Below are 49,984 nucleotides of genomic sequence, written 5' to 3'. Positions count from 1 at the left end.
GTTCTTTCGAAACATGGCGTTGACCAGGTTGGCTAGGGAGGAAGTACACGTCTTCCCCTATTCTACCTATTTCGCACTTTTTCGCGAGTTGCTACATGCTGCGAAACCCTTTTTGCAGGAGAGTCATGGATGCCAGCCTGTACCAGTTTACCACAGGTCCCGGCGTCCGCCGGCCACCCATCTAGAAAGGATCGATTCATGGCAGATAAAATCCGTTGGGGTATCCTGTCCACGGCCCGGATCAACAGTGCGCTGCTGGGTCCCATTCGCCATTCGGCGCGCAGCGAGCTGGTGGCAGTGGCCAGCCGAGATCTGGAGCGGGCCCGGGCCTACGCAGCCCAGGAGCGGATCCCCAAAGCCTACGGCAGCTATGAGGAACTGCTGGCCGACCCGGATGTGGACGTGATCTACAACCCGCTGCCCAATGCGCTCCATGCGGAGTGGACGGTGAAAGCGGCCGACGCGGGCAAGCATGTCCTGTGTGAAAAGCCCATCACCGTGAGCATCGAGGAGCTGGATCAGGTGGAAGCCGCGGCCCGGCTCAACGGGGTCACCATCTTCGAGGCCTTCATGTACCTCCACCACCCCCAGACTCGCCGGGCGCTGGCCCTGATCCAGGAGGGACGATTGGGCCAGGTCCAGCAGGTGAACAGCTGGTTCCACTTCTACCTGCCGCCGGAAAACGCGCAGAACATTCGCCTGAATGCAGCCCTGTCCGGCGGCTCCCTGTGGGATGTGGGTGTCTATCCCAACAGCATGGCCATCGTCATGATTGGTGCGGGCGTGCCGGTGGCGGTGTGGGCCAGCCAGATCGAAGGGGAAAGCGGGGTGGATGTGTCCATGCGGGGGCAGATGCACTTTGCCAACGGAGCGGTCGCCCAGATCTCCTCCAGCTTCCGCACCCCCTTCCGAGAGGCGGCCTACATCGTGGGTGACAAGGGGATTTTGCACATTCCAGAGCCATGGAAGCCTGGCCTGCGGGGGCAGGACAGCCGCATGATCTTCACCGGCCTGGACGGCAGCCAGGAGGAAATCATCACCCAGGCGGTGGACCCCTACCTCTGTGAGGTCCAGGCCATGGAAGCCTGCGTGCTGGACGGCGCGGACCCGGTGGTGCCCCTGAGCTTGAGTCGCCAGTTCCTGCGCAGCGTCCTGGCCCTGTACCGCTCCGCGCGTACGGGTGAGCTGGTCCGGCCGTAGCAGAGGCCTGGCCTCCACACGCCTGCTAAACTTTACCACCCCTATACAACCTGGATTCTCTGGCTGTCAAGCAGGAGAGATAAATCCGTGTCATTGCCATTTTGACACAAACGCCCTTTTCGTGCATATTATCCGGTAATGTTACCGGGAATATTTCCGGTAACATTACCGAGCTCCCCGAGCCCACCGTTTCGTCTGTCGACAGAGCTCAATCTTGCCCAGGCCTGCACATGCATTGCATGCTTGCAGACCCACGTTTTCGGACCGGCTTTCCTTCCCTTCACAGAATCGTAAATCCTGGCAGAAATTCGCCGATGGTATCCACCAGAGGGAGCGCGCCCAGAGGGCACCCGGAATTTCGGCCGTGGTATTTACGCCAAACTTTACGAGTGGGGGGAGCCATCCCCTTCTTCCGGGCTCTCATCCTCATCCTTCACATTCTTGCCTGCCAGCTCCCGAATGCGTCGGAAGAGTCGCTCGGCCACTTCCTGGGGGTTGGAGAGGTCGCCGACCACCCAGGCGTGAAACCGGCTGTCTAACTGAACCTGGATGTGATCGATATTCCGGTTCCGCAGCAGATTCTGGATGGCTTCCTGCTGGGCTGTGGTGTGAACGACGATGGTGTCGCCGGGCTGGGCCTGTTCCACCACCTCGAGCAGGTAGTTCGGCCACCCTCGGCGGGGCATGTAGTGTTTCATTGGCATGGGTCAGCGTCCTGTTTGGGCTTTTTGCAGTAGAGCCACAGATAGCGCTGCATCTGTAGTCCACTGTGGCGTCTGTGGTGTCATCTGTGGCTCCAATTACCCCCGGGGCTCGGCCGCCCCGGACCGTTCCTGGAGCTCCCGGTAGCGCTCATAGCCGCCATCGAAGCTGTAGGCGTTGATACCCCGGCGGCGTAACTCCGCGGCCAGCCCCATACTGGTCAGGCCATAGCGACACATGAGGATCACCGGCCGGTTGTCCGTCACCTCATCTGCCTCAAAGCGGTCCATGGGAATGGCCTGGGGCAACCGGGTGCCTTCGGGCAACATGCTGACCACCAGGGCATCCTGGGGAATGTGGCCGATGGTGGGGATGTCGTCCTCCAACAGGCTTTCCAGCTGTTCCAGGGGCTGGTTCAGGTCGATCTCGATGGCCTGATCGACGGCGGCGTGGATGACGGCGGGGTCAACGGCGGCATAGGCCTGGAAGAACTCTTCCCGCTTCACCCGGGGCGAGACCGGCCCCTGGGCGATAGAGCAGAGCTCGTTTACCTGCAGGGAGAGTTCGTAGGTGCCAATGGCCTGGGCCTGCTGCATGATCTCTTCCTTGCTCAGGGAGAGCACCGGCCGCAGGATGGGCAGGTCGATCCCGGCCTCTTCAATGGCGATGTTGTGCAGGGTCTGGCTGGTGGCCTGGGAGAGTACCTCGCCAGTCACCAGGGCCTGGCAGCCCAGTTTTTGGGCCAGGTATTCCCCGGCCTGGTACATGGCCCGCCGCAAGGCGACCTGGCGCAGGGCTGAAGGAATATGTTCGATCAATTCGGCCACCACCGGGGCAAAAGGTGCCACCCGGAAGACGGGCCGCGTCCCCACCAGCCAGTGTCGGTACAGGTGCTGGGCGACCTGAACCACAGGCCGGGCTTCGGCCAGGCCGCCGAAGGCCAGGTGCAGGAAGTGGGGCTGGTTGCCCCGCCGGGCCAGGTGCCAGGCAGCCACGGGCGAGTCGTGGCCGCCGGAGAAGAGGACCAGTGCATCCTCCCCAATGCCCAGGGGCAGGCCGCCGGGCCCGGGAATACGTTCAGTCACGAAGTAAGCGTGCTCCTCCCGCACCTCAATCTCCACCCAGATATCTGGATTGGTCAGGTTCACCCCCCGAGCATAGGCGTTGAGCCGGGCCCCCAACACTTCGGCCACATCCTGGGAGCGAAATGGATGGCGCCCTACCCGCTTACAGCGGACGCCGAAGGTCTTTCCGGCCACCCGATCCCGCCAGATGGCCTCCCCAGCAGCCACCACATCGTCCAGGTCCTGGATGTGGGCGCGCAGGGCGACGGCACAGGTCTTCACGCCGAAAACCCGGGCCAGCACATGGGGGTCAAAGGTGCCCCGCACCTCCAGCTTGGCAAAGGAGGGGACCACCTCCGCCTGAAAGCCGTGTTCGCGAATGGCCAGCCGGAGGTTTTCCAGGGTACGGCGCTGGAACAGGCGTCGGGTCCCCTTCCCGCGATGGATGACTTCTCCTTCAAAGCTGATCAGACAGACTTGTTGAAATTCCTGCATAGATACGCTCGTTTTCGCTTCTTTTTCGTTTTTTTCGTCTCGGTCGATCGGGCACCCCAATCTGGCACCCCATGAATTCCGAAGTTTGCATAACCTGGGCTATAGTATAGCACAGAAAGCGTCAGCCACGGTTGCCCCCGGTGCGCGGGAAATACCCGGGCAATATACGGCAAAACTTCTGCCTTTGACAGAATGCCCATTGTAAGCTATGCTGCAGGTCAGATATACGTTTCCTGAAGAGTAGCCTGGGTCCCCCCTTTGCCGCAAGTCAAAGGCCACCGTTCTCTCGAAGAGAAGCGGCGGCCTTTCTTTTTGGGCAAATAGAGTGACAGAAAGCAGAAGAAAACAATGCAGCAAACAATCAAAGATTCATCCCGAACTCCCCAACCCACCGCCGGAGCCACCTACACCGGCTGGCAAAAATTAGTCGCGCGCTATGCCAAACCGGATGTGAATCAGGCCCGGTGGCAGGTGCTCAACTCCTTTGGCGGCCTGCTCCTGGGCTGGATCGCCCTGTACCTGAGCCTGCAGGTGGGCTACTGGTTGACCTTGCTCCTGGCCTTCCCGGTGGCCGGCTTTCTGGTGCGCATCTTCATTATCCAGCATGACTGTGGCCATAACTCCTTTTTGCCTTCCCGGCGGGCCAACGATCTGCTGGGCTCCATCTGTGGCGTCTTCACCATGGTCCCCTACAAACACTGGCGGAAAAGCCACGCCATCCACCACGCCCACCACGCGGAGCTGGAAGAGCGGGGCATCGGCGATGTCTGGACCCTGACAGTCGATGAGTACGTCCAGGCGCCCTGGTGGAAACGGCTCACCTACCGGATCTTTCGCCACCCCCTCTTTCTCTTTGGCGTGGCCCCTGCTTTCCACTTCATGGTGCAGCAACGGTTCCCCCTCTCTGCCCCAGAACAGAATCGCCACGGCGAGACCGCCTCTGTGTGGTGGACCAACGTAGCCCTGGTGAGCCTGCTGACAGTGGCCAGCCTGCTGCTCGGCCTCAAAACGGTGATCGCGATCCAGTTGCCGGTTACCATCATTGCCAGCACCGTCGGCGTCTGGATGTTCTATGTACAACACCAGTTCGAGCGCACCTACTGGGAGCATTCAGAGGAATGGGACTACGTGTTGGCGGCCATGCACGGCAGCTCCTACTACAAGCTGCCCCGGATACTCCAGTGGTTTACCGGCAATATCGGCTTCCACCACATCCATCACCTGAGTCCCCGCATCCCCAACTACAACCTGCAGCGTGCCCACGATGAAAATCCATTGCTCCAGCGGGCCACCCACCTCACCATCCGGGATAGCCTGAAGACAGCGAACCTGGCTCTCTGGGATGAAAAAAGCCGGCGCCTGGTGACCTTCCGGGAAGTGGGCCAGCTCCAACGGCAAAAAATGTTGGCGGCCTGACCCATCCAGGCAAAGATCGGCAGCCGAAGCCGGTTTTCCCCGGCTCGACTGCCGATGCCCAACCCTGGGGCAGGGGAAGCGTGGGTTCCCCTACCCGCTATTCCAGATCTTCCATCTCCAGAGATGTGGTGATTTCCACGCTGCCGCTGATGGTACGGTAGACCGGGCAGAAGCGGGCGTGGAAACCATGGACCCGCTCCGCCACCGGCCGTTGCTCCCGGGGGAGCCGTAGCCAATAGGTGACGTGGATACGCCGCACCACCAGGACGTTATCCTCTTTTTCTATCTCGCCCACCGCCTCGGAGACAAGGCGACCTTCTCCCGCTGCAATTTGACGCGCCTCCAGCGCGCCTCCAAAGGTGCCAGTCAGTCAACCGGCCGCGGCCGCCACCAGATAATCCAGGGTGGTGGCGTGGGGTTCGACCTGACCAGGCTTCATGCCGTAATGTTCGGCAATTTCCGAGTGGACGCCAAACAGAACCGGCTCCGGCTCCACCGGCAGGTAGGCCCTGCGCAAAGGCCCCTTCACCCGCTCGATCCGCACCTTGGAACGATAGACGACGGGATCATCCATGGATTGCTCCTTTCTGAAGGAATTCGGCATCGAATTGTTACCTGAGACACCCGGGGAAGATGGGCGCCGCCTCCCTATTGTCCTCCCTTTGGCACAAACTGCGCGTAAGGCAGCTTACAGGGAAAGGCCCCTGCCTGTGTGGAAGGCGACGCGCTCCTGGACACCGAAGCCATTTACGATGGCGTGTAAGCAAGACGCGAACTCGCCTACGATACGCCTTTCAGTTCCTGGGTGAATGTAGGCCGGTTGGCCCTCAGACACCCTCCCTCCTGGGGCAAGATTTGACAGCGTGCGGGTTCCTTGATACACTAAACACATAAACAGTTACTTATCTGTTTTGCCTCACGGCTATCTGATGGGCCATCAGGCAAAAAAGGAGCATCTGTGCAAATCTCCAGCGCCCGCCCCTTGAAGTCCATGACACAAGGCCATCCCCCGGCCCACGAACGCCAGTCCTTCTGCACCGCCGATCACTCGGACTCGACCCTGGCGGCAGCGGTGCGCGCCCACCTGGTGGACGCCGCCACCGCAACCCAGGCAGCCGAGCTCTTCAAGGCCCTGGCCGACCCCACCCGGGTGCGCATCATCAGCCTGCTGGCCCACACGGAGATGTGTGTGGGCGATCTCTGCCTGGCCCTGGAGATGACCCAGCCGGCCATCTCCTACCAGCTGCGTATCCTGCGCACCCTCCGCATCGTGCGCAGCCGCCGGGAAGGGAAACATGTCTTCTATACCCTGGACGACGATCACGTCTACCAGATCTTCCGGCAGGGGCTGGACCATGTCCAACATGGATAGTTATTGATATTTTGTCTCAATTACATCAACGTATGCTTATGTGTTTATCAGTAAAGATGGATGCATCCATGGACGACGTAGGTACCCAAACGTGGCAACTCAAACTGGCAGGGCTCCTGCCTACAGAAACGCCTGCGGAGGACGGCTGCCGCCAGCTCCTGGAACGCCTGGCCGCCGTGCAGGGGGTGGCCCGGGCCCACATCGTCGAAGCGGATGGAGCCTCGGCCCTCTGCGTGCACTACGATCCCGGCCAGATCGAACCGACTCGTCTGGAGCGCCTGGCCCAAGAACTCAGCAGCCAGCTTGCCGCACCCGCCATGGCCGCAGGCCCTGCTAACCAGGCCGCGCGGCCAAGGCCCGAAGCACCCCCAGCGCATGGCCATGACGGCGTACCGACCTTTCTCCCCAGCTGGCTCCAGGAACAGTGGACGCTGCTACTGGTAGCGTTGGCCGGCCTCTTCCTGGTGGTGGGCTTCATAGGGGAACGGCTGCTGGGCCTGCCCGAGCCCGTGGCCCTGGCCTTCTACCTGCTGGCCTACCTGGCCGGCGGCTACGATGTGGCCGTCCACGCCCTCCCAGGACTCCTGCGGGGCCGGTTTGATACGGACGTCTTGATGCTGGCGGCCGCCGTGGGCGCGGCCGCCCTGGGGGAATGGGAGGAAGGCGCTTTCCTCCTCTTCCTCTTTGCCCTGGGCCACGCCGGAGAACACTATGCCCTGGACCGGGCCCGCAACGCGGTCAGTGCCCTCGCGGCCCTCATGCCCCGCACTGCATACCTGCGCCAGGGGGACCAGATTACCGAGGTATCGGTGGAAACCCTGCAGGTGGGCGACCAGGTCTTGGTGCGCCCAGGAGATCGGCTGCCCGTGGACGGGGAGATCGTGGCCGGGCGCAGCAGCATCGATCAGGCCCCGGTGACCGGCGAAAGCGTCCCGGTGGCCAAAGAGCCCGGCGACCCGGTCTTCGCCGGCACCATCAACCAGGAGGCGGCCATCGATGTGCGGGTGACCCGGCTGGCCCGGGACAATACCCTGAGCCGGGTCATGCAGATGGTGCAGGAGGCCCAGAGTCAGCAGAGTCCGACCCAGCGCTTCACCGAGCAATTTACCCGACGCTTCGTTCCGGCCGTCCTGGGCCTGGCCGGCCTGGTGGCCCTGGTGCCCCCCCTGGTGGGTTGGATGGCATGGAACGAGAGCTTCTACCGGGCCATGCTGCTGCTGGTGGCGGCCTCTCCCTGCGCCTTAGCCATCGGCACCCCGGCCGCAGTGCTGGCCGGTATCGCCCAGGCCGCCCGCAACGGCGTGCTCATCAAGGGCGGCGTCCACCTGGAAAATCTGGGGCGCCTCCAGGTGATGGCGTTCGACAAAACCGGCACGCTGACCGAAGGCCGCTTTCAAGTGACCCAGGTGATCCCCCTGAACGGCGCTTCACCGGAGGAGGTGCTACGCCTGGCCGCGGCCGTGGAGCAACAGTCCAGCCACCCGCTGGCCCAGGCCGTGGTGGAGGCTGCCCGGTCCCGCGGGCTGGAGATCCCCAACGGAGAGGCCGTCGAAAATCTCCCCGGCCGGGGCATTCGAGGCCATGTCCAGGGAGAGCCGGTACTGGTCGGCTCCCAGCGGCTCCTCCAGGAAATGGACCAGCTGACGCGGAACGGGGACGCCACGGCCCTGTTCCAGCGATTAGAAGAGAGCGGCGAGACAGCCATGGCCGTGAGCCGGGGCGGCACGGTGGTGGGGGTGATCGGCCTGGCGGACCGACCTCGTCCGGGCGTTCGGGAGACCCTGGAACGGTTGTTGGCCCTGGGCATCCGCAAGCTGGTCATGCTGACCGGTGATACGGAGGCCGTGGCCCGGCGAATCGCGCGGGAGGTGGGGGTCACCGACGTGCGTGCCGGCCTGCTGCCAGAGGAGAAGCTGCAGGCCATCCGGGCGCTGGAGGCCGAGTATGGCCCCATCGCCATGGTGGGGGATGGCATCAACGATGGGCCGGCCCTGGCCACCGCCACCGTGGGCATCGCCATGGGCGGCGCCGGCACCGCTGTGGCCCTGGAAACCGCGGACGTGGCCCTCATGGCTGACGACTTGGGCAAGCTCCCCTTTGCCGTTGGGCTGAGCCGGGCCAGCCGCCGCATCATCCAGCAGAATCTGGCCATCGCGCTGGGGGTGATGATCCTGCTGGTCCTCAGCTCGGTGATAGGGTTGGTCCAGCTGAGCTGGGCTGTGATCCTGCACGAGGGGAGCACGGTCTTGGTGGTGCTCAACGCCTTGCGGCTGTTGGCCTACGGAAGCGCCCCTCAGAACCAGTAAATGATAAGAGTGCCACCCAGGAGGCCCCGTTGAACAGGGACAAACCTTATACCCAATTGCATATGGTCTGGCCGCCCCATCGGCTGGACACGCCCCCGGCCGTACAGATGCCGCCCGGCTATTTCCTGCGCACCTACCAGCCGGGCGATGAACCTTCCTTTTATGCGGTCATGGAGCTGGCCGGCTTCACGGGATGGGATGACGAGAAGTTGCAGCCCTGGCTCGCCCGGGTGCTGCCGGAGGGCTGGTTCCTGGCCATCCACGCCCAGAGCGGCAAGATTGTGGCCACGGCCATGGCCACCCATAACGCCACAGAGCTACACCCCTTTGGCGGCGAGTTGGGCTGGGTGGCCGGCGATCCAGCCCATGCGGGCCGGGGATTGGGTTTGGCTGTCTGCGCCGCGGTCACGGCACGCTTCCTCGCGGCCGGATATCGCCATATCTATCTGAAGACCGACGACTGGCGGCTGCCGGCGTTGAAGACCTATCTCAAACTGGGGTATGTCCCTTTCCTGTTTGCGCCCGGCATAGCAGAGCGCTGGCACGCGATCTGTGCCCAGCTGGACTGGCCGCACACCCCCGACGTCTGGCCCCGATCCTGGGCAGAATGAGGAATCATTGCAACGATGAACGAGATCAAGGTCGCCTTCGCCGGGGTCCGTCGTTCCAGCGCCTTTTTCAAGGCCTTCCAGCTCCACCCGGAAACCCAGATCGTGGCCCTGTGTGACATCAACGAGCGAACCCTGGCCGAAGCAGGCAAAGCCACCGGCGTCACACAGCTCTACACCGTCTACGAGAAGATGTTGGACGAGGCCCGGCCCGACGTGGTGGTGGTCGCCACGCCCATGCAGTACCATGCGCCCCAGGCCATCGCCGCGCTGCAGCGGGATATCCACGTCCTCTCGGAAGTGACCGCCTGTGTTTCCATGGACGAAGCCCGCTGGCTGGTCCAGGCCTGCAGGCAGAGCTCGGCCGTCTACATGATGGCCGAGAACTACATCTACCGCAAGCCCGTGGTCCTGGTGCAGGCCATGGTCGAGGCCGGCCTCTTCGGCGAGGTCTACTACGCCGAGGGCGAATACCTGCACGAACTGTCGGCCCTGCACCACACGCCCGAGGGCCAGCCCACCTGGCGCTACTACTGGCAGGTGGGCGTCAACGGCGCCACCTACCCCACCCACAGCCTGGGCCCCTGCCTGCAGTGGATCCAGGAGCGGCCGGCGCGGGTCAGCTGCATTGGCACAGGGCGATGGACCGATCCGGAGCACGCCATGGAGGACACGATCCTGCTGCTGTGCAAGACGGCCAGCGGAAAGCTGATCCGGGTCCGGCTGGATATGCTCTCCAAACGGCCCCACGCCATGACCAACTACACCCTCCAGGGCACCAAAGGCGTCTTCGAAGGGGCCCGGCGCCCCGGCGAGCGCGACTGGGTCTGGATCAGCGACTACTGCCGGGATCCCAACCAGTGGGTGCCCCTGGAGACCTTCGAGGCGGAGTTTCTGCCGGAAATCTGGCGCGATCCACCGCCGGAAGCGCTGCAGGCGGGACACGGGGGCGGCGACTATTTCGAAGTGATGGATTTTATCGACGCGGTGCAGGGACGCAAAGCGCCGACCATCGACATCCACAAGGCCATGGACATGACCCTGCCGGGCCTGGTCAGCCAGGAGTCCATCCGCCGCGGGGGCGAGTGGCTGGAAGTGCCCGACTCGCGCCAGTGGTAACAGGGCCGTTCGCATCCAGGGGGCTCACGCCTCCGTCAGCTACAGCGCCTCCGAGGAGTCGACATCCGCCGGTGCCGACGGGCGGGCAGGAGGCCTTCCACCCCTTAATCATCGGCGCTGCTGGCTGCCAACTTGGCCGGCGCGGCTTCTCCATCCTCCTCCGGGCGGGCGTCGTGGAGGGCGCCGAAGTTGCGCAACCGGGGGGAGAGGAGCGCGGCGCCGGCCACCACCAGCAGGGTGCCGATGCCACCGCTTACTACCGAGACCACCGGCCCAAACCAGTGGGCCACCAGCCCCGACTCCAGCCCGCCCAGCTCATTGGACGCCCCCACGAAGACGCTGCTCACCGCGGAAACCCGGCCCCGCATGTGGTCGGGCGTCAGCAGTTGCTGCAGGGTCTGGCGCACGATCATGCTCACGTTGTCGAAGGCGCCGGTGAGGAAGAGCATGGCAAAGGAGAGCCAGAAGGACTTGCTGATGCCGAAGATGATGGTGGCCACGCCGAAGCCGGCCACGTTGAGCAGCAGCGCCCGGCCCGCATGCTTCATGGGCGGCAGATAGACCATGAGCATGGCCATGCAGAAGGCGCCGATGGCCGGCGCGGCCCGCAGCCAGCCAAAGCCTGTGGCCCCCACCTGCAGGATATCTTCCGCGTAGATGGGCAGCAGGTAGACCGCGCCGCCCAGGAGTACGGCAAAGAGGTCCAGGGAGATCATGGTCAGGATGATGCGGGTCTTCCACACAAACTGGATCCCCGCCAGCAGGGTCTGCAGGGAAGCCCCGCCCACCGGCCGGGTGTCGAAGCGGAAGTCCAGCCGGGCCAGCATCACCAGGAAGAGCAGGGACGAGGCCGCGGTGATGACATAGGCCATGGGCACGTTGAAGGCCACGATGACGCCGCCCAGGGCCGGCCCCAACACCGACGCGATCTGCATCATGCTGGTGTTCCAGGTCACCGCGTTGGGGAAGACCTCCGCCGGGACCAGCTGGGGCACCAGGGCGGTGCGAGCCGGTCGGCCAATCATGACTGCGGCCGCATCCAGGAAGAGGAAGAAGTACATCCAGGCGATGGAACCCTGGGCCACCGAGAGGCCAGCCAGGGCCAGGGAAGTCAGGGTCATGGCGGCCAGGCTGAGCATGACCAGCCGGGTGCGGTTGAACTTGTCCGCCAGGAACCCGGCAGGCAGGGCCAGGGCCATGGTGGGCAGGGCCTGGGCCAGCCCCACCAGCCCCAAGGAGAGGGCTTCACCGGTGCGCTGGTACATCTCCCAGGCGATGGCAATGCTTTGGATGCGGGTGCCGACCAGGGCGATGAACCAGCCAATGATGTAGAGCCGATAGTTTCGAATCCGAAACGCCGCGTATGGATCGTGTTTAGCAACGCCGGACTGCCCATTGGCAGGGGAAGTCGGTTTCATGGTTCTCGTCACCCAATTGTCAAGTGTATGGTCAAGAGTGGCTCAGGGCGGTTGGAGGAAGGTTGAAGGTGCACGGCAGGGTGCTCACCGGCTCTTTTCGATCCAGGTAAGGACACCCCTCTGTGTGTCGGTAAGCCATGGGACCCCAACCGGCAGGTGGTCAAGGTCCTCCCAGGGCAGCGCGCATCCGCTCCACCGCGGCGGCGAAGATCCGTGCCGCGTCGGGTTCTGCAAAGATGCTGGCTCCCCCGAAGAGCTGGATGCCCCAACTGGGTTCGCGGGAGGCAGCCACATGCTCCAGGCTGTCCGGGAAATCCAGAACATCCAGGATGAGTTGGATGTGGCGATCGGCGGGCACAAAATCCCGCGCCGATTCCAGGAAGGCTCGTCCCCAGTCGGCTGCACGGCCGCTTTTGCGCGCATAGATGAGCGGTGTAAAGACGTCGATGGCCGGGGCCAACAGGGAATAGTCCTGGGCAAAGATGCGCCGAAGCGCGCCGTCGAACTCGTCCGGTCGCCAGGGACACATGTACGCGCCGACCACGCAGCCAGGCAGGTGGGCCCGGATGATGGCCCCGTAGTGGCGGGCAAAGGCGGCAATCCGCTCACACTTGTGGCGAGTCCAGGCATCCCGGTGATGGGCCAGGATGGCCTGGGGCGTGTCGGCGTCGATGCCCGTGGCCTGGCAGAACTCGGCGATGCAGGACGGGCAGAAACAGCTTTCCTGCAGATCGGGCGCCGGCGTTTCAAACCAACCGGCGTAGGTCAGGTAGTCCAGCCAGATGCCAGTGGGCTGAAACGTGCGCACGCCCTCCACCAGGGCTGTTTCCACTTCCTCCAGGAACTCCTCCTGTGAGAGGCAGACGCCCTGCACCAGACGGCCATAGCGGATAGGCTGGCCGTCCACGCCGATGGGGATCAGCTCTGGCCGCTCGTCAAAGTTGGCCCGGAAGGTCTTGAACTCCACACAGGCGGCCAGGTTATGTCGCCGGCAGGCCTCGAAGGCGTCGGCGTCGAAACCGTGAAACCAGACGGCATTGACGCCATAGTCGGCCAGACGTTCGGCGTGGGCCAGCGCACCGCCGCCGTAGGGACCAAAGAGAAGGGGTATCTGCATCCAGGGTTCCTCAGGATGGCACGAGATGGGAAAAGAATCGGGATGGACAGGCCCTGGCGCCAGCCGGACCGTCCACCCCTAAATTGTACCACGGGCGCTATAGCACTCCCCAACGGGGAGCCCCACCAAATTTGATTCCGCAGCAGAAACCACAGATAAACACAGACTTTTCAGAGAAAGAATCCACCTACCCCATGGCTTTTTGCAGTGAAGCCACAGGTGAATACAGGTCTTGACAGATTTCTCGCTGAAACCTCCTACGACGCGGCAAATTCCTGGAAGACCTGGGCCATGTGTTTGATGCCCTGGATGAAATCGTCCACGAAGATGTTCTCGTCCGGCGCGTGGTTGCGGGAGTCGGCGTGGCCCACGCCAGAGCCCACCGCGCCGATCCCCCAGCGCTGGCACAGATGGTACATGGGGCCGGTGCCGGCCATGCTGGGCAGGAGCTGGGGCGGCGCCGCGTAGACCACCTGGGCCGCGCGGACCACCGCCTGTACCAGAGGATGATCCGGGTCGGTTCGGGCCGGGTCTTCTCCGTGAAGATCCACCACCTCGATGTCGGAGAAGCCATGGCGGTCCAGGTGCTCCCGCAGCAGGGCCAACACCCGCTCGTTGCGCTGGTCCGGCACCAGGCGAAAATCCAGCTTGCAGAAGGCGTAGTTGGGCAGGACCGTCTTGGATCCTTCGCCGGTGTAGCCTGCCTGGATGCCGCAGATGTTGCAGGTGGGCTGGAAGAGCAGATCCTCCTTGACCTGCTCGTCCGTCGCGTCCCGGAGGAAGGCAGGAATCTCCAGGGACTGGCGGAAGGCCTCGGCCGGGAAATCCCACGCGGCCAGCAGCTCCCGATCGCGGGGCGAGGGCCCGCGCACGTCATCGTAGAAGCCGTCGATGGCGATGCGCTCATCGGGTGTCTTCAGGGTCTGCAGGGCCCAGACCAGCCGCCAGACCGGGTTGGGGACGATGGCCGCGTTGGAGGAGTGGAGGTCCCGGTTGGCCCCTCGCGCGCGCAGCTCCACGTAGGTGATGCCCTTGCAGCCCAGGGAGACCTGGAGCCGGCCCTGCAGGTCCTTGTAGCCGGACTCCCAGATGCAGCCGTCGGCCTGGAACAGGGTGTGATGGGCTTCGGCGAAGGCGCCCAGGTGAGGGCTGCCGATCTCCTCTTCCCCTTCGAAGACAAATTTCAAGGTCAGGGGCAACTCCCCCCGTACCTGGCGCCACGCATCCACCGCGCAGAGGCGGGCCACCAGGTTTCCCTTGTTGTCGGCCACACCCCGGGCCCAGATGCGGCCGTCGGCGATCTCGGCGCCGAAGGGCTCGTGGGTCCAGAGCGCCAGGGGCTCGGGTGGCTGGACATCGTAGTGGTTGTAGAGCAGCAGGGTCCGGGGGCCCCGGCCAGGCAGTTCACCGTAGACCACGGGGTAGCCGTCGGTGGGGATGAGGCGGGCCGTCGCGCCCACGTCGGTCAACATCTGCTGGACCATGGCCGCGGTTTCAGCCATGCCCACACCTTGGGCCGCGATGGAGGGCTGCCGGCAGAGGGCCTGGAGCCGGCCAATGTACTCCTGGGCGTGGGCGTCGATGTAGTCGAAGATCTCTTGCATGGTGGACCTCTTCCAGCGGCTCATCGCTCTGGGTTGAGGGGCGGCAGGCTGGTACGCTCCAGCGCCTCTCGCAGGGCCATGTTCACCGCATTGCGATTGCGCACCAGTTGGGTGCGCAGGAAATGGTACTCGTCGCTGTCCGGATCCATTCGGGCCAGCCGGGGCGCATCGGCCAGGAGGGGGATGGGCGGCAGGCCCCAGGCCGGGTCATGGTCGAAGCGGCCGGCACCGGTGTAGAGGATGGGGATCAGCGAGCGAGAGAAGGCCTTCATCCGGGTGTTCAGGACCTGAATGGTCGCCAGATCCTCCGGCGCCACCAGGGCGCAGCGCTGGGCCAGCTCCTCGGCCCGGGCAGCCAGGGCCTGGGCCCGTTCCAGCGCCACCTGCAGGTCCAGGTGCGCGCCGGCCTCCGCCTGAAGGCGGGTGAGGGTCTCCAGGATGGCTGCCACCGCGGGGCGGAAGTCCATGGGCAGCAGGGGGCGATGGCAGAGCCGCCACAGGGTGAGCAGGTAGATGCGGGTGTCCAACTCCAGGACATCCAGGTCGATCTTGTCCAGGGTGTCCTCGCTGGTGTGCCACCACCAGGGCATTTTGCCGCCGATGAGCTTGCCGAAGGCCAGGGAGACGTAGTCGGTGTCCTGGTCGCTGAAGGGCACCTGGCTCAGGCTCATGAAGAGGGCCGGGATGCCGATGCCGTTGAAGCTCATGTCGCCAGCCCGGCTCATGGGGCGGGCATGGGTCTCCTGGCCCGTCTGCTCCCGCACCACCGCCTCGCCGAAGGGGCCCAGCTCCTGGTGGGCAGGGAAGCTGCCGTAGAAGGTGGCGCCCCGCGCACCGGTGGAGTCGATGTTCACGTGGGCCACGCAGTGGTCGTGGAGCTCCTCCCAGAAGTGATCTGCGTACCAGGTGGAGCCGGAATAGCGCCCGTGGCTGTGGCCGCTCCAGAAGCAGAGGCGCAGCCCCCGGTAGAGGACATCCCGATGTTGGGCCAGGATGCGGGCCACCTCCAGCATGGTGGCGTTGGCGCTGCCGTTGTCCATGGCGCCCACCTCCCACGAATCCAGGTGGCCGCTGAAGAGCACAAACTCGTCGGCGTTCTGGCCGGGCAGATCGGCCACCAGCAGGGGCGTCTGCTGCCAGTCCATGAACACGTGGCTGGTGAGCCGGACCCGAACGCCCCCCGCGCCCGAATTCTCGGCGATACGGCGGCGCAGCTCGTGGCCGTCCCGCTCCACCACCGAGACCGACGGCGTGCGGGGAATGCGTTCCGCCGAGGCGGGGGTAGGCGTCCCCCAGATGCTGCTCACGATCATGTAGTGGAGGTGGTCGTCGTTGATGAAGATCTGCCCGATGGCGCCGGCCTGCTCCGCGGCATAGACCGCGGTGGGGGTAGCCAGGCCGTTGAGCAGGACGATCTTGCCCCGGACATCCTGGCGGGCGTAGTCCTCCGGCGTGCCGAAGCCCAGGTCCACCACCTCGGCTTCCAGGCCTTCCACCGTGGCGCTGTAGGCGGTGCCCAGGCAGGGGATGGTGGCCAGGGGAGCTCCCGCATCATCCAGGAGGGTCAACGACGCGTCCAGGGGGTAACTGATGAGCGCGGGATGCTCCAGCAGGGTGGTCTGCAGTCCGTACTCGTCCAGCAGGCCCTGGACGTAGCGGAAGGCCTCTCGCTCCTCGTCGGTGCCGGAATGGCGATTCCATCGGGCGATGGTGCTGTTGGTCTCCCAGAGGCGCTCCCGGGAGATCTGGGCCAGGAGTTGGTTTTCGTCGACCGGGTTGTGTGTGTTCATAGGTTGGGTGGTCAGGTAACTTGGGTGATTGGGTGATTGGGTGATTGGGTGCGGTGGAGGATGGCTACGCCTCAGGAGACGAGGGTGGTCAGCTCGTCCAGGTTTTCCCGGGCCAGGGGGCGTTGGCCCTCCTCCACTTCGTGGATCATCTCTACCATGCGGGCCAGGATGGGCGCGTCCAGGCCGTGGCGACGTGCCCGTTCCAGGATGGGCGGGAAGTGTTCGTCCACCTCGGTGCGACGCTTGCGCACGGCCAGATCCCGCCAGACGCCGCTGTGGGTCTTCTGATCCCGGCGGCGCACGGCCACCAGGCGGTCCAGGGACGCGGCCACCGCGTCGGCGTCCCCTGTCTGCAACACCTGGGGCTCGAAGCCGTCGAAGCCCAGGGGCGTCACCCCTTCGGCCTGGGCCACGGCCAGTATCTCCCGGGCCAGGGCGACCATCAGCGGCCGATACTGGTCGATGGCGTCGGCCATGGTCTCGTTGGTGAGCGCGGTGGCGAAGAGCATGGCGCCATAAGCCTGCTTGCCCCAGAGGTAGCCCCAGATGTTGTCGGTCATGCGGACCGGGCCGCCGCCCCAGTGGCCCAGGTCTGCCTGCAGGCGCTCCAGCCGGGGCGTGATGGCGCCGTTCAGCTCGCCGATGTAGAAGGCGCCGGGCCCGCCGAAGTGGATCAGGCCGGGCTCCAGGTAGTCCGCCGAGAAGTTGATGAAGCAGCCGATGGTGCGCTCCTGGCCCACCATCTCGGCGATGATCAGCTCGTTGAGGCCATTTTGCGCCGAGACCACGAAGCCGTCCGGGGCCAGGCGGGGCGCGATGGCGGCCATGGCGGCCCGGGTGGCCGGCGCCTTCACCGCCAGGATCACGGCACCCAGTTGGTCCGGCATCTGGTCCGGGGTCACAGCCTGGGCCGGCACCGTGAAGGTCTCCTGGTAGCCGCGGATGGTCAATCCCTGGCGGTTGATGGCGGCCACATGCTCCGCGGCCGCGTCCACAAAGAGCACGTCCAGGCCGCCCCGGACCATGTACGCGCCGATGGTGCCGCCGATGGCCCCCGCACCCACCACAGTATATCGAGTCATGGTTTTTCAGTCCTCACTCCTTAGTCCGGAGTCCTCAATCTTCAATCTTCAATCTTTAATCTTCAATCTTCCCCCTACACCTGCCCCCGGAGAGTGGGGTCCAGGGCATCTCGCAGGCCGTCGCCCATCAGGTTGAAGCCCAGGACGGCCAGCATGATGGCCACGCCGGGGATGGTGGCGATGTGGGGGGCCACCCGCAGGAAGTCCCGCCCGCTGGCCACCATGAGCCCCCAGGAGGGGTCCGGCGGCTGGACGCCCAGGCCCAGGAAGCTCAGGGCCGCCTCCAGGAGGATGGCGCTGGCCATGTAGAGGGTGGCGAAGACCACCACTGGCGGAATGGCGTTGGGCAGGACGTGGCTCCACACCAGCCGTACCATGGGGACGCCCACCGAGCGGGCGGCGGTGATGTACTCCCGATTTTTCACGCTCAGCACCTGGCTGCGGGTGATGCGGGCAAAGGCCGGCATGGCCCAGATGCCCACGGCCAGGGTGGTGTTCTGAACCCCTGTGCCCAGGGTGGAGACCACCGCAATGGCCAGCAGGAGGTAGGGGAAGGAGAGCAGCACGTCGATGCAGCGCATGAGCACCCCATCCACCAGGCCGCCGGCGAAGCCGGCCACCAGGCCGATGAACACGCCGAAGACCAGCGCGATGGCCACGGCCACGCAGGCCACGTAGAGGGCTACCCGGCTGCCGTAAATCAGACGGCTCAGGATGTCCCGGCCGAATTCGTCCGCGCCCAGCCAGTACTTGGGGCCGGGGGGCATGCGCTTGTCGGCCAGGTGCTGCTGGGCCGGATCCATGGGCGCCAGCAACGGCGCGCAGATGGCCGTAAACAAGAGAAAGACCACAATGATCAGGCCGGCCACGGCCAGGCGGTTGCGCGCAAAGCGGCGCACCACATCCGCAGCCGGCGAACGTCGTTTTCGGACTGCCAGTTCCATCGAGAAAGCCTCAGCCTATCCGGTAAAACGAACGCCTACAGGGACCGGGTACGCGGGTCCAGGTAGGCGTAGGAGATATCGACAGCGGCGTTGATCACCACAAAGCTCAGGGCGAAGACCAGGACACTCCCCTGGAGGAGGATGTAGTCCCGGGCGAAGATGGCCAGGACGATGAGCCGTCCCAGGCCGGGCCAGGCGAAGACCGTCTCGGTGAGCACGGCGCCGCCCATGAGCTGGCCAAACTGGAGGCCGATGACGGTGATGATGGGAATGAGCGCGTTGCGCAGTACATGCCGGACCAGCACCAGCCGCTCCCCCAGGCCTTTGGCCCAGGCGGTGCGTACGTAGTCCTCCCGCAGGATCTCCAACATGGACGAGCGGGTCATGCGGGAGACGATGGCGATGCTGGGTGCGGCCAGGGCGATGGAGGGTAGGACCAGATGGCGCCAGGTCCCCGAGCCCCCCACCGGAAAGAGGCGGAAGTAGTAGGCGAAGACGTAGAGCAGGACCAGCCCCAGCCAGAAGACCGGCATGGAGAGGCCGATCAGGGCCAGCAGCCGGACCAGCGCATCCAGCAGTCCGCCCGGGCGCACCGCGGAGATCACCCCGGTGGTCAACCCCAGAAGGACGGCCAGCACCATGGCTGCCACGGTCAACTGCAGGGTCTTGGGCCAGACATCGGCGATTTCGTCCAGGACAGGCCGATTCGAAAGGATGGAGCGCCCCAGGTCCCCCTGGAGGACATTGCCCAGGTAGCGGACGTAGCGCACGGCCAGGGGCTGATCCAGCCCCAACTTGGCGCGCAGGGCGGCCACCTCCTCTGGCCGTGCGTTGTCCCCCAGCATGAGGGCCACCGGGTCGCCCGGAATCAGGTCCAGGGTGAGCATGGTCACGAAGACGATCCCCAACAGGACGGGGATCATGCCCAAAAGGCGAGCGACGACGTAACGGGTCATAGGGTATACGGGACAAGGCGATGGAGCGCGAATGAAAGGTGGTGCGCGGTGCGTAAACCGGTTGAATGCGTGGCACATCCGCTGGTACCTTGCTGGATGTGCCACGCATCATGCACTACATCCTACGCACCACGATTCTGCCCATGGTCGGGCGGTTCACGCAGCCAGGTTCACCGATTTATCCGCTGCTACTGGGCCAACGACACCTCGCCCAGCCACAGGTAGTAGTCGATGGGGTGGATGGCAAAGCCCTGGACGTTGGCGCTGGTGACGATGGTCTCCTTGGTGTTGAAGACGGGCACCACCACTGCGTCCGCGGCCAGGATCTTCAGCGCCTCGGCATAGAGCTGGGCCCGCTCCTCCTGGTCGGTGGAGGTGCCGGCTTTGGCCACCAGCTCATCGAAGGTGGGGTTTTTGTACTCAAAGGAGTTCCAGCCGGCCGGCGGAATGCTGTTGGAGCCGAAGAGCGGCCCCAGGGTGTAGTCCGCGTCGCCGGTGGCGGTGGACCAGCCCAGGGTGAAGAGATCCGCCGGGAAGTTGGGCTGGCGCAGCTGCTCGAAGAGGGTACCCCACTCCAGGATCTCCAGCTTCACGTCCACGCCCAGCTCCCGCATGGCGGCCTGGAAGGCCTCGCCCACCTCAGCGTCCTTGAGGTAGCGGCCCCGGGGGCTGTAGTGGAGCAGGGAGAGGGGCTGGCCATCCTTGTCCCGGATGCCGTCGCCGTCGGTGTCCACCCAGCCGGCTTCCTCCAGCAGGCTGGCCGCCTTCTCCGGATCGTAGGCGAAATACTCGCTGGTGTCGGTCCAGCCGAAGACGGGCGGCGAGATGTAGGCGGTGGGCAGGTAGCCGGCACCTTCCACGATGTTGTCCAGCACGGCCTGGCGGTCAAAACCGTAGTTCAGCGCCTGGCGCACCCGCACGTCGTCCAGGGGCGCCCGGGCCGTCATCATGCCGAAGAAGATGACCCGCACACCCGGGGTTTCGTGGACGGTGAAGTTGGGGTCGTCCCGGTAGATGTCCAGCTGGGAAGGCGCGGGGGCCATGACCATCTGGACTTCGCCGGTGTCCAGGGCCAGCATGCGGGCGCTCTCCTCGGGCACCACCCGGTAGATGACCCGATCCAGCTTGGCCTTCTCGCCCCAGTAGTCGTCGAAGCGCTCAATGACGATCTGGTCGTTGGTCTTCCATTCCACGAACTTGAAGGGGCCGGTACCCACCGGGTTACGGGTGAAGTCCTCGCCGTACTGCTCCACCGCGGCGGGGCTGACGATGCCGGTGGCGTAGACCAGGGACATGATGTTCAGCAGGGGACCGTACGGCCCGTCGGTGACGATGTCCACGGTGTAGTCATCCACCACCTCCACCGCGACGATGGGCCGCAGGTTACTGGCGGAACGGCCCGGGTCGTCCGGGTTCTTGATGCGCTCGATGCTGAACTTGACCGCATCCGCGGTGAAGTCGGTGCCGTCGTGGAACTTCACACCCTGACGCAGATAGAAGCGCCAGCGGGTGGGCTCCAGTTGTTCCCACCGCTCCGCCAGGGCCGGCTTGAAGGTCATGTCGGTATCCAGCTTGACCAGATTCTCGTAGATGTTAGACATGACCCAGTTGCCCGGGGAGGTGGTCTCCACCTTGGGGTCCAGGCCGACGGCGTCCGTGGGGCGGGCGATGATCAGGGTGCCGCCCGTGGCCGCTTCCGCCGGGGCGGCGGGCTGGGCCGCTTCGGCGGGGGCGCCGGTCTCCCCGGCAGGTGCCTGGGCTGGCGCGGCGCAGGCGCTCATCACCAGGGCCGCCAACAACAAGAGCGCAATAGACAGGGATCGCAGGCGATTCGATTGCTGTGATTTCATAGATGATTTTACTCCTGGATGCATCAAAGATAACGATAGACTCGACGACAAAACCCACCGATGGTCCTCTTCGACCCCACTGCAGGAGCGGTGGAGTATCAGTAGTTTACGATATCGGCGCCGCGTCGGCCCCTGAGGATATGGATGGTGCGGATTTTTCATCCTCCGCGGCGCCATGATGGCGCATGAAAGCGTCCCTACCTCTTCTGCAGAAGAGCCATCTGTGTGAATCTGTCAGTCCCCTGGGGGTGTCGGGGATCGGGATGGGCCATGGATCGGCGCAGCGCCGGACGGACAGAGGAAACCGCCGGCGCCAGGATGGAAAGGTCGCAGGTACAGAACGTGAAAGGCCATCCCTTCGGTCGGGGGCAGCCAGCCGTGAATGGCCGCCCCTCATGCCTGCATGATAACACAGGGCCGACAGGATCCACAACCAGAGACGACGTCCGGTCATCAGAGTGTAGGCTCCTGCGTCCGGAAGGCATTCTCGATCAGGAGGTGTCGCATGGAAACCGCCTGATCGAGAATTGGAGAAAGGTTCAAGCCCGCCCCAGCAGATGGGCGCGCATCTGGGCGACCATGGCCGTCCAGGTGGCCCCACCCACGGCGGCGGGATCGACGATCAGGTGGTGATAGGCCGGAAAGGCCCTCGCGGATTTCTGCACGGGTACCAGCTTCCACCGGCGGCAGGCCGACGTAGCCTGGAGGGCCCGCAGCCCGCGATAGGAGACAAATTCATCATCCGGATCCACCCACAGCAGGGTGGGCACCTGCAGGCCGGGCGGATTTCCCGGCAGCAGCCGATCCAGCCGGGCCAGCCCCTGGTAGAGCGCGCCATAGGCCGCCATGGGTGTCCCCGGGTTCGCCCGGTAGTAGGGCGGAGACAGGCTGGGGATCACCAGTTTGGGAAAGGGGGTCACGGGTTGTAAAATGCGACACCAGGAACGGATACGCAGCGCCGGCGCCAGCAACACCATGCCATCAAAGCGGACCAGCCCCGAGGCCGCCAATTCACAGGCCAGCAATCCCCCCAGGGAAAAAGCCACCAAATACAGGGGAACATGGGCCATCTGAGAGACGTTACGACAGATACAGAACGCCGCATAGGTCTCTGCACGCCATAGCCCATAGTTCACAGCCTGAAAGGATGCCAGCCGTGCCCGGGCCGGACTCCACCCAGGACGAGGCACGTAATTTCGGCCATGCCCCCGCAGGGAGAGGCGCAACACGGCCATGTCCATGGCCAGGAGTTCGGCCACCAGCCCATCCATGCGCTCCGGTTTCAGGTTGAGCCCGTGGATGACCAGGACCACACCCCGCCACGCCCGGTCAGCCCCCGGCTGGCGCCACGCCAGCGCACAGGGCGCTTCCGGGGAACTGTGGCCCGGCTCCAGGCGCGGGTCAGGGCGCTGTTTCCGCGGGCGCCCTCTGGGCGAGGCCTGGCCCCAGGAGCTGGCCAACAGCCTGGGAGGAAATCCGGTTTTCGGGCTGTCCGCTGGCCGGTCTGTTGACTGGTCAACTGGGTGATGCGTGGTTGGGGTCATCCTGTCACGTCCTGGATCGGTCCAACGAGGAAGAGTTTACCGTGAAATGTCCCCATTGTCACACCGATAATCCGGCCGGGAGCCGCTTTTGCAACCACTGCGGCGAACCCTTGCCCGCCTCCCCGACGCCACCGGCGGCTGCCCCAGAGTCGGGGTTGTCCGCTCCGGCTGCCGGACCGCCACCGGAACCTGCCGGCAGCCGGGGTTCCCTGCCCGTGCGCCTGCTGGCGCTGGTGGCCGTGGCCCTGGTCCTGGTGGTGATCGGCTGGCTGCTCTTCAGCCGCCAGCAACGGCAGCGGGAGCTGGCCTTCCAGGCCACGGCCACCCATGTGGCAGCCCAGGCGACCAGCCAGGCGGCGGCCGAACAGGAGGCAGCGGCCCTGGCCACCCGCTCGGCCCAGGGCACAGCGACCCAGGCGGCCGCGGCTGCCACGGCTGCCTTCGCCCCCACGGCCACCCAGGCTGCGCTGGCTGTCCGCTACGCCCGGGGCGTGGAGGCCGCCGAGGCAGGTGACTGGGTCACGGCCCTGGCAGAGCTCCGGGCCGTCTTTGAGGTGGATCCCGACTATCAGGATGTGGCCGCGCGGCTGGCCCAGGTGATCGCATGGCTGACGGCCACCCCGTCCCCCACGGCAGATGCGCTCCCCACCCAGCCATCCACCGGGGGCGCCGGGCCCCTTCCGCCCACGGCCACCTTCACCCCGCCCCCGGAACAGGCTCCGCCCACCGCCACACCGTCGCCCCTCCCCGGAACGGGCGGCGAAGGGGCTACCACTGTAAGCCCGCCCCAGGCGACCACCCCCGCGCCGACCGCCACCCCGGTCCCCCCCACGCCGACCTGGACGCCACGCCCCACCGATACGCCGGCCCCCACGGTGACACCGATCCCTCCGACGGCCACCTTTACCCCGCGGCCCGGCGATACGCCGACGCCCACCGCCACCGGGACCGCACCGGGCGAGGCCACCCAGACGGCGACACCGGCACCCACCCTGACACCAACCCAGGCGGCGACGGCCACTGTACTCCCAACTGCGACCCCATCCCCGGAGGCATCTTCCACCGGGGCACCCGAAGGAGCGGGGACCGCCGCGCCCACGGAGACGGCCACCGCCATGCCGTCACCCACCGCAACCGCTACAGCTACGCCGCCACCCACGGAGACGGCCACGCCGCTACCGTCACCCACCGCAACCGCAACAGCTACGTCGCCCCCCACGGAGACGGCCACGCCGCTACCGTCACCCACCGCAACCGCCACGGCCACGCTGCCGCCCACGGAGACGGCCACGCCGCTACCGTCACCCACCGCAACCGCCACGGCCACGCCGCCGGTTTCCTGGCCGCCCCTCACGGTGACCGGCACGGTGACCGCCACCATCCTGCCCACCGACACCGTCTCCACCTGGCACCTGACGGCCACCGTCTCGGTAACCGTCTCCCCCACGGTGGCCGGTGTCTTCACCGCCACCGTGGCGCCCCTGGGGTCCGCCGGGCCTGAAGCCGCCATCGCCATCACCGGCACCGGGAGCCTGGGGGCCGCCGTTCTCCCGCCCCCTGGAGCCCCCGCCCCGATCCACGGCGGGCTGGCGGTCACGGTAGCCATCCCGTCGCTGCCTCCCCTGGCCTTCACCAGCGCCATCACCGCCACCGCGAGCTCCACCCAAACCGCGTCCTTCGTAGCCGGGCTTGCCCCCAGCGCCATGCCCACGGCGACCCTTACCCTGGCCGGTACGGCCTCTGCCACGGCCCACGCGACCAACACGGCCCGGCTCAGCCTCACCCTGTCACCTGTTGCCGGGTCCGCGCCCGGGGAGCTTCCGCCGTTCCTGGCGCCGCTGGCCACGCCTGACCTGACCATCCAGCTGGCGGCCACCGTCTCGGTGACCGCTGCCGATTCTACTTTTTTCCTATTCCCAGGGCCATCCGTGCGTTGACACGCCCCCGGCCCACCCCGACGAAAGGAGCCCACATGTTTCGTCCCATCCATGCCATCTTGCCCCTGGTCCTGGCCATGGCGTTGGCCGGCTGTTTCGGCCGGAACACGCCCAGCGCCACGCCCACAGCCATGGCCACACCCACGGTGGCCGCGGACAGCGGGGCTTCCGCCCCGGCCACGGCCACCCCAGAGGCAGCGATGCCCACGGCCACCGCGCCGGGTGAACCAGCCACAGCTGCGCCGGAAGAGCCAGCTGCAGCCGGGCCGGAAGAGGTCACACTACAAACCGTGGAGGAAGCCCCCCACATCCAGCGCTACCGGGTGCGGATCACCATCCACAGCGAATCCCCGCGCGGGGTGGACGAGATCCAGGTCAACGGCGCCTACGTGAAGGAACCCCCTGCCGAGCACATCCAGATGGCCTTCACCCAGGGCGATCAGGTCGAGCAGTTGGAGATCGTGCTGGCAGACGGTATGCGATATGTCAAAAGCGGGGATCTGTGGGTGGCAGCGCCGGATGCCAAGGCCAACCTCCAGGAGCTCACCCTCATCACGCCTCAGGCGCTGACCGATCTGGGCGAGGCCCCCGTTCTGGTGGGCCAGGAGAACCTGGATGGCCAGGAGCTCCTCCACTACCGGGTGGCCCAGGAGGCCATTCCTGTGGTGGGCACTGAAGGGGATACCCTGGACGTGAGCCAGGCCGACTCCGCCCAGCTCGATTTCTGGGTGGACCTGGCCGAGCAGGTCATCGTCAAGATGGCGCTGACCATGGAGGACGCCGGCACGGATGGTGGGGCAGCCAGCAAGGTCGACCTGACCTTTGAGTACTACGACCTCAACGGCGATATCGTCATCCATGCGCCGGAAAATGTGCTGGGGGCGCCGGGAGCCGGTGCACCGGCTCCCGGGAGTCAGGCTGGCGACGGCGCGACGCCGGACATTTCTCAGCTTTCGCCCACCCGCCAGATGTTGTACGCGCTCTTCGGCTTTGACCTGCTGCTGCCCACCGGCACCGACTACACCCTCCTCTCCGAACAGTTCGCCGAGTTCACAGCACCATACACCCGGGAGGAAGCCATCCAGATGTTCGAGACGGTGCTGCCGGCCAACGGCTACACCCTGGTGAGCAAGCTCGACGCACCCAGCGGTGAAACAGTCCTGATGTTCCAGAAGGACGGCAAAACCCTGACCATCGCGGTCAGTACCGCAGAGGACGCCGTCAGGGTGCAGGTGGTCAGCGCCCCCTGATGGCGCCCGTACGATCTTCGTTTTGAGCCACAGATTCCACGGGTGAGCACGGATTCAGTCCTTACCGATGGTGGCCTGTGTGTGGCTCCGTCGTCATCCTTTCATCCGCCTGGGTCCGGCACCATGGGGCGGCTGGGAGCCGCCCCTACCGCAAACCGGCCCCCTTTCGCGATTGGCGACAGCGGGTGGGCACGGAGGCCTGCCCCTACGGAAACGGGCACCAGGTCGTAGGCGGGGCGAATCATGATTCGCCCCTACATGCTGCGCAGCCGTCGCCATCCTTTCATCCGCCTGGGTTCTGTGGATCGGATCTGCAAAGATAGTGCTCCAGTTTGCAAGGGAAAGCGATCATGAAAATCACCGCCATCGAAACCATTCCCGTTCAGGTGCCCATCCACCCCGGGCGGGCCATCCGCAGCGGCCGGGGCTACCACACCGTTTCCCCCTTCCTCCTGGTCAAGATTCACACAGACGAGGGCATCACCGGCCTGGGGGAAGTCTCCTGCACCCCCGCCTGGAGCGGCGAGGACCAGTTCACCGCGGCCCGGATGATCGACCAATACCTGGCGCCTCTGCTGATGGACCAGGATCCCACCCACGTGGAGCGCCTCATGGCCCAGGTGGCCCGGGCCATTGCCAACAACCCGTTCACCAAATCAGCCCTGGAGATGGCCCTGTGGGACATCCTGGGCAAGGTGGCCGGCCTGCCCGTCTACCGCCTGCTGGGCGGCCCCGTGCGGGAGTTCGTGCCTACCAAGTTTTCCGTCTCGGGGCTGGAGCCGGCACGCGCGGCGGAGATCGCGGCCTGGGCTGTGGCGCAGGGCTTTCGGACCATGAAGGTGAAAGTGGGGATCGACCCGGATGAGGACGTGGCCCGGGTGCGGGCCGTGCGGGAGGCAGTGGGGCCGGACGTGCGCCTGGGGGTGGATGCCAACGGCGGCTGGTCTCCCCGGGTCGCCATCCAGACCATCGCCCGGCTCTACGAGTTCGACATCTACTTTGTGGAACAGCCGGTGCCCGACCTGGACGTGGCCTGGCTGGCCGATGTGCGGCGGCAGGTCCGGATGCCGGTCATGGCGGATGAGAGCGTCTACAGCCTGCAGGATGCCATGGCCATTGTCCGGGCCGACGCGGCCGACGTGCTCTCGGTCTACGTGGGCAAGGGGGGTGGCCTCCGCGCGGCCCGCAAGATCGCGGCCGTGGCCGAGGGCGCGGGCATCACCTGCACCATCGGCAGCAACCTGGAGCTGGGCGTGGCCAACGCGGCCATGATCCACCTGGGCATGGCCACCCCAGGCATCGGCGCGGAGGAGTTCCCCTGCGACATCCTGAGCCCGTTCTACTACGAGGAGGACGTGCTGGCCGAGCCCCTGCCCATCCAGGCCGGCCGGGCCTACCCGCCGGAAAAGCCGGGCCTGGGCGTGGAGCTGGACGAGGAAAAAGTAGCGTACTTTCGGGTCAAATGAAGGAGCGGCTCCGATGATCGTGGATGTCCACACCCACACCCCTCAGTATCGGGACCCGGTGCCGCCGGAACAGGTGGTGATGCAGCATGCCTGGCGACCGGACCGCGCGGTAAAGGCAACGGTCTGTTGGGAGGAGTATCTGGCGGCCCAGGCACCGGCGGAGAAGTCCATCGTCTTCCAGATCGCCTGGCATCCGGGCGAGTGGGAGGACCGGCTGAGCGGCCAGCCCGCCGGCGACAAAAGCTGGTACCAGCGGCCTGACGGCCGTGGCAACCTTAACGATGCCACGGCCACCTTTGTGCGCGCCCACCCGGACCGGCTCATCGGCTTCATGGCTCTACACCCCCACGACGCCCACTGCCTGGACGAGCTGGAACGCTGCCGGACGGAGCTGGGCCTGCGGGGCATCAAGCTGGGGGCCAACTACCAGAACTTCGATCCCCTGGAGCCCCGCGCCCTGGCCATTTACGAGCGGGCCCAGCGCTACGGACTGCCCATCCTCTTCCACCAGGGCACCTCGCCGGTGCGCAATGCGCCCATTCGCTTTGCCCACCCCTTGCTCATGGACGAAATCGCTGCCCGCTACCCGGATTTGAAGATCATCATGGCCCACATGGGCCACCCCTGGCAGGTGGATACCTGCGTGGTCATCCGCAAGCACCCCAACGTGTACGCGGATATCTCCGCCACCTTCTATCGCCCCTTCTCCTTCTGGGAGCAGCTCATCAAGGCCACCGAGTGGAACGTGCTGGACAAGCTGCTCCTGGGCTCGGACTTTCCCGTGGCCACGGTGCAGGAGACCATCGACGGCCTGCGCCGGGTCAACCAGGTGGTGGAGGGCACCCGTCTGCCGCGAGTGCCCGAGGAGGCCATCGAGGCCATCATCCACCGGGACGCGCTGGCGCTCCTGGGCCTGGGGTAAGGGTAGCCGGCAGTAGGCTTCTGCCAGTCAGAAGGGCAGCCATTGCCACCGACGGCTGGAGCGGGGGGTCGCCGAAGTGGCCAGGCTGGTGGCGTTGACAACCCTGAGATAGCGGTGGAATCGCGAACGTGCCCGGTTGACGATCACGCCCAACAGGCGGGCATTGGCCAGGCTCAGGCTGCTGATGGTCTGGCGGGCATCTTCCAGGCGGGTTTGCCCTACCCCCAGCACCAGCACCACACCATCGGCCCGGTTGGCCAGGATGCTGGCATCGGCCAGCCCCAGGGCGGGCGGGCTATCGCAAATGACGATGTCCGCCATCTGGCCCAGGCTGGCCAGAATCTCTCGCATGCGCTGGGCGCCCAGCAACTCGGTTGGATTCAAGGGCACCTGACCGCTGGGCAGGACGAACAGGTTGGGGATTTTGGTCTCCAGCACCAGGTGGTCCAGGGCCAGCTCGGGAGAACGAAGGGCCTCGGTCAGGCCCGCCGCATTGGCCACCCGGAACAGGCGATGTTGCATGGGCTGGCGCAGGTTGGCATCGATGATCAGGGTGCGTAAACCGGCCTGGGCCATGGTGATGCCCAGGTTGGCCGCCATGAGGCTCTTCCCCTCGGCGCGGCCTGGGCTGGTGATCACGATGGTTTTCGCAGGCCGTTCTGCGGTCTTGAACTCGATATTGCTGCGGATGATCCGGTAGGCTTCGGAAAGCGGGGAGCCTGGATTCAGGGCAGGCAGAAGCCGGTCGTGCTCGGACTTGCCGTTGATTTTGCCAATATGGCCCAGGACTGGCGTTTTCAGGGCATTCTGGATCTCGTCTGGCTCCCTGAGGGTGTCGTCCCGGAACTCCACAAAGAGGACCAGGCCCATGGCCAGGGCAAAGCTGATGGCCGCAGCCAGCAGGGCGTTCAGCTTGGTGCGGGGGCGGATGGGGTTGAGGCTGGCCTGGGCCGGCTCGATGATGGTGAGGCTGTTGGCGCGGCTGCGGTCTTTGAGGTAGATCACGATCTGGGTGGATTCTGCCTCCCAGCTATCAATGAGCTCCTCAAGCCGGTTAATCTCCCCCTGCAGATCCTGGATGCGTTGGATGGCATTGGGGTCGGACCCCACTTCGAAGGCCTGCAGCAGAGCACTTTCCAGGCTTTGGAGTCGAGCCCGTCCATACTCGATCTTCTTCTGCAGGTTGTCCAACCGCTGGTTGACAAAGCCGCGGGCTTCGGCCGTTTCCCGGCTCTGGGTGGCATTGGCGCTGAGCAAGATCAGCTGCCGGGCCACTTCATCGGCGATGATCCGGGCCATCTCTGGGGACTCGGCCTCGGTGCGGATCTGGATCAGGTGGGTGCCTTCGACCAGCTCCGCATGGACCCGTTTCTTCAGACCGCGCCAGGTGTCCGGCAGATTCAAGGTGTCGATCACCCCCTGGAGGACCGGCTGCCGCACCGCCATGTCCGTATAGGTCTGGGCCAGGACTTCGTTGGTGAGCAGATCGTCGCGGCTGATCTGGGTGGCCTGAATCACCTGGCCTACCATCAGGGTGGTGGTGGCCTCGTACACGGGTGCCTGGCTCTTGCTGGCCACGTAGCCAAGGCCGGCCCCGCCCAGGGCCACCAGGAGCAACAGCCACAGCCAGCGCAGGATGATTTGGATGACCTTGCGTAGCTCCAGATAGTCGTTCATGGTTTCTGTCATGTTCTCCCTCATTCGTGGTGGGCGACCGCGGAAGCCGGCAAGGGTTGCCGGCCGGCCTCAGCCAGCAGCGCCCGATAAAGCGACTCTACCTGTCTTACCATCCGCTGCACGGAAAAATAGCCGGAACGCTGGCGTCCTTCTGCCCCCATCTGCGCGCAGAGGACCGGGTCCTGAAGCAGCTGCAAAATACGCCCGGCCATCTCCGCCGGCTGACGAGGCGTTACCAAAAAGCCCGTCTCTTCGTTGACCACCACATCCCGAACCCCGTCCACGTCGTTGGCCACGATGGGCTTGCCGGCGCTCATGGCCTCCAGGAAGGCGATGGGCAGCCCTTCCCACAGGGAACTCATGGCCACCACGGTCAGGATGGGCACGATTCGGGCCACGTCATCCCGCGTCCCCAGCAGAAAGACCCGGCCCCGCAGTTGGAGCTCGTCGATCAGCCGTTCACAGGCCGGCCGCAACGAACCGTCCCCCACCACGACAAACTGGGTATGAGGCTCGGCTTGAAGCACCAGGGCTGCCGCTCGGATGAAGTCCAGCGGGTTCTTCTGTTGGTCCAGCCGCCCCACCATGCCCACCAGCCGGGCGTCCGGGTCCAGGCCCAGCTCCGCGCAGACCTCCTCCCGGTTCACCGGCTGTCGAAAGCGGGCCAGGTCGATGCCGTTGTAGATCAGGGTGAACTGCTCCTCGCGCCCGATGCCGTAGCCCAGGCCCTTCTGAATGTCCGGCCTGGAGACCACGATCAGCCGATGGGTGATCCGGGCAGAGAGACGCTCCAGGGTCAGGTACAGCAGGCGGGAGGCCTGGGACATCCCCTCGTGCATACCCCAGCCGTGGACGTGGTGCACGATCGCGGGGACGCCAGCCATGAATGCCGCCCAGCGCCCCACGATGCCCGCCACGGAAGAATGGGTGTGGACGATATCATAGCGCCTCTGCCGCATGAGACGCCACAGCGCCCACACCGCCTGCAGGTTCATGGGGAGGTGAATGTGGTTGACCAGGGAAGGCAACACTCGTGGCTGGATTCCCCGCTGGTGAGCCAGGTGGGTGGCGTCGCTGCGTCCCGGGGGGATGGGGCCGGTGACCAGCTCCACTTCAAAGTCTGGATGCTCCCGGAAATGGGCGGCCAATTCCAGGACCACATTGGTGGCTCCGCCGACGGCCAGGCCGGTAATGACCAGCAACAGCCGGATTTTGCCAGGAGCCCGTTGAGCAGGTGGATTTGAGAACCGCATGTCACATGATCTCCCAGATGGCACTCTTGACCGCCAGCACCGTACGCTCCAAAGGCTGATCGGTGGAAATTGGACAGACCGAGACTTTGCCAAAGTCCAGGTTGGCGGTGCGGGCATGGCGCCGACGCACATATTCCTCCGGCTCCCGCTTGCCCCGCCGGGCATTGCGGGCTACCGTCACCTCCAGTGGAGCGCTCAGATAGATCACCAGATCCGGCGGCGGGATCTCCCGATAGAGCCGGGCTTCCAGGCGAGCCAGCCAGCCGCGCAGGGAAGCGGCCTGGCCCGGCGGAAGGCGATGGGTCAGTTGGGGGCTATCCGGCGCACCGGCCTGCAGGGATGGATAACGATCACACAGGACGACCGTCCCGTTGGCGGCCTGGCTGTAGGCCCTCGTCAGCAGCGCCCGGCGTTCATAGGCCAGCAGGACAGCCCGGAGCCCATAGAGCAGGGGGAAGCCGGTCGCGCCCGTGGACGCTTCGGCTCTGGCGGCTTCCTCATGGGCCTCCACCCGGGTCGAGCGCTGGGTGGGCAGGAGCCGCCGCAGGGCAGGCACCAACAGGCCAGGCAGCGCGGTCAACAGGGTGGGCCTGGGTTTCCCGGCGTGGATCCGCTCCACCGCGAAGTGCTCGCCCAGCCAGCCGGCCATTTCCCCCAACAGGGTGGACTTTCCGGTGGCCTCCGAGCCCACAAAGGCCACCACAGCCCCGCCAGATTGGGGAACCATCCCCCGGCGAGAACGGCGCAGCCGGCGATAGGCCATGCGCGCAAATTTCTCCCCGCTGGTGAGCCAGGCCTGCAAAACCGAATGGCGGCCGTAGGGGCGGAGCTGTCGCTGCAGCCGATGGGCCAGCCAGACCCGGGTGGCCAGGGGAGCGGGCGCGGTCAACGCGTCCACACAGGCCGCGAACAGTTGAGGATCCACGGCAGGGAGATAACAGGCCACAAAACGGAGGGCGTCCTCCCGGGCTCCCTCTTCCAACAGCCACCGGGCTTCCTGGCGGACGGCAGGCCAATAGCGGGCCAGCAGGAACAGCTCCATGGGGGACGTATGCTTGAGCATCATGCGCAGGGTGAAAACCACCAGTTCCGCTCCCTTCACCGGCAGCCGGACCGGCCCCACCTGCCGGGTATGGGCCAGCAACATCTCTTCGATGGGAAAGTGGTAATTCTTGGTCAGGCTATCTCCGGTGATGGCCTGGTAGTAGGCGTGGACGTGCACAAGCACGCCGGTCTCCATGTCCAGGGCGAAATAATGCTCCACGGCCGGGAAGGCCTCACCCAGGGTGGTGACAGCCGGCTTAAAACAGTGTTGGCTCAGGAGCGTCCGGAAGTGACCGGCATCTCGCCGATGGACCAACAGGTCGATGTCGGTCTGGCCCATCAGGGCTTCCTCCAGGGCCAGGTTGCTCTTCCAGTGGCAATAGCGGATTCCCTCCTGGTTGAGGGCTGTGATGAGCTGATACACCGTAGACAGCATGCTAATCTCCCCGGACAGATACCGGCCTGGCCGTTCCCCGCGGGATGGACGGGGGAATCCGCGGGCCGGTTTGCAACTGCAAAATGGTGTTGGCAATTTGATGGGCAGTGGCGGCCAGTTCCTTGCGATCTGCCGATCCGTTGAAGACCGTCAGGGTTCGCGAGCGCAGGCGCTCCGCCTGGGTGATTCGGTCGAAGACCTGGCTGGCCCGGCACACAGAGGCATGGACCTGGGCCCGGTCGCGGCTGCGCATCTCCCGCCGGACGTCCCTGCGCCCCAGGGAGCGCCGCACCAGCAGGGCCGGCGGTGCAGTGACATAGACCAGCAGATCCGGCAGGGGCACCAGCTGGGCAAAACGATCCAGGTCGGCCGGGCGGGGCGGCGGCCCGTGGAAGACAAACAGGAGATGGGCCGCCAGGACGGTTCCCTCGTCGATCAGGACGACCTGCTCCGACAGAAAGCGTCTGGCCAGTTCATAGACCCCCAGTTTACGAACGATGCTCCGCCAGTAGTTGGCCAGGATGGGGGCCTGACGTGGTTCCCGGCGCGCCGCCTGGAAGAGGGTGCTGGCCACGAAGCCCACAAAGGCACGCTGGCGCGGCAGGGTGCCCAGAAACGCCGGCAGCCCCAGCAGATCCTGGCTCAGGTTGATGAGCGTGGGATGGCGGAAGCGGGGGAGGCCCAGCAACGTCGCCCCCAGATCGCCGGCGTTGAGCACCTGGGCGTGTCCGGCCAGAAGGGCCTGTACCTCTCGGATGAGGGTGGTCTTGCCGGCGCCGGTGCAGCCGATGAATTCGACCATCATGGGGCGACCTCCAGCGGTGCCGTGGGAAGGTGCTCCCCCAGGAGATCCGCGTAGATCTGGCCGTATCCCCGGTGCATGGCATCCAGGCTGAAACGTTCCTCCACCAGCCGGCGACACGCCTGGCCGATCTCTGCCCGCTCCGAAGGGGACATGGCCCGGAAACGCTGGATGGCCCTGGCAAAGCCGTCCACGTCGTCCGGGTGCACCAGGGGAATGAACGACACGCCCTCTGCGATTTCCCGGTGGGGGGGAATGTCCGACAGGAGCACCGGACGGCTGCAGGCCATGGCTTCCAGCACGGAAATGGGCAGCCCTTCCCCCCGGGAGACCGACAGGAAGAGATCGGTGTGGGTCAGGTATTCAAAGACCTGTTCCCGGGGAATCAGTCCCGTGTAGTGAACCCGGCCGGCCAGCCCGGCCTCCCGGCTGGCCGTGAGCAGGGGCTCCAGGAGGGGGCCCGCGCCGATATGGATCAGGCGGCTACCAGCCGGGTCGCTCCGCTGGAAGGCCCGGAGCGCGGTGAAGGGATTTTTGATATCCACCAGGCGGCTGATGGCCGTCACCGTGAAGTCCGGGCTTGGGCGGGTCGCCTCCCTGGCTCGGGCCGCAATCCGGTCGACCCGGGCCAGGTCCACCCCGTTTTGGACCACCCGCAGGCGGGAACCGGCCAGCTTCCTGTACAGCCAGGGGAAGCTCTGGTAGCTGGCCTGGCTACAACAGACCACCCGGCGGAAACGGGCAAAGGCGGGAAGAAACATGAGCCGGTTGCGGAGCTTGTAGTTGGGGTAGCTGTCGTGAACGGTCAACACGGTCGACGCTGCATACTGGCGGTGGGCAGTCAGGGTGCCCAACAGAAACAGGAGCGCCAGATGGGGGGAATGGACGTGGATCACGTCATACGGCCCGGCTGCCAGGGCGCCACGCAGCGCCCCAAAGAATCCAGCAAGGGTGCCATCCCCTTCGAAAACCGGGATGGCAGCAGGCGCGGCCACATCGGAAGGGAAAAACGTGCAGATGGCCAGGTCCCGCTTCCCCACCCAGGGCAGGCAGTGCTCGTTGTAGGGATTGCTGGTCTCCCGGATGGCCAGGATGACGTGCAGGATGTGCAGTTTATCTGGAGGTCTCATCAAAGTGCTCGCTCCCGCGCAAAACTGGGCTGCCTCAACAACAGGTTCAGATACTGATCCACCACGGCTTCCTGGGTATAGGGCTGCCAGCTCTCCTGGGTGGGCCGTGGAATGGCGCCGGCCAGACCGAGCGCCATGGCCTGGGCCAGGCTGGCGACATCCCCCATGGGCACCAGCATGCCATGTCGTCCATCGGCCAGGATCTCCCGGGGGCCGCTGGGGCAATCGGTGGCGATGACGGGTGGCCCGCAGTAGAGGGCCTCGATGAGAACCGTGGGCAATCCTTCCCAACGAGAGGAAAGGACGTACAGGCCGGCCCGGCGCATGTAGGCATAGGGGTTGTCTACGAAGCCGGGCAGGGCCACATCATCCTGGAGGCCCAGCTGGCCCACCAGCACCTCCAACAGGGGTCGATCTGGCCCTTCGCCCAGGATGATGAGCCGGGCCGGGCGATGCTGGCGGACGTGGGCAAAGGCCTGCAACAGGGTCGGAAAATCCTTCTGGCGGGTCAGGCGTCCCACCGCCAGCACCACAGGGGGCTGGTCGGGCTCAAACCAGGGATGGTCCAGGGGTTCATCCGCTTTCGCCTGCACCTGGGGGGTGATGACCGGGTTGTACAGGATCTGGATGCGTTCCTGGCCCAGTCCCGTCACCTGGCAGAGGTCGGCGGCCACGCCGTGGGAGTTGCCGATGACGAAATCGGCCCAGGGGTAGAAGCGGCGGGCCAGGTGGGGCACGATCCGGTGTCGGCGTCGGGCCGACTGGCGGGCAGAGCGGGAAAGGGTGTTCTGCTCGTTGATGGCCAGGCGGCAGTGGGCGCGGGCCAGTCGCCTCGCCCAGACGGCGACTACGTTGGCGTAGTCCAGCGCGGAGACCAGGGCCTGGGGTTGGGCCTGGCGCAGGTAATAGACCAGCCGGGGCAGGCTGGCCAGTACCCGGGGCGCCTGCAGGTCCACCACCCGCACCGGTGGCCGCACTTCCCGGAGATAGGGTCCCGCGGCGCGGGCGAGCACCAGGTCCACGGCGTGGCCCCGGTCGGCCAGGCCATGGGCCAGGTTGACCATGGCCCGTTCGGCACCGCCGCCCGCCAGGGAGGGGAGGAAGATGGCCAGTTGGGTAGGGTGATGGGTCATATCAGCAGATCCTTCCTATCAGGCGACTTCCCGGATATCTTCCAGCCAAATGGAAAGATCCCGGTCGATGAGCGCCTCCACCTGCAAAATATCATCCCGGTAGAGCTGAAGCAGCCTGGCGCGCAGGTCAGCAGGGAACTTGGGTGGCGGCTTCAAATTTTGCTGGCGAATTTGCCGGGCCAGGTCCTGGGCTCGCCCCGGGAGGAGGGCTTTGGCCGTGCGAATCACCGTTGGATGGAAGAAGAAGCGATTCAGCAGACGACTTTTCGGCACAGCAGCCGGGTTATGGCGGGCGGATGTATCGGGCACAAATTCTGGATCGACTTCTAGAAACTCAAAGAGTTCCTGGACAACCCGAACTGGCTCTTTCTTGAACTCTTCAAACAGGATAATCTTAATCTGCTCCCGGGGAAAGAGATCGTAAAAGCGGCGAAGCCGTCGATAGTAGAAGCCCTCTTTTACATGACTGGCCTCGGGCGTCAGGTCCTCGTAGGCATTTTTAGCGGCCTCTCCCCGACGGATTCGCATCAGGTAACCAGAGAAAGCCCGATCGGCTGGGTTGCGCAGGCTGGCAATCAACCGGGCATGGGGAAGCACTTCCCGGATTCGCCGGGCCGCCGTGGGGCAGCGGAAATACTGGGGCGAAGCTTCGCCAATGGCAATTTCATCGGTGACGCCAGCGAAAGCAGCTTCATACGCCTCGAATGTTCGAACCGGGAAATTACGCAGCAGGGGTGGATCCCCTTCATCGGTCCAATGCCAGTTGCGTGCGTCCTCGTAGCCAAAGAAATTGGTCCCTTTCATGGGACACATGAACACCTGGGGGTGTTGATCCAGATAACGGTAGAGGGAGGTGGTGCCTGCTTTGGCCACACCGATAATCATGAAATTGGGCAAGGTCATATGGAAGCTCCTTGGTTGACTCGTCAACGACAGGGAAAAGGCTCAGCCGATATCCGTGTCCGTGAACCTCTTCGTCCGGCGATTCTGGCTTGGACGTTCGCTCACCTGCCCAGGCCCGGCAGGGCCCAGGCAGCCTCTTCGACGGTGGTATCGGACGGCGCGGATACGGCCTCCGACGCTGGCTCAGCCAGGGCGGCGTTGGCCACGATCAGGCTGAGAAAAAGCCACGTAGACTTTCGATATTCCCAGGTCAGGGTAAAGGCGCCGATGGCCCATACCAATAGAACCGTCAACCAGAACAGGGCATCCCACTTGGGGAGGGTTAAGGCTTTCAGGAAGGCGGTGAACAGGATCAGGGCAAAAAGGAGAAAGCCGATCAAACCGACTTCCACCAACACCGAGAGGAAAGAATTGTGGGCCACTTTACCCACCCGATTCACGGAACGGTACATGTTGCTGCCGACTCCCAATAGGGGATGCTCCACAAAGGATTTCAGGCCATCACGCCATAGAACCAGACGATAGTTGAGATCACCCTGGGTGAGCTCAGTCCCCGTCGTCCCCAGGCGTTGAAAAGAGCGTAATTCCTGCACGTAGGGCAACAAGAGCAAGATAGCGGAGACAACCAGGAGGAAGATGGCCACCCGGGCCCAGGGGCGTATTCTGTTCAGGTGGGCCAGGCCAAACGCCATCCCTGGCATGGAAGCGATCATGGCCGTTCGGGTACCGGAAAGGGCCAGCCCCAAGAAAGCGGCCGGGATGTAGAGATAATTAACCAGTCGCAGCCAGCGAGCCAGGCGGCTGGTTCCCTCCGTGCTGGCCAGGTACCAGGCAACCGGAATGCCCAGGACAACGATGAAACCGAAGCCATCTGGGTTGGTATTGCCGGGACTAAAACGCTGGTAGTGGCTGTAGTAGGCCGCCCCGGCGAAATAGTTTCCGATCGCGCTGCCGATGGCCACATAGGCCCCGAGGATATAGGCTTGCAACGCCATCTGAATGGCAGATTGGGTCGTATACAGGTCCCATAAAATCAGCACCAACCCCAGCAATTGCGCCCAGGTCATCACAAGGGTGAGCGTAGCGTCTGGATCGGCGCTCCAGAAGAAGCTGAGTGCATTCCAAATGACAAACAGGCCCACCAGAATATGGTAGGGAGCTGGATTGCGCATGCGTCCGGTAATGACCACAGTGATCACCCAGAAACCGGCCACAGCCAGGCCATAGAGCTTGACGGCGGTACCGATCCCTGGCACTTCGACGACCCCTTCCCACGGGATCATGAAAATCAAGAACTGGGACAACACCAAAGCGAGAAAGCGCATGAAGAGATCCCCAATCTCCAATGTCTGATGACAGGCGTGGGCAGCCGATGCCGGTGGTACAACTTCACGCTCACTGCAACAGCCCGGCAAAGCGAGATCCGGCCAGGGTTTGTCGCACCTGTTCGTAGTTTTGAATCACATCCCGATGCCCTCCTTGGCGGATCTTGACCAGGGTGGAGTCGGGCAAATGCTTTCCATCGACATCCAGGGAAAGAAACTGGAAAACAGCGCAGAAATGGCTGTGATCTGCCAATAGATCTTCATAAGCCACTTCCAGGTGGGGCAGGCGACTCCACTTCAGGAGCGCCCGGGCCAGATCTTGCTTTCTCTGCAGCCACTCCAGGCGACTAATGAGACCATCCGTATCCAATTCCACACAGAGTTCCCGAGGCGCAGACTCCCCGGCCAACAGGTGGGCCTGACCCAGTTTGGCCTTCACCGCGTAGGAGATCAATACATCCAGATGGTTGCGGCGCACCAGGTGGACCACACGCACCCGGTGGCGGATCAGATATGCCAAGATTTCGGGATAGCGCCCCAGTTGCGCATACATGAGCTTGAAGCCAACAGTCCCCGGGGTGCGATACAGGTCATTTAAATAGGCAAAGACCGCAAATGGCCGCACGGAGCGACGGGTCTGACAGACCTCAATGAAGCGAGGCCGGGCAAAGTCTGAATCCCAGCGCCTGGCCCTGGCCCGGGGCCGGGGCAAAAACAGCTCGCCCTGTGCCGTCACCCCGGGGATCCGGCTCAGGGTGCTCATCATCCACGTGGAACCGCTTCGATTGGTGGTGAAGACGACGTACTTGGTCCCAACGCCAACCTTGGTATCAGGTGCATCCATATCAAGCCACTCTCCTTACCTTCCAGCGGGGAAGGACCAGCTGAACCATATCCAGAATCTGCAGCGATAGCGACCGGGCCACCAGGATGAGACAGGTCAGGTAAGCCAGGCCCCCTATGGCTACATACAAGGCCAGGGACAGTAACGGATGCCATCCCAGTGGCATCAACAGCGCTTTCACCCCCAAAATGGCGGCGACCATGGCCGCAGAAGCCGCCAGTGGCGGAACAAACTGGGAAAGGTAGGTCTGGAAAGCCAGGGGCAGCACCCGGTTGACTGTCCAATACGAAACCGGGGCGAGGATATACCCTACTAACACAAAGGAAGCAGCCACCGCCACAATGCCCCACCGGACAGCCACCAAAAAGCCCAGGATGCTGAACACGGTATTCAGAAGCATAATACCCAATTCCCAGGAGGGCTTGCCGGATGCCCGTAACACGCTCATGTTGAAGGCCAAGATGGACTGCAGAATGCCGATAAAGGCTAAGATCTGCATCACAGGAATACTGGGCATCCACTGGCGGCCAAAGAGGGCAGGGACCACTTCCGGAGCCAGCACAGCCAGCCCGATGAAGACGGGAAATGCCAGCAGGCTGGTGTATTGGGTGGTGCGATAAAAGGCCCGTTGGAGTCGTACCGGTTCAGCCTGGAGGCGAGAAAAAGTGGGAAAAGCCACCGAGTTGATGATCCCTGTCACCACCCGGATGAGAACCAACAGCAGCCGATACCCTACTGTGTAATAGCCCAACAAAGTGGGTCCTAGAAAATATCCGATCAAAAAGTCATCCGAGCGCCTCATCAGGACTTTCAGCAGATTATTGCCCACCACATACGCGCCAAAGGAGAAGAGCTCCCGATAATGCCTGGAGGATACCCGCAGGCCAGGCCGCCAGTCGCTGGCCTGCCATAACACCACCACGCCAGCCAGCCCATTGGCGAGGGTCTGGGCAATCAAACTCCAGACGCCAAAACCAGCCAGGGCCATGCTAATGCCCACGACCCCACCTACCCCTGTAGCCACCAGGGACCGTATGGCCAGGCTCTTGAACGCTAAATCTCGTTGTAAAAGTGCAATCTGGACGCTGCTCAAAGCACTCAACAGAAAATTCAGGGAAAGCCATCGGAGGATGGGAGCCACCTGGGGTTGCCCCAAGAATGCCGCAATGGCGTTGGAAGAGGCAATGCCCAGTCCGGTCAAAACCAGGCCCACGAACACCGTAATCCAGAAAGCGGTGTCCAGATGTTCCGGTTCCAGCTCATTGCGCTGCACAATGGCTGCAGCCAGCCCCTGATCGAGAAAAATTTCGAAAACCGCCGTAAAAACCACAGCCAGGGCTACCAGACCGAAAGCTTCCGGTGCCAGAAGACGAGATAGGGCCAAGAATGTCAAAAAGGAGATCCCCTCCCGGCCCCATTTCTGTGCGATAGACCAGATAATGCCTCGTACTGCCTTCTCCCGCAGCGCCATACAGGTTGATCTCGCTCCTAATATGCCAGCATGAAATATGTCAGCATGAAACTTGATAGAATCCATTGCCTCTCGTCAAGAGATGACAGGCTCGATTTACGCAACCGGCACTCCCTTACGATAAAGATACAAAACCGGCTTGTATAACAGGTACTGCTTCAGCCGTGAGACAGTTAAGTTCCAATAGTTGAAGCGGTTCTGCCGTTGTTGTTGATATTGCCGCAGATGGCTATCCAGATGTGGTCCGTAGTCAGCCCGATATTGGGGAAAAAGCTCGTGACATACATATTGGTAGAGGGCCAGATCGGCCTGATTCGCCTCGACCAGTAATTGCCGTGATGCTTTGTCCGTTAGCAGTTGTTTCGCTATGGTTTTATCTCCGGCCACATTGACCCGCCGGTAGGAGATGTCCAGACCAGGCGCGACGAGGGCCTTTAACAGGAGCAAAGATTCATCGAAATGTTCGGTCAAGCCAACAAAGATGTTCTTACGACGAAGGATCCGAATGGCCTTATCCACATTGGCGGAACCAGCAATCATCTTGGTCTGATGATTGCGCACCCACTTCTGCTGGATCCAGTCCTCGAACACCAGGTCCTTTTTGCCCCGATATTGCACGTTGTATTGAAAGCGCGAGGCACAGGTCCTGAGCGGGTCACGCATAAATGTAAAGTAACGAAAGGTTGTGCCCGCTTCCTCCAGATCCACATACCCCCGCAGGCGGTGGCCACCGATACTCTCCAGCCGGGGATAGTATCTCCGCAGGCGGGCCAAATCCGCGCTGGAAAAGGGCGGACCGGTCCAGGGGGCATGCCAGGGTTCCACTTCACAGTGGCGGCCGCCAAAAGAAGAGCGCAAGATGTACCGAACTGTCCGGCCAGCCGTCTTGTTGATGTGAATAAACACTAGCATTTGATTTCCCCCACCCGAAACTCACAACAACTTTCAGGCCGACACCCTGGAAGTGGTTGAATGTCCCTGGCCCAAAGTGGCCAAAATTTGCGCCGCCAGATACGCGGCGGAATACCGGCTGGAATCCAATGCCACAGGCCGGGGGCCACCCTGCGCCGCCAGGGCCGTCAACACCTGGTCATAGGCGGCCTGATAGCGCCCAAGGAATGTGGTCGCTTCCACGATTGGCCGGCCCTTCACGGCATGGCGCTGGCTTCGAGCGTTAATGCGCTGGATCAGGAGCTCTTCTGGGGCATACAGCCACAAGATTCGGTCCAGGGTCTGTGCCCATTCTCGCAGCCGGCTGTGCCACCATGGGATGAAGAGGGCCTGCCGGAGCTGCTCTGGCCCAAAGGCCCACAAGGTCGCACATTTAAAAATCGGCCCGTGGTCAAGCAAGATCACGCTACCAGGATCGGCGAACTCCTGACGCAGGAACCTGGGCCAGGCCTCCAGGTAGGCCAGGGCCTTCAATTCATCCAAGGTCGGTGCACGTCCGCGCCTCTGCGCCTGCACCACAAGGGGCAGGAGCGTCGCCATCGAACGCGCAAATAGGGCCAGGTGTCGCCCATTGCGCAGGGCCAGATCCTCTGCGACGTGTATTCGTTCGTCCATCCTACACAGCGCCCGGGCCAGGGTGGATTTACCTGCCCCCGCCAGCCCCACCAACTCAATGATCCGAGAGGGCATGGACGCCTTGCTTCGCCGATCTGAAACGGACGTGGCGGAGTAGCGAGACACATCGTCGAAGAGCACGGCCAGCGGCCAGCACGGTAGTGGTTGGGTGGTTGTCACAATTCCGACCATAAGATAGCCTTCAATTCAGACAGTACCTCTTCTTTGGACTTGCTGCCATCCAGAACGAAGACCCCTTCCTCTTCCCAATCAACGGACCAGATTTCGGTAGAGCGCTCGTGAACCAGGTTGGCATCTTCGGTGACTTTGCGTTGGACTGCGATTGTGGGATCTACCCGAATGACCACCAGGAGATCAGGGTCGGAAATCTGCCGATAATACTGCTCTTCCCGGGCAATCAGGCGTTGAACCAGGCGGCTATTGGGCGTGGGAACCAGCAGCCCCCAGGCACCGCCGGATTCAGCCAGTTGCTGGACAAAGCGCGCCGTCATCGGCCCATCCATGCTTTCAATGCGAGGATGCGGAAAGCGATCAAAGAGCACCAAACCGCCCGATGCCGCAAAATTGCGCGCCTGAAGGTATGTCATGTATCGATCCCGGGCGCGACAGAGCTCACGTAGTAACCAGGGATAGCCAGGCGAAATCAAGGAACGCTGGGTCAGGGTCTCGCGCATGGTGGTCTCGGCGGGGTATAGGCGCAGCAAATTGCCGATTTTCAAAATGCTGCGCAGCACGATGGTAGGCCACGACCAGCGCGGTTTGCCCATATGGACCCGTCGCACATCAAAGTAAGGGGAGAGCCAGTCGTAAAGGGCATCCACCGCGGTGGATTTGCCGGCACCATCGCCCCCCACCAGTGCAATCAGAGCGCCTCCACTTTCCAGCCGATATCGGGGCTTCTTGTGTAGGAGCCGGCGGCCAATGGCCAGGCTGATCCGCCGCCAGGCTTTGATGCCCACATCCACTGGCCAGGGACGTCGGGTATTGGCCGCCAGGGCCCTCTGGAGCCGCATCCCCACCTGGATCCGCTGCCACAGGGGAGAGTCTGGTTGCAAGGCCTGGAGACAGCGTTCAAACAGAGAAGGAGTGATGGCGGGAAGATGTGCCATCAACAGGGTATCCACCTGCTGTCGGTCAACCCGGGACTGCAGGTAGGCAAGTTCTCGTCGCTCGGCAGGTTTCAGCGCCCCTTCGCCTCCCAGAATGACATCCCACATCAAATGCTTGAGCGCCATGCGAATCACGAAAACAATGAATTCAAACTCGGGGGCCGGCACCCGAAACAGCTCACCGTCGGTTGCAGAGGCCAGGTAGGCCTTCTCGATGGGCAATCGTAGATTCTTGGAGAGATCATGGCCCACGATCAGCTGATAATGGGCGTGCACATGAATCCATCGCTGGACCCCTGGATCATAACCGAAGTAGTCCAGGACCCCAGGCATTTGCTTATCCAGGGGAGCCCGGGCCGGTTTGAACCCCAATCGAGCCAGGATCTCGGTAAAGCGGTTCATGTGGCTACGACTCACCAGCAGATCCAGGTCGTTTTCACCACTGGCGGAGCGAGCGATGGCATCATTGCTCTTCCAGTGGCAATAGCAGATACCTTCCTGGCGCAAAGCATGACAAAGGGCACGCACCAGGTCGGATGTCTGCCGGGTAGATTCCACAGATTGATCCTGTGAACCGCCGCATCCTGCGTCAGAATCCGAAGGGGGCAGGGGCGCGTGGTTGGCCGTTGTTAACGTTGAAAGTTTCATGGCATCCCCAGGAACGATTCACAGATCCGCAATTTGGTAGACCGCCCGCTTACCTGAATCCGGAGCTTCCACCGAAACATACAATTCGTCTGCTATCTCGTCCGACGTGTTGAGCAACCAGACCTTGTGGGTATCTCGGCTATATTCGATCACGCGGGACCAGGTCTCGCCCCCATCCTTAGTCACCATGAGCAGGCACCTGGTATTGGCGGCAGAGTAGGGCAACAGGGCCCAGATCTCGATCCCGTCTCGTGAGCGGCGGAGGACCATGTTATCGATGGGGCTCCGCCGATAGGGGTCCGGAATCACCTTCTTCTCGAAGTGATATCCATCGCTGGTGTAGACCAGGAAGTTGGTGCCTCCCTGGTAATCAGTCCCGAAAAACAGCCTCCCATCACATTCAACAGCCGCTGTATATCCGCCCATTTGAATATGAAAGCGGTTCACCGGGTGCCAGTGTTCAGGGTTCAACAGGTCGGTGAAGTCCAAAGAGTCACAGACCCAAAGTTTTTTGTAGTTGTCCCCATCGGCCATAAAAATTCGATTGAAAATGCGGCTATACTTCACCAAATGGACATGTTTGTTAATGCCTTGATGGATCAAAAAGTCAGAACGCTGCCACGTACGCCCTTCATCGGCGCTGAAATAGAGATAGGCCAATTTGCGCCAACGGTTTCCCTCCCAGACGTTGCCATACTCACCGATAAGGAGGGTGCCATCGGGTGTCTCAGTCATGGCGTTGTTGTGCCGGAAAAAGCTTTCTGACGATCCCAGATTGAGAACCCTGGCAAACGAGTCCCCGCCATTGGCACTGCGATAAACCGCCCCTTTCACACAAACAAAGAGGACATTTCGGCTGGACACAAAGATGGCCTTAATGCGCTCTGGGAAACGTGTGACCAATTTCACCGTATCGCCGCCGTCGGTGCTCACGTACAAGGCCCGGTCGTCGGGATACAGGCAGCCGATCATCTCGCCATGGTGGCCAAAGCTAAAAAGTTTCCAGTTATGTGGCGACGGCGTCGCGGTGAGGCCGAGGTCCTGGATAGCCCCACACAGCCGGTCGCCAAATGCAGGGCTGTCTGGCTGATCTCCTCGCAAAATGAGCGGTTCATGGGGCGTGAAACGCAAATAGCGACTCTTTGGAAAGAGATGAAGCCGGTGAAAGGATTCCCACACCAAAAACGAGAGGAGCTCACGCGCCTTGCCGTATTGGTAAATATCATAGACAAACGACAGGGGGTTCCGAATCCTTCGTTCGAAGAATCCAGCATGTCGTTTGGTCAGTGCTCTTCCCACGGTTGCCTCCTTGGCATGCATGTTCGCTATGGCAAAAGTACCGCTTGCAGACAACGCTCGTAGACAACGCTCCGTGCCGGACCGTGCCGGACGATGTTCGAGGTCACTATTCCGCCGAGTGGCGAAGCCGCTCCAACGTCTGACGCTGAATGAAGATAGGCAGAAACGCGGTTACTTTGGCATCCTGATATTCACGGGCCACCTCTATGGCAACTCGACGGATGCGTTCTCGAGATACGCGACCTGCCAGTCTGGTCCAAATCTCCTGCACCAACTCTTCGCCAATCACGGGCATGGCGTCTTGGTCAGTCGGCTCTGAAAAGGGTAACCGGGATGCAGCAACCATCGCCTATCCTCCCTCCTACTCGTACACCTGAGACGCAACCGACTCCTGGAGAACCGATAAACTTCTATCTGTCGGGGTGGCAGAACAAGATGCCGCTTGTGTATAGACATCAATCTGCACACCATCGGCGTTATAAAACTCATAGGTAATGCCCGTGGGGGTCGCCGTGACCAGCATGGCACCGTGATCGCCGTTGTAGCGGACCACCGAAGTGACCCCGGTGGGCAGGTTGCCCAGGTTGTCGAAGGTGTAGAGGGAGGCCCCGCCGGCCCCGTTGACAAAGTAGGGGATGCCGTCCGCCTCCAGACGTTCATAGAGATGGTCGTGCCCGGCGAACACGGCCTCCGCCCCCCAACTGGCAAAGGGCCACTGTAGATTGCTGTTGGAACCATGGCGGCCAGAGGAGTACGGTGGGTGGTGGAAATAGACCAGGTCATAACAGGATGTGGATTCGGCCAGCCGCGCCTGCAACCACTGGGCCTGGGCTGAGCTCGAATTGCGTCCATCCGGCTCATCCCGGTCACTGTCCAGCGCATAGAGGTGGACCAGCCCCAGATCGACGTCGTAGTAACGCTCATTGTTCGGTAAGGTGAAGTAGTCGAAATAGGCGCCTGTGCAGGTGCTGCCCGTACAGGTGATGGTGTGCCAGTCGTGGTTACCCAGGGAAGGCCAGAAACGGTTGGTCGGGCTACCTGAGCCGTAGCTCCCCTGATAGTTGCCGATGTACTGGCTGTAGAACTGACCGATGTTGGTGTCGATGGTGGCCGCCTCCCCATCTGGATAATTGTTGTCCCCGGTGGTGATGATAAAATCCGGCTCCCAGCTGTTGACCAGTGCAGCCACCCGGGCCGCATTGGCACTGTGGTTGCCATAATCCCCGATCACGGCAAAGCGCAGGACCAGGTCGCCGGGCGTTGGCGTGGGTGTCCAGGTGGGCATCGCCGTCGAGGTAGCCGTTGCGCTGGGGCTGGGGCTGGGCGACGGGGTCGGGGTATCCGTGGGTGGTGTCGTGGCCATGCCCGTGGACGTCAAAATGGTGCTGGCACTGGGTGTCGGCGTGGCCAGGGAACAGTATTCAATGGATAGGCGGGGCGCAGCGTCCGCCGCGCCGTCGAAGGCCACCGCCTCCCGCACACCTGCCCCCACGGCAATGAGGGCCAGGGCATTGCCACTGGACCAACCCGGCCGGTGGACGATCTCTTCGATGACAGACGCCAGATCTGGCGTGCGAACGGTCTCGCCCACCACGTTGAAAGCGGGGATGGGATCCCAGCTCACGGCCGCGGCCGTGGTAGGCCGGGCCGAAATGTCGTTGGGAGCGGTGGTGAAGGGGGCCGCTTCATCGGTGGCCTGGCCGCGAATGACGACGGAAGCCGGTTCGGCGGCCAATTCGTCCACGGTCAACTCCAGCGAGGCCTGGAGGATGTCGGCGTCCTGGGGGACAGCCACGGCTGGAAAGCGTATGCCGACGGTTCGCCGGCCAAGGTCCAGGTCGTTGCTGGTCAGGTTTACAATCCCCGCAGGTGTTTCGTCGGCATCATCGGCGCTGGCCACGACGCCAACGGTGAGGGTGATCGGCGCGCCCAAGCAGAGTTCCGGCGTCGCCGCCGAGGTGGCGGTCGGTAGTGGAGCGTCCAGCACCAGGGCCAGCTCTAGCAGGCGGCCAAAGGAGGGGAGCGATTGCGGTACACCCAGGTCTTGGGGCTCCATTGCGGAAACAGAAGCCATCGACTGCACCACACGAGGCAAATAGACCTTCTGATCCTGGGAGGGCAGACTTTCATTGTCTGCCAGGCCGCTGTCTGCCATCCAAAGATGGATGGTATCCGCCGGATCGGTCAGATCCGCGCTGGGGGCAAAGACAATGCCCTGGGGATCCACCAGCTCCAAAGCGGTCAAGTCATAGGTGTGCAGAAGTTGCCCGCTCTGATCCAACTGGTAGAGAACGCCAGCAGCCGGGTGGGTCAGAAAGAAATGGTCGGTGTCTGGATGCACGGCCAGGCCGCGCAGGTTGGCTGTGCCAAATGGGGAGAGATCGAGGGTGGAAACCAGACGAAAATCCTGCTCCAGGTCAGCACCGACCAGGCGGGCGCTATTGTTGGCAGGCATGGTATCCAGAATCAGGAGCTGGCGGCTGGCCCCATGGACGGCTATACCCGCTGCCCTGTGGAGGCCGAGATGGCTGATATCGACCTCCGCCAGTGAGGTCCCTTCGGGAATGCCGTTTTCAGCGATGGAAGTCCAGGCCAGCCGGTTTCTCACCGCATCCAGAAGAAACAACCGATTGTCCGTGCTGTCGTAAGCCATGTTGACGGGCTCATCCAACTGATAGGGCAGGTCGACGCTTCCAACCAGCTCTTCATAAGGGGTAATGACCACCACCGGGGCCTCACCACCGCCAGGCGAAGCCAACGTTTCCCGATCCACCAGTGCCAGATAGCCGAAGGCAGGCAGGTAGGCAACCCCGCCAGGATGGAGAATCCCCCACTCGTTGGGATAGAGCACGCGTACCTCTTCTGCCCGACCATCCGCCACAGGAGCAACCGCTGCTTCGAGGTGGACGCACGAAGAACATGGGGCCAATGGCTGACTCCCCGAAACACCAGGCTGGGCGGCCTGGATGGCCGCGGTGACTTCCCCCATGATGAACAGATAGGCCATGACCAGGGCCAGACAGCGCAGGGTGTACGCGCTCAGGCGAGCCATAGCGCTTAGTCTGGCATGTAGTTTGGTAGTTCCCAGTCGGGCCTGCATTTGGGCTCCTCTCCCTCGCCCCGTGGTGATTCTACGGCCACCAGGAGAACAGGAGACGTGTATGCGGCGTTTAATTGCTCCACTCCACATGGAGGAGGGGGGCGTTGGCCGGGTTTTTGTCGTAGGACTGGGCCACCCGCTTGCCGCTGCCGGTGATGATGATGGCCAGCGCATTGCCGCTGGCCCAGCCCGGACGATTCACCACCTCCTGGATCACGCCAGCCAGGTTGGGCGTCCGCTGGTCCGGCCCCGCCACGTCCCGGGTCGGCCAGGCCGGCGGCACCCATGCCACCGAAGCCCCCGTGCGCGGCCGCCCCGAAATGTTGCCATCCACATTGACAAAGGTCGACGCATGGTCCGCCGCTTCCCCCTGGATGGTCAGATTCGTCGCCTCGCTGGTCGCCTCATCCACCGTGAACTGAATGTAGGCGTTGACAATCGTCGCCCCTTGTGGTATCGCCACCCCCGCAAATCGAATCCCGACCACCTGGTCATCCCGCTCCCGAATCAGCTCTAAATCGCTGCTGCTCAGGACCACCCGCCCGTTGGCCCGCTCCTCCGCATCGTCGCTGCTCGCCCCCACCCGAACCTCCACGGTGCTCGTGCCTCCGCCGCCACCCCCACTTACCGTGATGCTCACCGCCGCCGTGTCACACAGCCCACCCGTGTCGCAAATCTCGTACACAAAACCGTCGCTGCCACTGAACCCTGGATTCGGCGTGTACGTGAACGTCCCATCCCCGTGGTTCACCAGCCCCCCATTCGCCGGCACCGTACAGCCACCGCAGCCCGTGTTCACCGTCCCCACATCCAGGTTCCCGTCCACGTCGCTGTCGTTAGCCGCCACATCGATCACCACCGCCGTACCGGCCATCGTGCTCACGCTGTCATCCACCGCCACCGGCGCCCGATTGACCGCTCCATCGGTGCTGAACTCCACATGGAGGAGGGGGGCGTTGGCCGGGTTCTTGTTGTAGGACTGGGCCACCCGCTTGCCGCTGCCGGTGATGATGATGGCCAGCGCATTGCCGCTGGCCCAGCCCGGACGATTCACCACCTCCTGGATCACGCCAGCCAGGTTGGGCGTCCGCTGGTCCGGCCCCGCCACGTCCCGGGTCGGCCAGGCCGGCGGCACCCATGCCACCGAAGCCCCCGTGCGCGGCCGCCCCGAAATGTTGCCATCCACATTGACAAAGGTCGACGCATGGTCCGCCGCTTCCCCCTGGATGGTCAGATTCGTCGCCTCGCTGGTCGCCTCATCCACCGTGAACTGAATGTAGGCGTTGACAATCGTCGCCCCTTGTGGTATCGCCACCCCCGCAAATCGAATCCCGACCACCTGGTCATCCCGCTCCCGAATCAGCTCTAAATCGCTGCTGCTCAGGACCACCCGCCCGTTGGCCCGCTCCTCCGCATCGTCGCTGCTCGCCCCCACCCGAACCTCCAGGCTGCTCGTGCCTCCGCCGCCGCCCCCACTTACCGTGATGCTCACCGCCGCCGTGTCACACAGCCCACCCGTGTCACAAATCTCGTACACAAAACCGTCGCTGCCACTGAACCCCGGATTCGGCGTGTACGTGAACGTCCCATCCCCGTGGTTCACCAGACCCCCATTCGCCGGCACCGTACAGCCACCGCAGCCCGTGTTCACCGTCCCCACATCCAGGTTCCCGTCCACGTCGCTGTCGTTGGCCGCCACATCGATCACCACCGCCGTACCGGCCATCGTGCTCACGCTGTCATCCACTGCCACCGGCGCACTGTTGACCGCGCTCACCGTGATGCTCACCGCCGCCGTGTCACACAGCCCACCCGTGTCGCAAATCTCGTACACAAAACCGTCACTGCCACTGAACCCCGGATTCGGCGTGTACGTGAACGTCCCATCCCCGTGGTTCACCAAACCCCCATTCGCCGGCACCGTACAGCCACCACAGCCCGTGTTCACCGTCCCCACATCCAGGTTCCCGTCCACGTCGCTGTCGTTGGCCGCCACATCGATCACCACCGCCGTACCGGCCATCGTGCTCACGCTGTCATCCACTGCCACCGGCGCACTGT

The 49,984-nt window shown here is 63.7% G+C and carries 40 protein-coding genes; 10 read left to right on the top strand and 30 right to left on the bottom strand.

Annotated features, from left to right (window positions below; genetic code table 11):
* Positions 1-198 precede the first annotated feature (198 nt).
* On the top strand, positions 199-1,200 hold the full coding sequence (locus tag FKZ61_RS21625) for a Gfo/Idh/MocA family protein (RefSeq protein WP_170200137.1): 1,002 nt from the start codon (positions 199-201) through the stop codon (positions 1,198-1,200).
* Positions 1,201-1,583: 383 nt separating this feature from the next.
* Here the strand turns inward: FKZ61_RS21625 and FKZ61_RS21620 are convergent, their stop codons facing one another.
* Together FKZ61_RS21620 and FKZ61_RS21615 are read right to left on the bottom strand one after the other, a co-directional pair.
* Complete coding sequence (locus FKZ61_RS21620) at positions 1,584-1,904, bottom strand: hypothetical protein (protein ID WP_141612226.1); 321 nt, start codon at positions 1,902-1,904, stop codon at positions 1,584-1,586.
* Positions 1,905-2,000: 96 nt separating this feature from the next.
* Entirely contained in the window at positions 2,001-3,461 is a 1,461-nt protein-coding gene (locus FKZ61_RS21615) for a tRNA sulfurtransferase (protein ID WP_141612225.1), read from the bottom strand.
* 348 nt (positions 3,462-3,809) lie between these two features.
* On the opposite strand from FKZ61_RS21615, the gene FKZ61_RS21610 reads away from it, so the two are divergent.
* Complete coding sequence (locus FKZ61_RS21610; RefSeq protein ID WP_141612224.1) at positions 3,810-4,877, top strand: fatty acid desaturase; 1,068 nt, start codon at positions 3,810-3,812, stop codon at positions 4,875-4,877.
* A gap of 97 nt (positions 4,878-4,974) precedes the next feature.
* On the opposite strand, the gene FKZ61_RS21605 is transcribed toward FKZ61_RS21610, so the two are convergent.
* Positions 4,975-5,139: an OsmC family protein gene (locus FKZ61_RS21605; RefSeq protein ID WP_170200135.1), complete on the bottom strand. Its 165-nt coding sequence runs from the start codon at positions 5,137-5,139 to the stop codon at positions 4,975-4,977.
* Between the two features lie 108 nt (positions 5,140-5,247).
* Entirely contained in the window at positions 5,248-5,451 is a 204-nt protein-coding gene (locus tag FKZ61_RS21600; RefSeq protein WP_141612222.1) for a hypothetical protein, read from the bottom strand.
* A 384-nt stretch (positions 5,452-5,835) separates the two neighbouring features.
* Here FKZ61_RS21600 and FKZ61_RS21595 point away from each other — a divergent pair, with 384 nt between their 5' ends.
* The 4 genes from FKZ61_RS21595 (at position 5,836) to FKZ61_RS21580 (ending at position 10,282) form a co-directional block, all read left to right on the top strand.
* On the top strand, positions 5,836-6,249 hold the full coding sequence (locus tag FKZ61_RS21595) for an ArsR/SmtB family transcription factor (RefSeq protein WP_211358680.1): 414 nt from the start codon (positions 5,836-5,838) through the stop codon (positions 6,247-6,249).
* Positions 6,250-6,317: 68 nt separating this feature from the next.
* Entirely contained in the window at positions 6,318-8,555 is a 2,238-nt protein-coding gene (locus FKZ61_RS21590) for a heavy metal translocating P-type ATPase (RefSeq protein ID WP_141612221.1), read from the top strand.
* A gap of 29 nt (positions 8,556-8,584) precedes the next feature.
* Positions 8,585-9,166: a GNAT family N-acetyltransferase gene (locus FKZ61_RS21585; RefSeq protein WP_141612220.1), complete on the top strand. Its 582-nt coding sequence runs from the start codon at positions 8,585-8,587 to the stop codon at positions 9,164-9,166.
* Positions 9,167-9,181: 15 nt separating this feature from the next.
* The gene (locus tag FKZ61_RS21580) at positions 9,182-10,282 is read left to right on the top strand and encodes a Gfo/Idh/MocA family protein (protein WP_141612219.1); all 1,101 of its coding nucleotides are present in this window, start codon (positions 9,182-9,184) and stop codon (positions 10,280-10,282) included.
* A gap of 104 nt (positions 10,283-10,386) precedes the next feature.
* Here the strand turns inward: FKZ61_RS21580 and FKZ61_RS21575 are convergent, their stop codons facing one another.
* The 9 genes from FKZ61_RS21575 to FKZ61_RS21535 all read right to left on the bottom strand — a co-directional run bounded on the left by FKZ61_RS21575 (position 10,387) and on the right by FKZ61_RS21535 (position 22,503).
* Positions 10,387-11,700 (bottom strand): MFS transporter, encoded by a 1,314-nt coding sequence (locus tag FKZ61_RS21575; RefSeq protein WP_141612218.1) that lies wholly within the window; start codon positions 11,698-11,700, stop codon positions 10,387-10,389.
* Between the two features lie 160 nt (positions 11,701-11,860).
* Complete coding sequence (locus FKZ61_RS21570) at positions 11,861-12,817, bottom strand: hypothetical protein (protein ID WP_141612217.1); 957 nt, start codon at positions 12,815-12,817, stop codon at positions 11,861-11,863.
* 257 nt (positions 12,818-13,074) lie between these two features.
* On the bottom strand, positions 13,075-14,421 hold the full coding sequence (locus FKZ61_RS21565) for a M20/M25/M40 family metallo-hydrolase (protein ID WP_141612216.1): 1,347 nt from the start codon (positions 14,419-14,421) through the stop codon (positions 13,075-13,077).
* A gap of 20 nt (positions 14,422-14,441) precedes the next feature.
* A complete protein-coding gene (locus FKZ61_RS21560; protein ID WP_141612215.1) occupies positions 14,442-16,211 on the bottom strand; it encodes a M28 family peptidase in 1,770 nt (589 codons plus the stop codon).
* 71 nt (positions 16,212-16,282) lie between these two features.
* Positions 16,283-17,293 (bottom strand): ketopantoate reductase family protein, encoded by a 1,011-nt coding sequence (locus tag FKZ61_RS21555; protein WP_141612214.1) that lies wholly within the window; start codon positions 17,291-17,293, stop codon positions 16,283-16,285.
* Positions 17,294-17,367: 74 nt separating this feature from the next.
* Complete coding sequence (locus FKZ61_RS21550; RefSeq protein WP_141612213.1) at positions 17,368-18,237, bottom strand: ABC transporter permease; 870 nt, start codon at positions 18,235-18,237, stop codon at positions 17,368-17,370.
* Positions 18,238-18,272: 35 nt separating this feature from the next.
* Positions 18,273-19,193, bottom strand: a complete 921-nt coding sequence (locus FKZ61_RS21545) for an ABC transporter permease (protein WP_141612212.1) — start codon at positions 19,191-19,193, stop codon at positions 18,273-18,275.
* A gap of 188 nt (positions 19,194-19,381) precedes the next feature.
* Positions 19,382-21,043 carry an ABC transporter substrate-binding protein gene (locus FKZ61_RS21540; RefSeq protein WP_170200133.1) on the bottom strand — a complete coding sequence of 554 codons (1,662 nt, stop codon included), beginning with the start codon at positions 21,041-21,043 and terminating at the stop codon, positions 19,382-19,384.
* 539 nt (positions 21,044-21,582) lie between these two features.
* Positions 21,583-22,503, bottom strand: coding sequence for an alpha/beta fold hydrolase (locus FKZ61_RS21535; RefSeq protein ID WP_170200131.1), 921 nt, complete (start codon positions 22,501-22,503; stop codon positions 21,583-21,585).
* Positions 22,504-22,628: 125 nt separating this feature from the next.
* Between FKZ61_RS21535 and FKZ61_RS24135 the strand changes: the two genes are divergently transcribed.
* From FKZ61_RS24135 to FKZ61_RS21510, 4 genes are all read left to right on the top strand, one after another.
* A complete protein-coding gene (locus FKZ61_RS24135) occupies positions 22,629-24,524 on the top strand; it encodes a zinc-ribbon domain-containing protein (protein WP_141612209.1) in 1,896 nt (631 codons plus the stop codon).
* 35 nt (positions 24,525-24,559) lie between these two features.
* Positions 24,560-25,774, top strand: a complete 1,215-nt coding sequence (locus FKZ61_RS21520) for a hypothetical protein (protein WP_141612208.1) — start codon at positions 24,560-24,562, stop codon at positions 25,772-25,774.
* Between the two features lie 350 nt (positions 25,775-26,124).
* Positions 26,125-27,240 (top strand): mandelate racemase/muconate lactonizing enzyme family protein, encoded by a 1,116-nt coding sequence (locus tag FKZ61_RS21515; protein ID WP_141612207.1) that lies wholly within the window; start codon positions 26,125-26,127, stop codon positions 27,238-27,240.
* A gap of 13 nt (positions 27,241-27,253) precedes the next feature.
* Positions 27,254-28,162, top strand: coding sequence for an amidohydrolase family protein (locus FKZ61_RS21510; RefSeq protein ID WP_141612206.1), 909 nt, complete (start codon positions 27,254-27,256; stop codon positions 28,160-28,162).
* 27 nt (positions 28,163-28,189) lie between these two features.
* On the opposite strand, the gene FKZ61_RS21505 is transcribed toward FKZ61_RS21510, so the two are convergent.
* The 17 genes from FKZ61_RS21505 to FKZ61_RS21430 all read right to left on the bottom strand — a co-directional run.
* The gene (locus FKZ61_RS21505) at positions 28,190-29,851 is read right to left on the bottom strand and encodes a polysaccharide biosynthesis tyrosine autokinase (RefSeq protein ID WP_170200129.1); all 1,662 of its coding nucleotides are present in this window, start codon (positions 29,849-29,851) and stop codon (positions 28,190-28,192) included.
* 8 nt (positions 29,852-29,859) lie between these two features.
* Positions 29,860-31,092 carry a glycosyltransferase family 4 protein gene (locus FKZ61_RS21500; protein WP_170200127.1) on the bottom strand — a complete coding sequence of 411 codons (1,233 nt, stop codon included), beginning with the start codon at positions 31,090-31,092 and terminating at the stop codon, positions 29,860-29,862.
* A gap of 1 nt (position 31,093) precedes the next feature.
* Positions 31,094-32,572, bottom strand: a complete 1,479-nt coding sequence (locus FKZ61_RS21495; RefSeq protein WP_170200125.1) for a nucleoside/nucleotide kinase family protein — start codon at positions 32,570-32,572, stop codon at positions 31,094-31,096.
* A gap of 1 nt (position 32,573) precedes the next feature.
* Positions 32,574-33,377, bottom strand: coding sequence for an AAA family ATPase (locus FKZ61_RS21490; protein WP_141612203.1), 804 nt, complete (start codon positions 33,375-33,377; stop codon positions 32,574-32,576).
* Positions 33,374-34,504 (bottom strand): glycosyltransferase family 4 protein, encoded by a 1,131-nt coding sequence (locus FKZ61_RS21485; RefSeq protein ID WP_141612202.1) that lies wholly within the window; start codon positions 34,502-34,504, stop codon positions 33,374-33,376. Before FKZ61_RS21485 ends, FKZ61_RS21490 begins: the two co-directional genes overlap by 4 nt.
* Positions 34,504-35,637, bottom strand: a complete 1,134-nt coding sequence (locus FKZ61_RS21480) for a glycosyltransferase (RefSeq protein ID WP_141612201.1) — start codon at positions 35,635-35,637, stop codon at positions 34,504-34,506. The genes FKZ61_RS21485 and FKZ61_RS21480 overlap by 1 nt, the downstream gene beginning before the upstream one ends.
* Positions 35,638-35,655: 18 nt before the next feature.
* Complete coding sequence (locus tag FKZ61_RS21475) at positions 35,656-36,540, bottom strand: sulfotransferase family protein (RefSeq protein WP_141612200.1); 885 nt, start codon at positions 36,538-36,540, stop codon at positions 35,656-35,658.
* A 101-nt stretch (positions 36,541-36,641) separates the two neighbouring features.
* Entirely contained in the window at positions 36,642-37,865 is a 1,224-nt protein-coding gene (locus FKZ61_RS21470; RefSeq protein WP_141612199.1) for an O-antigen ligase family protein, read from the bottom strand.
* Positions 37,866-37,935: 70 nt separating this feature from the next.
* Complete coding sequence (locus tag FKZ61_RS21465) at positions 37,936-38,709, bottom strand: Stf0 family sulfotransferase (RefSeq protein WP_141612198.1); 774 nt, start codon at positions 38,707-38,709, stop codon at positions 37,936-37,938.
* A gap of 1 nt (position 38,710) precedes the next feature.
* Positions 38,711-40,180 carry an MOP flippase family protein gene (locus FKZ61_RS21460; RefSeq protein ID WP_141612197.1) on the bottom strand — a complete coding sequence of 490 codons (1,470 nt, stop codon included), beginning with the start codon at positions 40,178-40,180 and terminating at the stop codon, positions 38,711-38,713.
* Between the two features lie 96 nt (positions 40,181-40,276).
* Entirely contained in the window at positions 40,277-41,092 is an 816-nt protein-coding gene (locus FKZ61_RS21455) for a hypothetical protein (RefSeq protein WP_141612196.1), read from the bottom strand.
* Between the two features lie 33 nt (positions 41,093-41,125).
* A complete protein-coding gene (locus tag FKZ61_RS21450) occupies positions 41,126-41,821 on the bottom strand; it encodes an AAA family ATPase (RefSeq protein ID WP_170200124.1) in 696 nt (231 codons plus the stop codon).
* 101 nt (positions 41,822-41,922) lie between these two features.
* The gene (locus FKZ61_RS21445; RefSeq protein WP_141612194.1) at positions 41,923-43,524 is read right to left on the bottom strand and encodes a hypothetical protein; all 1,602 of its coding nucleotides are present in this window, start codon (positions 43,522-43,524) and stop codon (positions 41,923-41,925) included.
* Between the two features lie 18 nt (positions 43,525-43,542).
* Entirely contained in the window at positions 43,543-44,823 is a 1,281-nt protein-coding gene (locus FKZ61_RS21440) for a sialidase/neuraminidase family protein (protein WP_141612193.1), read from the bottom strand.
* 106 nt (positions 44,824-44,929) lie between these two features.
* Positions 44,930-45,118: a three-helix bundle dimerization domain-containing protein gene (locus FKZ61_RS24550; protein ID WP_407659963.1), complete on the bottom strand. Its 189-nt coding sequence runs from the start codon at positions 45,116-45,118 to the stop codon at positions 44,930-44,932.
* A 66-nt stretch (positions 45,119-45,184) separates the two neighbouring features.
* Positions 45,185-47,923: a metallophosphoesterase gene (locus tag FKZ61_RS21435; protein ID WP_170200122.1), complete on the bottom strand. Its 2,739-nt coding sequence runs from the start codon at positions 47,921-47,923 to the stop codon at positions 45,185-45,187.
* 70 nt (positions 47,924-47,993) lie between these two features.
* A partial coding sequence (locus tag FKZ61_RS21430; protein ID WP_170200120.1) for a cadherin-like domain-containing protein occupies positions 47,994-49,984 on the bottom strand: 1,991 nt, incomplete at its 5' end.

The organism is Litorilinea aerophila, assembly GCF_006569185.2.
In the GTDB taxonomy this organism is placed as follows: Bacteria; Chloroflexota; Anaerolineae; order Caldilineales; family Caldilineaceae; genus Litorilinea; species Litorilinea aerophila.
This window is presented reverse-complemented; position numbering and strand designations above follow the sequence as displayed.

Excerpts from the sequence above, each read along its gene's own strand:
- FKZ61_RS21625 (WP_170200137.1), top strand. The coding sequence starts at position 199 with ATGGCAGATAAAATCCGTTGGGGTATCCTGTCCACGGCCCGGATCAAC.
- FKZ61_RS21620 (WP_141612226.1), bottom strand. The coding sequence starts at position 1,904 with ATGCCAATGAAACACTACATGCCCCGCCGAGGGTGGCCGAACTACCTG.
- FKZ61_RS21615 (WP_141612225.1), bottom strand. The coding sequence starts at position 3,461 with ATGCAGGAATTTCAACAAGTCTGTCTGATCAGCTTTGAAGGAGAAGTC.
- FKZ61_RS21610 (WP_141612224.1), top strand. The coding sequence starts at position 3,810 with ATGCAGCAAACAATCAAAGATTCATCCCGAACTCCCCAACCCACCGCC.
- FKZ61_RS21600 (WP_141612222.1), bottom strand. The coding sequence starts at position 5,451 with ATGGATGATCCCGTCGTCTATCGTTCCAAGGTGCGGATCGAGCGGGTG.
- FKZ61_RS21590 (WP_141612221.1), top strand. The coding sequence starts at position 6,318 with ATGGACGACGTAGGTACCCAAACGTGGCAACTCAAACTGGCAGGGCTC.
- FKZ61_RS21580 (WP_141612219.1), top strand. The coding sequence starts at position 9,182 with ATGAACGAGATCAAGGTCGCCTTCGCCGGGGTCCGTCGTTCCAGCGCC.
- FKZ61_RS21575 (WP_141612218.1), bottom strand. The coding sequence starts at position 11,700 with ATGAAACCGACTTCCCCTGCCAATGGGCAGTCCGGCGTTGCTAAACAC.
- FKZ61_RS21570 (WP_141612217.1), bottom strand. The coding sequence starts at position 12,817 with ATGCAGATACCCCTTCTCTTTGGTCCCTACGGCGGCGGTGCGCTGGCC.
- FKZ61_RS21565 (WP_141612216.1), bottom strand. The coding sequence starts at position 14,421 with ATGCAAGAGATCTTCGACTACATCGACGCCCACGCCCAGGAGTACATT.
- FKZ61_RS21560 (WP_141612215.1), bottom strand. The coding sequence starts at position 16,211 with ATGAACACACACAACCCGGTCGACGAAAACCAACTCCTGGCCCAGATC.
- FKZ61_RS21555 (WP_141612214.1), bottom strand. The coding sequence starts at position 17,293 with ATGACTCGATATACTGTGGTGGGTGCGGGGGCCATCGGCGGCACCATC.
- FKZ61_RS21550 (WP_141612213.1), bottom strand. The coding sequence starts at position 18,237 with ATGGAACTGGCAGTCCGAAAACGACGTTCGCCGGCTGCGGATGTGGTG.
- FKZ61_RS21545 (WP_141612212.1), bottom strand. The coding sequence starts at position 19,193 with ATGACCCGTTACGTCGTCGCTCGCCTTTTGGGCATGATCCCCGTCCTG.
- FKZ61_RS21540 (WP_170200133.1), bottom strand. The coding sequence starts at position 21,043 with ATGAAATCACAGCAATCGAATCGCCTGCGATCCCTGTCTATTGCGCTC.
- FKZ61_RS21520 (WP_141612208.1), top strand. The coding sequence starts at position 24,560 with ATGTTTCGTCCCATCCATGCCATCTTGCCCCTGGTCCTGGCCATGGCG.
- FKZ61_RS21515 (WP_141612207.1), top strand. The coding sequence starts at position 26,125 with ATGAAAATCACCGCCATCGAAACCATTCCCGTTCAGGTGCCCATCCAC.
- FKZ61_RS21510 (WP_141612206.1), top strand. The coding sequence starts at position 27,254 with ATGATCGTGGATGTCCACACCCACACCCCTCAGTATCGGGACCCGGTG.
- FKZ61_RS21505 (WP_170200129.1), bottom strand. The coding sequence starts at position 29,851 with ATGACAGAAACCATGAACGACTATCTGGAGCTACGCAAGGTCATCCAA.
- FKZ61_RS21500 (WP_170200127.1), bottom strand. The coding sequence starts at position 31,092 with ATGCGGTTCTCAAATCCACCTGCTCAACGGGCTCCTGGCAAAATCCGG.
- FKZ61_RS21495 (WP_170200125.1), bottom strand. The coding sequence starts at position 32,572 with ATGCTGTCTACGGTGTATCAGCTCATCACAGCCCTCAACCAGGAGGGA.
- FKZ61_RS21490 (WP_141612203.1), bottom strand. The coding sequence starts at position 33,377 with ATGATGGTCGAATTCATCGGCTGCACCGGCGCCGGCAAGACCACCCTC.
- FKZ61_RS21485 (WP_141612202.1), bottom strand. The coding sequence starts at position 34,504 with ATGAGACCTCCAGATAAACTGCACATCCTGCACGTCATCCTGGCCATC.
- FKZ61_RS21480 (WP_141612201.1), bottom strand. The coding sequence starts at position 35,637 with ATGACCCATCACCCTACCCAACTGGCCATCTTCCTCCCCTCCCTGGCG.
- FKZ61_RS21475 (WP_141612200.1), bottom strand. The coding sequence starts at position 36,540 with ATGACCTTGCCCAATTTCATGATTATCGGTGTGGCCAAAGCAGGCACC.
- FKZ61_RS21470 (WP_141612199.1), bottom strand. The coding sequence starts at position 37,865 with ATGCGCTTTCTCGCTTTGGTGTTGTCCCAGTTCTTGATTTTCATGATC.
- FKZ61_RS21465 (WP_141612198.1), bottom strand. The coding sequence starts at position 38,709 with ATGGATGCACCTGATACCAAGGTTGGCGTTGGGACCAAGTACGTCGTC.
- FKZ61_RS21460 (WP_141612197.1), bottom strand. The coding sequence starts at position 40,180 with ATGGCGCTGCGGGAGAAGGCAGTACGAGGCATTATCTGGTCTATCGCA.
- FKZ61_RS21455 (WP_141612196.1), bottom strand. The coding sequence starts at position 41,092 with ATGCTAGTGTTTATTCACATCAACAAGACGGCTGGCCGGACAGTTCGG.
- FKZ61_RS21450 (WP_170200124.1), bottom strand. The coding sequence starts at position 41,821 with ATGCCCTCTCGGATCATTGAGTTGGTGGGGCTGGCGGGGGCAGGTAAA.
- FKZ61_RS21445 (WP_141612194.1), bottom strand. The coding sequence starts at position 43,524 with ATGAAACTTTCAACGTTAACAACGGCCAACCACGCGCCCCTGCCCCCT.
- FKZ61_RS24550 (WP_407659963.1), bottom strand. The coding sequence starts at position 45,118 with ATGCCCGTGATTGGCGAAGAGTTGGTGCAGGAGATTTGGACCAGACTG.
- FKZ61_RS21435 (WP_170200122.1), bottom strand. The coding sequence starts at position 47,923 with ATGCAGGCCCGACTGGGAACTACCAAACTACATGCCAGACTAAGCGCT.